Origin of the sequence: Mesorhizobium sp. M0772 (assembly GCF_040320135.1) — a bacterium.
Classification (GTDB): domain Bacteria; phylum Pseudomonadota; class Alphaproteobacteria; order Rhizobiales; family Rhizobiaceae; genus Mesorhizobium.
This window is the reverse complement of the sequence record NZ_JAMYPB010000041.1, coordinates 1-57671: the sequence shown is the minus strand read 5'-3', so window position 1 is coordinate 57671 and position 57671 is coordinate 1. Positions and strand designations below refer to the sequence as shown.

Sequence of the window (57671 nt, the reverse complement as noted above, 5' to 3'; positions counted from 1 at the left end):
TCCAGCCTACGGAAGGAATAGACGAAGTCGTCCGCCGTCACCGGGCTGCCATCCGACCACAAGCCGTCCTTGCGCAGCTTGAAGGTGTAGACGGTGCCGTCATCAGATACCGTCCAGCTTTCGGCGGCGCCGGGGATGAGGTTCGTCTTCTGATCGTGCATGACCAGTCCCTGGAACAGGTCGCGTATGATATCGGCTTCGTAGACGGTCGAGGTCTTGTGCGGATCGACCGTCTCCGCTTCGGCGGCGCTGCCTCTGTTATAGACGGTCTCGGCAAGGGCCGGCGTCAGGAACGTGCCTGCGGCAAAGGTCATGGTCGCGGCGACAAGCGTCGCCTTCAGCATATTTTTCAGCATGAAGTCTCTCCCTGTGGCGCTGCCCATCGGCTGCGCCTTACGAGTGTTGACGCCCCGGAACCGATTTCTGGCCCCTTCGAGCGCGCCGCCGGTTCCCGTTCCGGCAGCTGGTGGCAGGAGACTAGACAGACGGAAATATTATTTCAACCGAGTCTTGCTTGACGCTAAGTGAGCATCCTCACCCTAAACCAGCCATAGCTAATCTATATTACAAGGTCCAATTGGGTGCAGCTTGTGGTTGTCCTGAATTTTGGGTTTTGCCCTCAGCAGTTGTCATTAGCGCAACCATCTGGAAACATTCCAGGAATGCCGTTCGTGGCCAAGCTCGACGAAAGTACCGAAGAAGCCCGAAAATGAAAAACGTGGCGCCGGTGGCGTTGCACGGATCGCTCGGCATGGTTGCATGCGGACACGATCTTTGTTTACGCCGGACGGCGTCCCTGAAAGATCAGCCTACCTTGCCGACAAACCAGCCCAGGGCCTGCAGCGACAGCCCCTCCTCCTGCAGGACGGCACCGCCACCCAGAGCGATCGCCTCGACAGGCTGGAGATCCGGCAGCCGCCAGTCGGCCGGCTTGTCGGCGAAATTGAAGACGCAGAGCAATATCTCGTCCTCGCCCTGCCGGATGAAGGCAAGGACATCGCCGTCGGTATCGAGAAAGCGGATCGGGCCCTTGACCAGCGCCAGATGCGCCTTGCGCAAGGCGAGCATCGTCCGGTAGCCGGCGAGCACGGACTTGTCGTCGGCGTTCTGGATATCGACCGCCCGAGCGCGGTGGCTTTCCGGCACCGGCAGCCAGGGTTTTCCCGAGGAAAAACCGGCATTGTCGGCGCCCGCTTCCCAGACCATCGGTGTGCGGCAGCCGTCCCTGCCCTTTACCCCCGGCCAGAAACGGATGCCGACGGGATCGCGCAGATCCTCGAAGGTCAGTTCCGCCTCCTCCAGCCCAAGCTCTTCGCCTTGGTAGAGACAGATCGAGCCCCGCAGGCAGGAGAGCAAAGCGATAGCGAATGTCGCCACCGCATCTGGATCGCCGCCCGGCCGCGTCCAGCGGCTGACATGGCGCACGACATCGTGGTTGGAGAACGCCCAGCAGACCCAGCCGTCGGCGACAGCTGCCTCGAAGGCCTCGACGCATCCGCGCACATGGGCGGCTGAGAATTGCTGACCGAGCAGGTCGAAGGTGTAGCACATGTTGAGCTTGTCGCCGCCGGATGTGTAGGCGGCCAGCGTCTGCAGCGAACGGCCTTCGTCGCCGACCTCGCCGACACTGGCGCGGCCGTCATATTCGTCGAGCAAAGCGCGGAAGCGCCTGAGGAAACCGAGGTTTTCCGGTTGCGTCTTGTCGAACAGATGCTCCTGGAAGAGATAGGTGTTGGTTTCGCCATTGGTGCCGGCGACGCTCGACGCCAGCGGCGGATTGCTGCGCAGCCAGCGGTCGTGGACATAGTAGTTGACCGTATCCAGGCGGAAGCCGTCGACGCCGCGCTCGAGCCAGAACCGCACCGTCTGCAACAACGCGTCTTGAACCTCAGGATTGTGGAAGTTGAGGTCCGGCTGCGAGGCGAGGAAATTGTGCATGTAGTATTGCCGGCGGGTCGCGTCCCACTCCCAGGCCGGGCCGCCGAAGACCGACAGCCAGTTGTTGGGCGCGTTGCCGTCCGGCCTGGTGTCGGCCCAGACATACCAGTCAGCCTTGGGATTATCCTTGCTGGCACGGCTCTCTACAAACCATTCGTGCTTGTCGGAGGAGTGCGACAACACCTGATCGATGATCACCTTCAGGCCGAGCCTGTGCGCCTCGGCAACCAGCGCGTCAAAGTCGTCGAGCGTGCCGAACATCGGATCGACCGCCTGATAGTCGGAGACGTCGTAGCCCATATCGGCCATTGGCGATTTGAAGAAGGGCGACAGCCAGACGGCGTCGACGCCGAGCGAGGCGACGTGCGCCAGCCGTGAGGTGATGCCTGAGAGGTCGCCGCTGCCGTCGCCGGTGGTGTCCTGGAAGGAGCGAGGATAGATCTGGTAGATGACGCAGCCGCGCCACCAGTCGGCGCTCTGTTCGGGTCCCGGCTGGGCATTGTCGTCGGCCATCACGGACCCTTCCTGGCGCGGGCCTTTGCGGTCCGGCGCTCGATCATGAAACTGACACTGCGGCCGGGCAGCGGCCACGCGAGGTCGACCGCTTGCGCTTCAACAGCCGGCTGCCATTCAAACCCTTGCCGCGCGGGCAGCGTGAAGACGCATTGGCGGCGATCGCCATTGACGATCACAGCCAGGCGGCCTTCCCCGCCATCGCCGAGCAGCATGACGAGGCGATGGCGCGAGCCATCGTTCCAGTCGGCTTCGCCGAGCGGCGCGCCGGTCTCGGTCAGCCACGCGACGTCGGGCACATCAGAACCGTCCGGCGGCTCTCCGGTCAGGAAGCGCGTATCGGAAAGCGCCGGCACCGCGCCGCGCAGAGCTGCGAGCGCCGACACATGGGCTTCCAGCCCGACGTCGCGCCCGGCCCAGTCGAGCCAGGTGATGGCGTTGTCCTGCGCATAGGCGTTGTTGTTGCCCCCTTGCGTGCGGCCGAATTCATCGCCCGCCGTCAGCATGATGGTGCCGCGCGAGGCAAACAGAGTGGCGAGCAGCGCGAAGCGATCATGGGAACGGGCCTCGGCAATCGCCTTGTCCGAGGTTTCGCCCTCGACGCCGTTGTTCCAGGACAGGTTCTCATTGTGGCCGTCGCGGTTCTTCTCGCCATTGGCTTGGTTGTGCTTGGCTTCATAAGCGACGATATCGGCCAGCGTCATGCCATCGTGCGCGGCGATGAAGTTGACCGTGCGGCTGGCGGATTGGCCCTCCCTGCCGAACACATCGGAGGAGCCGGCGAGCCTTGTCGCCAGCGCACCGACCGCGCCGGCATCGCCGCGCCAGAAGCGCCTGACGTCGTCGCGGTAGCGGTCGTTCCATTCCAGGTATGGCGGCCGGAAATTGCCGAGCTGGTAGCCATTCGGGCCGATGTCCCACGGCTCGGCGATCAGCACCCTGTCGGCAAGGATGGGATCGGTTGCGATGGTCTCGAGCAACGGGGCTGCCGGATCGAATGCGCCATCGACGCGACCGAGGACCGGCGCCAGGTCGAAGCGGAAACCGTCGACGCCGGCATGGCGGACGAAATGGCGCAGCGTGTCGAGCACCATGCCGCGAACGACCGGATGATCGCAGGCGACCGTGTTGCCGGTGCCGGTGTCGTTGGCCAACCTGCCGTCCGGCTCGCTGCGGTAGTAGGCTTGATTGTCGAGGCCGCGCAGCGACAGCGTCGGCCCGAGCCGGTCGCTTTCGCCGGTATGATTGAAGACGAGATCGAGGATGGTGCCAATGCCAGCCCTGCGCAGCACCCCCACAGTATCGCGCAACTCGGCGAGGCCGCCGGGCGCCAGGCGCGGGTCGAGCGCCATGAAGGTGACTGGGTTGTAGCCCCAGGCATTGCTGAGGCCCAGCGGCGGCAAATGGCGCTCATCGACCCATGCGGTCACGGGCATCAGCTCAACGGCGGAGACGCCGATCTTCTTGAGATGTTCGACGATAGCCGGATGGGCAAGGGCTGCAATGGTGCCGCGCTGCGCTTCGGGCACGTCCGGATGCAGCCTGGTGAAGGAGCGGACGTTGAGTTCGTAGATCAGGCCGCCTGGCTGGAACAAAGGCGGCTTGGCCGGCAGCGGCTTCGGTTGAGCCCGCGCGATGGTCTTCGGCATCAGTGGCGCGGTGTCGGCGCCTTCGTTGCGCCGGGCGGCAAGCCGCCAATGATGCTGGTAGGGCCGGTCGATCTCGACGGCGTAGGGATCAGTGAGCAGCTTGTCGGGATCGAACCACAGCCCGCGCTCCGGCGCATATTCGCCGTCGGCGCGAAAGCCGTAGCGCGTACCCGCGGCAAGGCCGGCGACGAACAGCGCATGGACGCTCTCGCCTTCCGGCTGAAGTTCGAGCCGGTCGATTTCACGGGCGCCGGTGTCGTCGAAGATCGACACCCACAGGCGCCGCGCGGACGACGACCAGGCGGCGAAGCGGATGCCTTCGGGAGTGACCGTTGCGCCGAGCTGGGTCATCGGCGCATCCTCCACCCTCCCCCTTGTGGGGAGGGTCGCGCGCGCAGTGAGCGGGGTGGGGGTCGGCGCGGGGAAAGCGCTTTACGAGCACCCCCAACCCGATCCGCTGCGCGGATCGACCCTCCCCACAAGGGGGAGGGTAAAGACGTCACCACCCTCAAGTAATCACGCTCGGCTTGTTGCGCCCGGTGTGGCTCTTGATCCCGGCGATATCATCGGCAGCCGCGATCAGGTCGGCGAGCGCCTCTTGCGTGTCGAGATCATGCCGCGCTCTGTCCGGCTCGTAGCGCTCGATGTAGACGCGCAGCGTAGCACCCGACGTGCCGGTGCCGGACAAACGAAACACGACACGCGAGCCGCCTTCGAACAGGATGCGGATGCCCTGGTTCTTGCTCACCGAACCGTCGACGGGATCGTGATAGGCGAAGTCGTCGGCATTGGCGATCTTCAGGCCGCGCACGCTGGTGCCGGGCAGCGAGGTCAGCTTGGCGCGCAACTCGTCGACCAGGGCGTTGGCGCGCTCGGTTTCGACCTCCTCATAGTCATGACGTGAATAGTAATTGCGGCCGTAGGTCGCCCAATGTTCGGTAACGACGTCCTTGCAGCTTTCGCCGCGCACGGCCAGGATGTTCAGCCACAACAGCACCGCCCACAGCCCGTCCTTTTCACGGACATGGTTCGAGCCGGTGCCGGCGCTTTCCTCGCCGCAGATCGTTGCCATGCCGGCATCGAGCAGATTGCCGAAGAACTTCCAACCGGTCGGCGTTTCGTAGATGCCGATGCCGAGCTTTTCGGCGACGCGGTCTGCCGCGCCGCTGGTCGGCATCGAGCGGGCGATGCCTTTGAGGCCGTCCTTGTAGCCCGGCGCCAACTGCGCATTGGCGGCAAGCATGGCCACCGAATCCGACGGGGTGACGAAAATGCCCTTGCCGATGATCAAGTTGCGGTCGCCGTCGCCGTCGGAAGCGGCGCCGAAATCGGGCGCATCCGGTCCCATCATCTCGTCATAGAGATGCTTGGCGTGGACCAGGTTCGGATCCGGGTGATGACCGCCGAAATCGGGCAGCGGCTTGTAGTTGCGGCAGGTGCCATTCTCCGCGCCAAGCCGGCGCTCGAGGATTTCCTTGGCATACGGGCCGGTGACCGCATGCATGGCGTCGAAGCGCATGCGGAAGCCGTATTTGAAATTGGCGCGGATGGCGTCGAAGTCGAAAAGGCTTTCCATCAGCTCGGCGTAATCGGAGACCGGATCGATCACCTCTACCGCCATGCCGCCGGCGGTCACCGTGCCGATCTTGTCGATGTCGATCTGGTCGATGTCGGCCGTCCGAAAGCTCGAAATCGTCTTGGTCTTTTCGAAGATCGCGTCGGTCAGCTTTTCCGGCGCCGGGCCGCCATTGCCGGCATTGTACTTGATGCCGAAATCCTCGTGCGGGCCGCCCGGATTGTGACTGGCCGACAGGATGATGCCGCCGAAGGTCTTGTATTTGCGGATGACATGCGACGCCGCCGGCGTCGACAATATGCCGCCCTGCCCGACCATCACCTTGCCGAAACCGTTGGCGGCGGCCATGGCGATCGCCTTCTGGATGACCTCGCGATTGTAGAAGCGGCCGTCGCCGCCGATCACCAGCGTCTTGCCCTCAAAGCCCTCCAGCGCGTCGAAGATCGACTGGATGAAGTTCTCGGCATAGTGCTCCTGCTGAAAGACAGGCACCTTCTTGCGCAGGCCGGACGTGCCGGGTTTCTGGTCGAGATAGGGTTTGGTGGCGACGGTCCGGATCATTCAGGCAACCCTTTTCGAAAGCAGCAGGCGGTAGAGTTCAACGTATTTGTCGGCGCTCTTGTCCCAGGAGACATCGGCCTTCATGCCCTGGCGCTGGATCTGTTCCCAGACGGCCGGGCTCGAATGCGCATCGACCAGCCGGCGGATGGCGTGCAGCATGGCGCCGCCACTATTGGGCGCGAACTGGAAGCCGGTGGCGACACCGGCCGAGATCGCTGCTTCATTGGCGTCGATGATGGTGTCGGCAAGGCCGCCGGTGCGGGCGACGACCGGCACGCAGCCATAGCGTAGGCCGTAAAGCTGGGTCAGCCCGCAAGGCTCGAAGCGCGACGGGATGACGATGGCGTCGCAGCCGCCCTGCATGGTGTGGGAAAGCCCCTCGTCATAGCCGACGACGACGCCGACACGGCCGCGATGGCGGGCGGTGGCAGCCAGCAGCGCGCCTTCCAGGCCGGCGTCGCCTGAGCCGAGGATCGCCAGCCGCGCGCCGGTGGCGACGACGCCGTCGACCACAGCCGCCAGTATGTCCATGCCCTTCTGCCAGGTCAGCCGGCTGACGACGCAGACGATCGGACTGTCGTCGCGCTCGAGGCTGAAGCGGTCCTCGACAACCGCCCGGTTGGGAAGCCGAGCCTTGAGCGTCGCGGCGGAGTAGGCCGACACCAGATGCTTGTCGGTCTCCGGGTTCCAGATGTCGGTGTCGATGCCGTTGACGATGCCGTAGAGGTCGGAAGAGCGCATGTTGATCAGGCCGTCGAGGCCCATGCCGAATTCCGGCGAGCGGATTTCCTGGGCATAGGTGGGGCTCACCGTGGTGATCGCCCAGGCCGCCTGCAGGCCGGCCTTGAGGAAGCCGACGCCGCCATAGTATTCTACGCCGTCGAGCGCCATCGCCGCGGCCGGCAAGCCGAGCTCGCCAAAAATGCCGGCGCCGAACTGACCCTGGAAGGCAAGGTTGTGAACCGTGATCAGCGACGGCACGCCGACCGCCTTGCCGTAGCGCATATAGGCCAGCGTCATCGCCGACTGCCAATCATGGGCGTGGACGAGATCCGGCTGGTAGCCCGAAATGGCGCCGCCGGCGATATCGCCACCGACCTGGCTCAGCGCAGCAAAACGCCGCCAATTGTCGGGCCAATCGGCGCCGGCCGCATTGCCGTAAGGGCCGCCGGGACGGTCGTAGAGATGCGGCGCGTCGAGCACGAACAGGTCGAGCCCGGCGATCTTGACGGCATGGACCGAAGCCTTGCCGCCCTGCAGCAGCGGGTATTGGTAGACAGCCTTCTTTTTCTTGAAGGCGTCCATCACCTGGGGAAAGCCGGGGATGAGCGTGCGCATGGTCACGCCCTTGGCGGCCAGCGCGATCGGCAATGCGCCGGTCACGTCGGCAAGTCCGCCGGTCTTGACCAGCGGGAATATCTCGGGCGTGACCGACAGAACCTGCATGCGTTTATGGTACCCCGTCTTACAGCTTCAGCTTGTCGATCATGTCCTGCGTGACCAGGCAGATGCCCTTTTCCGAAACCCGGAAACGCTTGGCGTCGAGAACAGGGTCTTCGCCAACCACCAGCCCTTCCGGTATCCTTACACCGTGGTCGATGACGACGCGCTTCAACTTTGCGTTCCGGCCGACATGAACGTCGGGCAGCATGACGACCTCTTCCAGCGTCGAATAGGAGTTGATGCGCGCGCCCGTGAAGATCAGGCTGCGCTTCAGCGAAGCACCCGAGACGATGCAATCGCCTGAGACCAGCGAGGAGACGGCCGAACCGCGCCGGCCATCCTCGTCATGCACGAACTTTGCCGGCGGCTTCAATTCGGCATAGGTCCAGATCGGCCAGTCGCGGTCGTAGAGGTCGAGTTCGGGAGTAATATCGGTCAGGTCGATATTGGCTTCCCAGTAGGCGTCGACGGTGCCGACATCGCGCCAATAGGCCTCGTTCTCGGCCGTCGAGCGCACGCAGGATTTGGCGAAGCGATGCGCGATCGCCTTACCGTGCTGTACGATGTAGGGGATGATGTCCTTGCCGAAGTCGCGGCTTGAACCCGGCTCGGCGGCATCGCGGCGCAGCTGCTCCATCAGGAACTTGGTCTTGAAGACATAGATGCCCATCGAAGCCAGCGCGAATTCCGGCTTGTCGGGAATGCCGGGCGGGTCGGCGGGCTTTTCGACGAACGCGATGATGTTGTCCTTGCCGTCGACATGCATGACACCGAAGCCGGTCGCTTCCAAGCGCGGCACTTCGAGGCAACCAACAGTGACGTCGGCATTGGCGTCGACGTGCTGGCGCAGCATCAGCTCGTAGTCCATCTTGTAGATATGGTCGCCGGCTAGGATCACCATATATTCAGGGCCATAGGCCTCGATGATGTCGATGTTCTGGTAGACGGCGTCGGCGGTGCCTTCATACCACTGGGTTTCCGAGACACGCTGCGAGGCCGGCAGGATGTCGAAGCTTTCGTTCCGCTCCGGGCGCAGGAAGTTCCAGCCGCGCTGCAGGTGGCGGATCAGCGAATGCGCCTTGTACTGGGTGGCGACACCGAGGCGGCGGATGCCGGAATTCAGCGCATTGGACAGCGCGAAATCGATGATGCGCGTCTTGCCGCCGAAATAGACAGCCGGCTTGGCCCTGCGGTCGGTCAATTCCTTGAGCCGGCTGCCGCGGCCGCCGGCCAGCACATAGGCCATGGCATCGCGCGCCAGCGGCTGGGTTCTCTTCAAGTCTGCCATCTTTACCCTCCCAAATTACCAGTCTGGAGCATCGCCCGGTCCGCAACGAGTCGACGGACCTAATCCGAAACGAGTTGACGGACCTAGTCCGCAACGAGTTCAAGCATGATCGTCGACAGCGGCGGCAAAAGCATCGTTGCCGAAATGCCTCCTCCTTCCGCCCTGGCTTCGACCACACCGCCATTGCCCTTGCCCGAACCACCGTAGTCCGAAGCGTCGGTGTTGATGATTTCGCGCCATTTGCCGACCTTGGGCAATGGCACGCGATAATTGTCGCGCGGCACTGGCGTGAAGTTGGAAATGACGGCGATCGGGTTGCCGCCGGGCGCGCTGCGCAGCCAGGCGAAGACCGAATTTTCCTTGTCGTCGACGATCAGCCAGGAGAAGCCGTCCGGCTCGCAGTCGCGCGCATGCAGCGCCGGGCGCGAGCGGTAGAGATAGTTGAGGTCGCGCACCGTCTGCCAGACGCCGCGATGCGGGTGGAAGTCGAGCAGGTTCCAGTCGAGCGCGCGCGCCTCGCTCCACTCGCGGCGCTGGGCGAATTCCTGGCCCATGAACAACAGCTTCTTGCCGGGATAGCCCCACATGAAGGCATAGAAGGCGCGCAAAGTCGCGAACTTCTGCCAGTCGTCGCCGGCCATCTTGCCGAGCAGCGTGCCCTTGCCGTGCACGACCTCGTCATGGGACAGCGGCAGCACGAAATTCTCGGAGAAGGCGTAGGTCAGGCCGAAGGTCAGGTCGTTGTGGTGATGTTTGCGGAAGATCGGCTCCTTGGCGAAATACTCCAGCGTGTCGTGCATAAAGCCCATGTTCCATTTGAAGCCGAAGCCCAGCCCGCCTTCATGCACCGGCGCCGAGACCTTCGGCCATGAAGTCGATTCCTCGGCGATGGTCATCACGCCGGGATGGTGGCCGTAGACCTCCTTGTTCATCTTCTGCAGGAAGGAGACCGCTTCGAGGTTTTCGCGGCCGCCCTTCTCGTTGGGGATCCACTCGCCGGCCTTGCGCGAATAATCGAGGTAGAGCATCGAGGCCACCGCATCCACGCGCAAACCGTCGACATGGTATTTCTCGGCCCAGAACAGCGCGTTATTGACGAGGAACGACACCACCTCGCGGCGGCCGAAATTGTAGATCGCGGTGTTCCAGTCGGGATGAAAACCCTTGCGCGGATCGGCATGCTCATAAAGCGCTGTGCCGTCGAAATTGGCCAGGCCATGCGCGTCGACCGGGAAATGCGCCGGCACCCAGTCGAGGATGACGCCGACGCCGGCGCGGTGCGCACCGTCGACGAAACGGGCGAAGCCGTCGGGGTCGCCGAATCGCGCCGAGGGGGCATAAAGTCCGGTTGTCTGATAACCCCATGACGGGTCATAGGGATGTTCGGAGATCGGCAGGAACTCGATGTGGGTGAAGCCGGTCTCGACAGCATAGGGGATGAGCTGGTTGGCGAGTTCGTCCCATGACAGGAAGCTGCCATCATCGTGCTGCTGCCACGAACCGGCATGGACCTCGTAGATCGATATGGCTTCGCGCCGCGGATCGGCCTTTCGCCAGTAATTGCGATGCGCCTCGTCGCCCCATTCATGCGCCGGCGGCACCGCCGTCACGGATGCTGTGGCCGGGCGCAGTTCAGACTTGAAGGCGAACGGATCGGCCTTGAGCGGCAGGCGCACGCCGTCGGGGGCAATGATCTCGTATTTGTAGGGGTGGCCGGCGCCGATATCGGGAATGAACAGCTCCCAGATGCCGGTGTCGCGGCGGTCGCGCATCGTATGGCGGCGGCCGTCCCATTCGTTGAAGTCGCCGACCACGGAGACGCGCCTTGCATTGGGCGCCCAGACGGCGAAATGGACGCCCGACGCGCCTTCATGGTCGAGGAGATGGGCGCCGAGCTTGTCGAACAGCCTGAGGTGCGACCCTTGCGCGATATAGTAGTCGTCCATCGGGCCGAGCACCGGGCCGAAGGAATAGGGATCGGTCAGCCACCAGTCGCCGCCGGCATTTTTGGCGTGATAGCGCAGCGGCTGACGCTTCTTGATCGACAGTCTGCCTTGGAAGAAACCGGCGTCGTCGCGCCGCGTGAGTTCGCCGGCGTTCTTGCCGGCCAGCGTGTATGCGGTGACGAACTCGGCATTGGGGACGAAGCAGCGGGCAACCAGGCTCTTGCCGGCATCATGCACGCCCAGGATTGCAAAAGGATCGCCATGCGTGCCTGCAACAATTGCGGCGACATCGCCGGCTGACGCCAGCCCGTCCGACCCGCTCGTCGTCGCGGTCGCGCGCGGTTTCTTCATCAGGCGGCGTCCCTCCCTGGGAACCAGTTCTTGTGCACAAGACCCATTGTCGTGGCCTCATGCAATCATATCAGGCGGGCACGTTCCAGATTTCTTTCGCATATTGGCGGATCGTGCGATCGGAAGAGAACCAGCCGACCCGGGCAACGTTGCGGATAGCGCGCGCGTACCAATCGGGGCTGTTGCGCCAGACGGCGTCGACATCGCGCTGGGCGGCGGCATAGGCGTCGAAATCCGCCGCCACCATGAACCAGTCGCTGTTGTAGAGACCGTCGACCAGCTCGCGGTAGCGATCCGGCTGGTCGGGCGAGAACACGCCCGACGATACCGCGGCGACAGCCTGCGCCAATTCAGGGGAGCCCTCGATCACGGCGCGCGGGTTGTAGCCATTGCTGCGCCGCTCGGCGACTTCCGCCGTGCTCAGGCCGAAGATGAAGATGTTGTCGTCGCCAACGCATTCCTTGATCTCGACATTGGCGCCGTCGAGCGTACCGATGGTCAAGGCGCCGTTCAGCGCGAACTTCATGTTGCCGGTGCCCGACGCCTCCATGCCGGCAGTCGAAATCTGCTCGGACAGGTCGGCGGCCGGCATCATCACCTCGGCCAGGCTGACATTGTAGTTCGGCACGAACACCACTTTCAGCAGACCGCGCACCGACGGGTCGCTGTTGATGACCTTGGCGACGTCGTTGGCCAGTTTGATGATCAGCTTGGCATTGTGGTAGCTGGGCGCCGCCTTGCCGCCGAAGAATTTGACGCGCGGCATCCAATCCTGTTCGGGATGCGAGCGGATCTGGTCGTAGAGCGCGATCGCTTCCAGGATGTTGAGCAACTGGCGCTTGTATTCGTGGATGCGCTTGACCTGAATGTCGAACAGCGCCGACGGGTCGAGCTTGATGCCGAGCCGGTCGGCGACCAGATTGGCGAGCTTGATCTTGTTGGAGCGCTTGACGGCGGCGAACTTGTCGCGGAAGGCGGCGTCACCGGCAAAGGCTTCGAGCCCCTTGATGGCGTCGATGTCGTCGAGGAAACGGTCCCCGATCGCCGCGCGGGCGAGCGCGGTGAGGCCTGGATTGCACTGGATCAGCCAGCGGCGTGGCGTGATTCCGTTGGTCTTGTTGTTGATGCGATCGGGATAGAGCTTGTGGAGATCGGCAAACACCGTCTCCTTCATCAGCTCGGTGTGCAACGCCGACACGCCATTGATCGAGTGCGAGCCGACAAAGGCCAGGTTACCCATGCGCACGCGGCGGTCGCCATTTTCCTGGATCAGCGAGATGCGGCTGATCTGCTCGTTTGAGAACTGGTTGGTGGCGCGCGCCTCAAGCAGCACCTGCGCATTGATGGCGTAGACGATCTGCATGTGGCGCGGCAAAAGCCGTTCGAACAGCGGCACCGGCCAGCTTTCCAGCGCTTCGGGCAGCAGCGTGTGGTTGGTGTAGCCGAAGGTGCGCTTGGTGATGTCCCAGGCCTGGTCGAAATCCAGGCCATGGACGTCCATCAGCAGGCGCATCAGCTCTGGCACGGCGATCGCCGGATGGGTGTCATTGAGGTGGATCGCCGCCTTGTCGGGCAGCGAGGCCAGATCGCCATACTGGCTGAGATGGCGCTGGACGATGTCCTGCAGCGACGCGGTGGAGAAGAAATATTCCTGCCGCAGCCGCAGTTCCTGGCCGGCCTTGTGGGAATCGGCGGGGTAAAGCACGCGCGACAAGGCATCGGCCTTGTTGCTTTCGGCCAGCGCGCCGATGTGGTCGCCGGCGTTGAACTTGTCGAGCAGGATCGGATCGACCGGCATGCCGGACCAAAGCCGCAGCGTGTTGACGCGGTTGGCGCGCCAGCCGACCACCGGCGTGTCGTAGGCGACGGCCTGGACATGCTCGGTCGGCTTCCAGACGTGACGCTCGAGCCGGCCATCCTTGGAGGTGATCGATTCCACCGAGCCGCCGAAGCCGACCTCGAAGGCACGCTCCCGCCGCTCGAACTCCCAGGGGTTGCCGTGGTCGAGCCAGGTTTCGGGCAGTTCGACCTGCCAGCCGTCATGGATCTCCTGGCGGAACATACCGTTGGCGTAGCGAATGCCGTAGCCGTGGGCCGGAATGTCGACGGTCGCCATGCTTTCCATGAAGCAGGCGGCGAGCCGGCCAAGACCGCCATTGCCGAGCGCCGCATCCGGTTCGAGCCCGGCGATGAGGTCCAGGTCGACGCCCAGCGACTTGAGCGCTTCTCGCATATTGTCCATCAGGCCGAGATTGGAGAAGGCATCGCGCATAAGCCGGCCGATGAGGAATTCGAGCGACAGGTAATAGACGCGCTTTTCCTGCTGGGCGTAGGCCTCCTGCGTCGCCTGCATCCAGTGATCGACGATGCGGTCGCGCACGACCTTGATCGAGGCGGTCAGCCAATCATATTGCGTAGCAACGGACGTGCCTTTGCCGACCCGGTATTTGAGAGCCAGCAAGACTTCGTCGGCCAGCGTCTTGGGATCGGGTATTTCGAGATCGGGGGCTTTGGCTGTCATTGTTCGCGTCATACTGCCTCTCGTGATCGTGCTGCGATCATACCGGCTTTCGCTCTCAGTCCCAGCCTATCCTAGTGCATCGCAACATACGTTCAATCGATTTAGACCAGCATGCCGCCAGTTCCCCTGCGGCAATTTATCCGTCGAGCGGATCAGGCAGCGAGTGCAGCCTCCGGCGGAACCTTCGCTCCCGTCATGAAGGCGACGGCGTCGGACATGGTATATTGCTTGGGATCGATGACGCAGAGGCGGCGGCCGAGCCGATGGATATGGATGCGGTCGGCAACCTCGAAGACATGCGGCATATTGTGCGAGATCAGCACGATCGGCAGGCCTCGCTTCTTGACGTCGAGGATCAGTTCCAGCACGCGGCGGCTCTCCTTGACGCCGAGTGCGGCGGTCGGCTCGTCCATGATCACCACGCGGCTGCCGAAAGCGGCGGCGCGCGCCACCGCAACGCCCTGACGCTGGCCGCCCGACAGCGTTTCCACCGCCTGGCTGATGTTCTGGATGGTCATCAGCCCAAGCTCGGTGAGCTTGTCGCGGGCGCGCTTTTCCATTGCGGGCCGGTCGAGCATACGAAGCCAGTCGCCGAGGAAGCCGGGTTTGCGGATCTCGCGGCCGAGGAACATGTTGTCGGCGATCGACAGGGCCGGCGACAAAGCCAGGTTTTGGTAGACCGTCTCGATGCCCGCCTCGCGCGCCTCCATGGGCGATTTAAAAGCGACAGCCTTGCCTTCAAGACGGATCTCGCCTTCGTCGGGCACGGCGGCGCCGGAAATCGCCTTGATCAGCGATGATTTGCCGGCGCCATTGTCTCCGATGACGGCCAGGATTTCGCCGGGGTAGAGGTCGAAGTCGGCATTGTCGAGGGCGGTGACACGGCCATAGCGCTTGATCAGGCCGCGCGCGGTGAGGATGGGTTCCACGGTCATGCCGAAACCTTTCTGATCCATTGGTCGATCGCCACGGCGCCGATGATCAGCACACCGGTGAGCAGCACCTTCCATTGCGGATCGGCGCCCAGCATGTTGAGGCCCATCGAGACGACGCCGACGATCATCGCGCCGAAAAGCGTGCCCAGAATTGAGCCGCGCCCGCCGAACAGTGAAATGCCGCCGATCACCGTCGCGGTTATCGCCTGCAGGTTGTAGTCGGTGACGGCGGCTGACGGCGAGATCGAGCCGTTGCGGCCGATGGAAACCCAGGCAGCGAAAGCGGCGATCAACCCGGCAAGGGTGTAGACCGTCATCAACACCTTCTTGGTCTGGATACCAGACAGCTTCGCCGCCTCCTGATCATCGCCAACGGCGTAGACATGGCGGCCCCAGGCGGTGTGATTGAGCACGTACCAGAGGATCAAAACGAGCACGACCGTGGCGATGACGCCCAGTGTGAGCACCGCCGTGCCGATCTTGAAACTCAGGGCAAAGAGATGCAGCAGCGGCGCCTGGGCGTCGACGTCGGTATCGCGGATCGTCTCATTAGCCGAATAGATGAAGTTCGTCGCCATGACGATGTTCCAGGTGCCGAGCGTGACGATGAACGGCGGCAGCTTCATGTAGGCGACCAGCAAACCGTTGAGCAGGCCGCAGGCTGCGCCGGCGGCAAGCCCGATGGGCACTGCGAGCACGGCCGGCATGCCGTAGCTGACCGCGCAATTGCCCATGATCACGGCTGAAATCACCATGATCACGCCGATCGACAGGTCGATGCCGGCGGTCAGGATGACCAGCGTCTGCGCGGCACCGAGGATGCCGACGATGGCGATCTGCTGCAGGATCAGCGTCAGCGTATAGGATGAGAAGAAACGCCCGCCAATGGCGATGCCGAAAATTACGATCGACAGGACCAGCACAATCAGCGGCACCGCCGCCGGCGTGGAGTGCAGGAAATGCTGGATGCGCTTGACGGCCGATTTGTGCTCGTCAAAGGCGGCAACGCTTGTGTCGCTGCTCGAGAGAACCTTCTCGAATTCCTGTGCTTGAGCCATGTTTCCTCCCCTGGGCTTCAGCTCCATGCCGATACCCGCTCGCGCCTGTCCGGTCTGCTGCCGGGATTATTCGCGTGACGCATCGTCCACCCGAAGCGGCCGGGGATCAAGCCCCCGGCCGTCAGCTTGCCGCTGGCTGTCAGGCAGCCATCAGCCCCAGCACTTGGCGAGGCCTTCCTTGGTGTCGATCGACTTCACGCCATTGGCCGGCTTGTCGGTGACGAGGTTGACGCCGGTGTCGAAGAAGTTCTTGCCTTCGGTCGGCTTCGGCTTGGCGCCGTCCTTGGCGAAGGCGGCGATCGCCTCGATGCCGAGTGCCGCCATCTGCAGCGGGTATTGCTGCGAGGTGGCGCCAATGACGCCTTCGGTCACCGACTTCACGCCGGGGCAGCCGCCATCGACCGAGACGATCAGCACCTGGCTTTCGAGACCGACCGCCTTGAGCGCCTGGTAGGCGCCGACAGCGGCGGGCTCGTTGATGGTGTGGATGACGGTGATGGAGTTGTCCTTCTGCAGAAGGTTTTCCATCGCCTTGCGGCCGCCTTCTTCATTGCCGTTGGTGACGTCGTGGCCGACGATGCGGGCATCGTCCTCATCGCCGATCTTGTTGGGATCCTTCACGTCGATGCCGAAGCCCATCATGAAGCCCTGGTCGCGCAGCACATCCACGGTCGGCTGTGAGGGGGTCAGGTCGAGGAAACCGATCTTGGCGTCCTTGGCCTTGTCGCCGAGGGTCGCGGCTGCCCAGGCGCCGATCAGCTTGCCGGCTTCCAGATTGTCCGTCGCGAAGGTCGCGTCGGCGGCGTCGATCGGGTCCAGCGGGGTATCGAGCGCGATCACCAGCAGGCCGGCGTCACGCGCCTTCTTCACCGTCGGCACGATGCCCTTGGTGTCGGACGCGGTGATCAGGATGCCCTTGGCGCCGTCGGCGATGCAGCTTTCGATCGCCGCCACCTGGCTCTCGCTGTCGCCGTCGATCTTGCCGGCATAGGTCTTGAGGTCGACGCCAAGTTCCTTGGCCTTGGCGGTCGCGCCCTCCTTCATCTTGACGAAGAAGGGGTTGGTGTCGGTCTTGGTGATCAGGCAGGCGCCGACGCCGGCGGCCGATGCTGTCGAAGCAAACGCCATCAGGCCGAGGCCCGCCGCGGCGAACACGGTGGACTTCAATAATGCTTTGGTCACGATCTTCCTCCCATGGAACCATGCGGATGCCGCCAACCGGCATCTCGAGCGCATCCACTGAAGTTCTCCCAGTGTGGACGCGCCCTCAAATGACACCAGCGGGAGCCGCCTGTCAATAATTAAATCACTCTTATTTATTATTGACAGCTTTGCGTGGTTCACTCATTCTGCCGCAAAAGCAGTAAGAATAAACCAAGGGAGGAACAAGGGTGGAGACCGGCATTGCGAGGCACGGTTCGCCCGAGGCGGCCGCCAGCCGTCTCCACCGTGGCACCAACCAGAGCGGCATGCGCGACCACAATGAGCGGCTGGTGCTGTCGTTGGTTCGCCAGCATGGCAGCCTGGCCAAATCAGACATTGCGCGCATGACCGGGCTTTCAGCGCAGACCGTCTCGGTCATCATGCGCGAACTGGAGGAGGACAGCCTGCTGCTGCGCCAGGCGCCGTTGCGCGGCAAGATCGGCCAGCCCTCCATCCCGATGGCGCTGAACCCCGAAGGCGCCTTCTTCATCGGCCTCAAGATCGGCCGCCGCAGCGCCGAACTGGTGCTGATCGATTTCCTCGGAACTGTGCGTTCCATGCTGCAGCATTCCTATCGCTATCCGGCGCCGCGCGAGACGGTTGAGTTCGTCACCGAAGGCATGAAGACGATGCGCGCCGAACTGACACCTGCGCAGGACAAGCGCATTGCCGGGCTCGGCATCGCCATGCCGTTCGAACTGTGGAACTGGGCCGACACGGCAGGTGCGCCGCGCGATATCATGGACGAATGGCGCCACCGCGACATCCGCGCCGACATCCAGTCGCAATGCGAATTCCCGGTCTATCTGCAGAATGACGCCACCTCCGCCTGCGGCGCCGAACTGGTGTTCGGCCAGACCGGCGGCTCGCGCGACTTCGTCTATTTCTATATCGGCGCCTTTGCCGGCGGCGGCATCGTGCTCAATGGCCGGCTTTTTGGCGGACCGACAGGCAATGCCGGGGCGCTGGGTTCGATGCCGGTGCCGGGACCAGACGGCAAGCCGACGCAGCTCATCGACGTCGCCTCGATCGCCATGCTGGAAAAGGCGCTTAACGCACGCGGCATTGACGGCTCCTATCTCTGGACCTCGCCGCAGGAATGGGGCGAGATCGGCGCCGATCTGGACGACTGGATTGCCACCGCCTCGCAGGCGCTTGCCTACGCCATTGTCGCGGCGTCCTCGGTGATCGATTTCGAGGCCGCGGTGATCGATGGCTGGATGCCGCTCGCCGTACGCCGCCGGCTCGTCGATGCCGTCAGGCAGGCGATCGACACCATTGACGGCGAAGGCCTGAAGCTTCCGGTGGTGCGCGAAGGCACCGTCGGCATCCATGCCCGGGCGCTGGGCGGCGCCAGCCTGCCGCTGTCCGAACGCTTCCTCATCGGTTCGACCACCATTTCCCGGAGCACCTGAATGCTGATCGGTATTCCGTCGCTGCTCGGTCCGGAGCTTCTGGCGACATTGCGCGCCATGGGCCATGGCGACGAGATCGCGCTTGTCGACGGCAACTATCCGGCGGAAGAACAGGCAAACCGGCTGATCCGCGCCGACGGTCTTCACCTCATACCGGTGCTTGACGCCATTTTGAGCGTTCTGCCGGTGGATGATTTCGTGCCGGAAGCGCTGTTTCGTGCCTCGGTCAAAGGCGATCCCTCGGTCGCCGATCCGGTCCACCATGAAATCGAAACGATCTGCACCAGGCGCGCGCCGGGCCGCAAGGTGGTTGCGCTGGCGGGCGCCGACTTCTATGCACGCGTCCGGTCGGCATATGCGATCGTCGCGACCAGCGAACCCCGGCTCTACGCCAACATCATCATCCGCAAGGGCGTGATCTATCCGCCGGAGAACAAGAAATCATGATCCTCTGCTGCGGCGAAGCCCTGATCGACATGCTGCCGCGCACCACGACACAGGGCGAGCCGGCCTTTGCGCCCTATGTCGGCGGCGCGGTGTTCAACACGGCGATCGCGCTTGGCCGCCTCGGCGCGCCCGCCGGCTTCTTTTCCGGCCTGTCGTCGGATCTGTTCGGCGGCCAGTTCCGCGAGGCGCTCGGCGCAAGCAAGGTCAGCTCCACCTATGCGCACACCTCCCCTCGCCCGACCACGCTCGCCTTCGTGCGGCTCACCAACGGCCAGGCGACCTACACTTTCTACGACGAAAACACCGCCGGGCGCATGCTGACGACAGAGGATCTGCCGAAACTGGGCGCCGAGATCGAAGCCATGCTGTTTGGCGCCATCAGCCTGATTTCGGATCCGGCGGGTGCTGCCTACGAAGAATTCATGAAACGCGAGCACCAACGCCGCGTCATGATGCTCGACCCCAACATCCGGCCGAACTTCATCCCCGACAAAGCCAAGCACCTCCGGCGCATCCGCTCGATGATGGCGATGGCCGACATCGTGAAGCTATCGGATGAGGATCTGCACTGGTTCGGCGAGGCCGGCTCGCATGAGGACGTCATCCGCAACTGGCTGGATCGCGGCCCGAAGCTGATCGTCGTTACCCACGGCAGCGAAGGTGCCGTCGGCTACAGCAGGGAACACAAGGTCTCGGTGACGCCTGAGAAAGTCGAGGTGGTCGACACGGTCGGCGCCGGCGACACTTTCAATGCCGGCATTCTGGCCTCGCTGCACGAGCAAGGCCTGCTCACCAAGGCCGGGATCGGCGGCCTTTCGGAGGACGCCATCCGTCAGGCGCTGGCGCTCGGCGCCAAAGCGGCGGCGGTGACCGTGTCGCGGGCCGGCGCCAACCCGCCCTGGCGGCACGAAATCGCCTGATCCACGCTTAGTCCGCCGCCAGCCGCTGCAAGCAGCCGATCACTTTATGTTTCCGCGAGCCGGAAAGACGCACTGATCAGCCGGATTAATAGGCGGCGAAGCCCGGATTTCCGGCATCTTGCGGCAATGCAGGGAAAGCCTGAAGTAACAGGCTGCGACACCTAGACAACCCGTCCCGCGGCCGGTCCGGCTTTCTAGACCGGCCCAACTCTGGTACCAGCGGCCCGGTTAAGTTGTTGTTTCTGTGCGTGTCATTGTCCCCGGGGCAGCCCGCACCACACCGTTTTGAGGCCGACATGCAGTTCATCGATCTTGGCGCGCAGCGCGAACGTATCCGCGACCGGCTGAAGGCCGCGATCGACAATGTCGTCGAGGAAGGCCGCTATATCCTCGGACCGCAAGTCACCGAATTCGAAAACAAGCTCGCAGCGTATATCGGCACCAAGCATGTCGTGGCCTGCGCCAACGGCACCGACGCGCTGCTGTTGCCGCTGTTTGCCGCCGGTATCGGCCCCGGCGACGCGGTGTTCGTGCCGAGCTTCACCTTTGCCGCGACGGCGGAAGTGGTGGCGCTTGCCAAGGCCGAACCGGTTTTCGTCGATGTGGACGCCGAGACCTACAACATCGACATCGCCAGCCTCGAGGCGGCGATCGCCATGATCAAGAAGGAAGGCCGGCTGAAGCCGAAGGCGATCATTCCCGTCGACCTGTTCGGGCTTGCCGCCGACTACGAGGCGATCATGGCGATTGCCAAGCGCGAAGGGCTGCTGGTGATCGAGGATGCGGCGCAGTCGATCGGCGGTTCGGCCGACGGCACAATGTGCGGCGCCTTCGGCCATGTCGGCTCGACCAGCTTTTATCCGGCCAAGCCGCTGGGCTGCTACGGCGATGGCGGCGCGATGTTCACCAATGACGACGCGCTGGCCGACCAGCTGCGCTCGTTTGCGTTCCACGGTAAGGGCGAGACGCAGTATGACAATGTCCGCGTCGGCATCAATTCACGCCTCGACACGATCCAGGCGGCGATCCTGATCGAGAAACTCGCCATCCTCGAAGACGAGATGGTCGCCCGCCAGGTGGTGGCCAAGCGCTACGCCGAAGGTCTCGGCGACATCGTCAAGACGTCACGCAATCTGGGCGGTGGCCGCTCGGCCTGGGCGCAATACGCCATCGAGACGCCGAAGCGCGACGGGTTGAGGGCGCATCTCGGCGAAAAGGGCATCCCTTCGGTGATCTATTATGTGAAGCCGCTGCACGAGCAGGTCGCCTATCGCGACTATCCGCGCACGCCGACCGGGCTTGCGGTTTCGGAGGAACTGCCGAAGCGCATCCTGTGCCTGCCGATGCATCCCTATCTCAGCGAAGCCGACCAGGACCGCATCATCGAGACGATCCGCAACTACATTGGCTCGAACTCGGCGCATGTAGCGGCGGCGTAAGTTACGCCGCGTCCGCCGCCTTCCCGCTCGCAATAAAATGCGGGTTGGCGAAATCCTCGTCGTCGCTCTGTTTGCGCTTGCCATAGGTGAGCGGCTCGCCGTCCAGCGTGCGCGTCATGCCGCCGGCGGCGCGCAGTACGGCGTCGCCGGCCGCCGTGTCCCATTCCATGGTGCGGCCGAAGCGCGGATAGATGTCGGCTTCGGCTGCGGCGAGCAGGCAGAATTTCAGCGATGAGCCGACCGAGACGATCTCGGCGGCGCCGAGATCCTTGATGAAGGCTTCGGTCTCCGGGGTGTTGTGCGAGCGGCTGGCAACGACCGCCAGCGGCGTGACCGCCCTCCTAACCGAAATCCGCCGGCGGCCGACGATACGGAAGTCGCCATCGACCTCGATTGCTTCGGCCCAGCCCGGCCGTCCAGAGAAGAACCGCCCGCTGCACGGTGCGAAGACGACGCCGATCTCCGGCACGCCGTGCCGGACAAGCGCGATGTTGACGGTGAAATCGGTCCGGCGGTTGACGAATTCCTTCGTTCCATCGAGCGGATCGATCAGGAAGAAGGCGCCATCCAGATCGGGCGGCACAATGCCTTCGGCGACCTCTTCCTCGGCCACGCAGGGAATGTCGGGATAGGCCGCACGCAGGCCGGCGAGGATGATCGTCTCGCTCTCGCGGTCGGCTTCCGTGACCGGCGAGGAGTCCGACTTGCTGTCGACCGCGCAGCCGGCCTTGAAGACCCGCATCACCTCGCGTCCGGCTTCGAGCGCCAGGCGCTCGAACACGTCGAGCATCACTTCGTCGTCAGATGCCGCCGCCGCTGTCATATTGGTCTTCGGCAATGTCGCGCTCATTCAGCCAGTGTTCCAGAGCCTCTACCATCTCCTCGGCCGTCTTGCCGAGTGTCTTGAGATGGATTTCGGGATTTTCGGGAGCTTCATACGGGGAATCGACGCCGGTGAAGTTCTTGATCTCGCCATTCAGCGCCCGTGCGTAAAGGCCTTTCGGGTCGCGTCGGGCGCATTCCTCGAACGGCGTATCGACGAACACTTCGACGAACTCGCCGTCGGCCATCAACTCCCTGGCCATGCGCCGCTCGGCGCTGAAGGGGGAAATGAAGGAGACGATGACGATCAGCCCGGCATCGGCCATCAGCTTTGCCACTTCGGCGACACGGCGGATGTTTTCGACCCGATCGGCGTCGGTGAAGCCGAGATCCCGGTTGAGGCCGTGGCGGACATTGTCGCCGTCGAGAATGTAGGTGTGGCGCCCGGAAGCGAACAGCTTCTTCTCGAGCAGGTTGGCGATGGTCGACTTGCCCGAACCGGAAAGGCCGGTGAACCAGAACACGGCGGGACGCTGGCTCTTCAAGTCGGAACGGCCGCGCTTGCCGACATCGAGCGACTGCCAGTGGATGTTTTCGGCGCGGCGCAAGGTATGCAGGATCATGCCGGCGCCGACCGTGGCATTGGTGATGCGGTCGATCAGGATGAAGGCGCCGGTATCGCGGTTGTCGGCGAAGGTGTCGAAGGCGATCGGCGCCCGGGTCGAGATATTGCAGATGCCGACTTCGTTCATCTCGAGCGACTTCGCCGCCTCGCGAGCGAAGTCGTTGACGTTGACGCGGTATTTCAGGTCGGTGACGGTGGCGCTGGTCTGGTCGGTCTCGGTGCGCAGTATATAGGAGCGTCCCGGCAGCAGCGCTGCCTCGTCGAACCAGACGATGTTGGCGGCGAACTGGTCGGCGACCTGCGGCCGTGCCGCCGGCGACACCAGCATGTTGCCTCTGGAGACCTCGACCTCGTCATCGAGCACAAGGGTGATGGCCTGGCCGGCCACCGCCTGGGCAAGATCGCCGCCTTGCGCGACGATGCGCTTGACCCGCGAGGCCTTGCCGGATTTGGCGACCACCACCTCGTCGCCCTGCGCGACGGAGCCGGACGCGATGGTGCCGGCAAAGCCGCGGAAGTCGAGATTGGGCCGGTTGACATACTGCACCGGAAACCGGAACGGCAGTTCGACCGCGGCCTCGTCGACCGATATGGTTTCGAGATGCTCGATCAGCGACGGGCCGGAATACCACGCCGTCTTGCCGGAGCGGCTGGTGACATTGTCGCCATAGCGGGCCGACATCGGGATCGGCACGATCGTCTGGAAGCCGAGCTCGTGCGAGAACTGCCGGTAATCCTCGACGATACGGTCGAACACCGCCTGGTCGAAATCGACGAGGTCGATCTTGTTGACGGCAAGCACGATATGGCGGATGCCGAGCAGCGAAGCGATGATCGAGTGGCGCCGGGTCTGGCGCAGCACACCCTGGCGCGCATCGATCAGCACGATGGCGAGATCGGCAGTCGATGCGCCGGTCGCCATGTTGCGGGTGTACTGTTCATGGCCGGGGGTGTCGGCGACGATGAACTTGCGCTTGGGCGTGGCGAAGAAGCGGTAGGCGACGTCGATGGTGATGCCTTGCTCGCGCTCGGCCTCGAGGCCGTCGACCAGAAGCGCGAAGTCGATGTCGTCGCCAGTGGTGCCGTGCTTGCGGGAATCGCGCTCGAGTGCGGCGAGCTGGTCCTCGAAGATCTGCTTTGTGTCGGACAGAAGACGGCCGATCAGCGTCGACTTGCCGTCGTCGACCGAGCCGCAGGTGAGGAAGCGCAGCAGCGACTTCTTCTCCTGCGCCGCCATGTATTCGCGCACGCCGTCGGTGGGAGCGAGGCTCTTGGCCAGGATATGGCGCATGCTCAGAAATATCCCTCGCGCTTCTTCTTTTCCATCGAGCCGGCTTCATCGCGGTCGATGAGGCGGCCCTGGCGCTCGGAGGTGCGCGCCGTCAGCATCTCGCCGACGATGGCTTCGAGCGTGTCGGCGTCGGATTCGATGGCGCCGGTCAGCGGATAACAGCCGAGCGTGCGGAAACGCACCAGACGGTTCTCCATCGTCTCACCGGGGCGCAATTGCATGCGATCGTCATCCTTCATGATCAGCATGCCGTCGCGTTCGACCACCGGCCGCTCCTTGGCGAAATAGAGCGGCACGATCGGGATGTTTTCCTGCAGAATGTACTGCCAGATATCGAGCTCGGTCCAGTTCGACAGCGGAAACACGCGGATCGATTCGCCCGGCGCGATGCGGGTGTTGAAGATCTTCCACATCTCCGGCCGCTGGTTCTTCGGGTCCCAGACATGCTCGGCGTTGCGGAAGGAAAAGATGCGCTCCTTGGCGCGCGACTTCTCCTCGTCGCGCCGAGCCCCGCCGAAGGCAGCGTCAAAGCCGTATTTGTCGAGCGCCTGGCGCAACGCCACCGTCTTCATGACATGGGTGTGGGTGTTCGAGCCATGGTCAAAGGGGTTGATACCGTCGCGCACGCCGTCTTCATTGACGTGGACCAGCAGGTCGAAGCCGAGCTTCTGCGCCATCTGGTCGCGAAAGGCGATCATCTCGCGGAACTTCCAGGTGGTGTCGACATGCAGGAAGGGGAAAGGCGGCTTGGCCGGATAGAAGGCCTTCATCGCCAGATGCATCAGCACGGAGGAATCCTTGCCGACGGAATAGAGCATCACCGGCTTGGAGAAGGAGGCCGCAACCTCACGGAAGATGTGGATGGACTCGGCCTCGAGCCGCTGCAGGTGCGTAAGCGCGATGTTCATGGACTGTGAGCGTTCTCTCGTGCAATCCAGACCTTGCATCAGATGGATCGGGCGTCCTTTTCAGCCGCCCGGTTCAAGCTTCACTGCTGGACACTATCGGTTCGTGCCGGCGTTCTAGCAGATCGCCACCTGATATAACAACGCTGGAAAGGCCGGCGGCCACACCGATCGGCAACGAATTTTCCATGAAAAGCCTAGAATCCGGAAATTCCTGCCCGACGGAGCGATAGCCTTCAAAGGCCGGGAAAAATCTTGCCTGAACCGAAAGAAATGCCGGCCCGACCTCGTCGCACTTTCGAAAACCGCATCCAGCCGCTATACCGGCTCCTGAACCTGCGCCGGGCGGCATGCCGCAAATGCCGCCGCCAAAACATCGTCCGTCGCCAAGCGACCCAGCGCATTGTGAACCAGAGCATTGACCCCGATTTCCGCCATCAAGCAGCACGTTTCGCCGTCACGGATCAACATCACCTTCTCCATCCTGTGCTTCTTTTTCCCGCCGGTGCTGGGATCGGCGGTCAGCTTTTTATTCAATGGCGGCGGCCTGTGGTCGGTGCTTCTGCTTGCGCTGAAAAGACGGCGTTTCAACATCGACCGGCCGATGACCGCGATGACGGTGGCCATCTATGCCTATTGCGCAGCCAGCGTGCTCGCCTCCATCGTCAACAATTCGATCGCCAGGGATGCGCCGCATCTGGCAGGGCTGATCACCTTCCTGTTTTTCCCTGTCTCATACGCGACCTGGAGCATTACCGAGAAAACCACGCTGACGCGCATCGTCGTGCTGGCGAGCGCCGCCGCCTGTTTTGGCGCCGTGCTGCTGGCGGTCGTGCAATATCACGGGCTGGGCATACGGGCCGAAGGCGGCGCCGGCAATCCGATCGTGTTCGCGACCGTCGCCTGCCTCAGCATGATGATGTGCCTGGCAGGCGCCTTATCGGGTGTCGAAAAGAACAGGGCGTTGCTGGCCTGCGCGACACTGGCCGGCGCGGTCGCCATTGTCTATTCGGGGTCGCGGATCATCTGGCTGGCGATGCTGGTGGCCGGCATCGCGGTCCTGCTGATCAACCGTCGCAAGCTCAACAACAGAAACGCCATTCGGCTTTTGCTGATAGCGGGCGCGATCGGCATCGTCATCGCGGTCATTGGTCTCCCCATCATTTCCGAGCGCGCGGCCTTCCTGTTCAGCGACTGGGATGCGCTCGCCACGAAGGGCGACCACACGACCGCGCTCGGCTTGCGCGCAGCACTTTGGCAGATTGGGCTGAGCGCCTTCCACGACATGCCGATTTTCGGTCACGGCATTGCTGCAAGCCGTGAGCTGATAAAGGATGGATTCCACAATCAGTTCCACATGCCGTCCACGGGCTTCAGCCATTTTCACAATGGCTTCCTGACTGCATTGGTGGAGGCCGGGCTGCTTGGAGCCGTAACGCTCGCGGCTGTGTTCTTCGTTGCCGCGAGAAACGCGGCCATCGTGCTGCGCACCAGCACGGACGCGATCGAGCGGTTCGGCGCCACGATGATTGTCGTCACTGCGATCACCTACCTCATCGGCGGCCTGACCGGCATCCTGGTCGGCCACGACATCCTCGATGCCACACTGATGGTGTTCCTGGTGTCCGGGACATATCTTGCATCGGGCCGGCAACAAATGCTGCCGGAACAACAGGCCCCGGCGCCCCAGGCAAGCCGGCCGTGAAAGTGCTGGTCACAGGCGCGACGGGTTTCATCGGCAGGCAGGTCGTCAACCAGCTGCGCGAAGCCGGGTTCGGGGTGCGCATGGCATCGCGCCACCCGGAACGGCTCGATCCCGTGAGCGATGCGGTTTTGTTGCCGGACTTCGACGCACCGGCTCAGGCATACCAGGCGCTGATGCGAGATATCACCCATGTCGTCCACTGTGCGGCGCTCAACAATGACCGCAAGGCGAGCGAAGCCGACTTCATGGCAGCCAACGCGACACTGACCGCGCAGCTGGCGCGCGCGGCCGCCTCGCGGACAAGCGGGCGCTTCATCTATCTGTCGTCGATCCGGGCAGTAGCCGGTCCCGGTTTCAGCGGAACGATCAGCGAGGCGACGCTCCCTGCCCCGCAATGCGCCTACGGGCGCTCGAAACGCGAAGGCGAGATCAAGACACTGGAAGCCTATGCGTCCAGGCCCTCCGATGCCACGGCGCTGCGCCTGCCGCCGGTCTATGGCGAAGGCATGAAGGGAAACCTGCGTGGAATGATGCGGGCTGCCGCCATTGCCTTACCATTGCCCTTAGGCGCTTTCACCGCAGTTCGTTCGCTGATATCGCGCGACGCGGTGGCTGGCGCCGTGGCGCATCTTTTGACTCGTCCCACGCCACCGCGCCCGACCTATGTCCTGGGCGATGCTTCCCCCGTTGCGATGTTCGAAATCTTGACTGCATTCAGGCACGGATACGACGTTCCGACCCGGCTCGTTCCTGTGCCGGCCTGGCCATTCAGGCTGTTCGCCACACTGCTTGGCAGAAAAGCAGCGTACGACGCTTCCATGGCGACACAGATTTGCGACCCGTCACTGCTGATCTCGGAAGGCTGGATGCCGGAAACCGACACGCTCGGCCGGATTGAGGAACTTGCACGACAGGCCCGTCAGGTCCGGTAGATTGTGCCAAGCAGGATTTTGACGTCGAGTCCGATCGAGGCCCCCCTGAGATATTCGGCATCCGTTTCGGCGCAGAGTTTCGGATCCGACATGTCGATGCCTTTCATCTGTGCCAGCCCGGTAATGCCCGGAAGTGCGGCAAGCACACCCAATTGCCTGCGGCGTTCGATCAATTCGGTTTGCGTGGGCAGGCATGGACGCGGCCCAACCAGGCTCATCTCGCCCTTGAGCACGTTCCAGAGCTGCGGCAGCTCGTCGATCTTGAATTTCCGCAGCACCTTGCCGACGGCAGTGACGGAAATTGCCGGCGCCTGATGCGAGGGCAGAGACGGCGTTCCCACAACCATCGTGCGCAGCTTGTGGCAGGCAAACGGCACCCCGTGCTGGCCGACACGGGTTTGAGAGAAGAGTGCCGGTCCAGGCGACGTCGTCCTGATTGCCAGCATGGCAAGCAGGACGAAAGGCGAGGCCAGTGGCAGCAGCAGCGCCGCCACCGCCAGGTCGAAAGCTCGCTTGGGTTCCCTCATGGCCGTGTCTGCATGCTCTAGATCCGCCGCCAGATGAAGGCCAGATAGAGCCCAAGCGTCCCAGCCAGCGTCTGCCGGTAGACGCCGCTTTTCCTGAGAAGGCGCAGGCGTCGCAGGATACCGCCCTTTCGTGCCCTGATGAACAGGCCGAGACAGGCGGCGGCATCCCTCGAGAGGATGTCGCGATTGACCGCCAGGCCGCTCAGATTGTGATCGGTCCAGACGGCGAACTCGCCCCTGAACAGGCGCCCCAGCCGCGACAGCCTCGCCTTCCACGACACGTTGGCGCCGACCAGGTTTGCCTCATGCTGGCGGTAGCGCACCAGCGGTCGCGGGTCATAGCGGACAATGCCGCCGGCAGCCGTGACGATCAGATAGGTCCACCAGTCATGGCTGACGAACTCGGTCCTTGCCGATGCCTTTGCCAGCAACTTTCGCGCGGCGCGGTTGATCATCATCGTGTTGCCGCCGGCAATGCTTTGCACAAGCGCATTGCGAAATGCGGGTGGATGCTGGAACAGCGGCGAATACCCTTGCGCTGCTCCGGTTTCGGACATGGTTGCGGTTCTGGAGCAAAACAGCAGCGGCGTTCCGGCGTCGTGCCCTTGCATCCAGGCAATGGCGCTCTCCAGCCTGTCCGGCTCCCAGATGTCGTCCTGGTCGCAGAAGGCGTAGTAGTCGGCCTCGATGCGCGGATCGATGATCATCGCGCGGAAATTGGCGGCAAAGCCTTGGCGAGGACCATTCGACAGGGTCAACCGGCCCTTGGACCAGCGGCTCTGCCAGGCGCCGATAATGGCCGAAGTGCCGTCTGTCGAACCGTCGTCGGAAACCCAGAGGTCGACAACAGGATGCGATTGCGCAGCCAGCGACGCGAGCTGCTCGTCAAGGAAAGCCGCGCCATCTTTGGTGCCCAGCAGCACGGCCACGCGCTGATCTTGTCTGCTCACTGGTTCAAAATCATCTGCAAACGCCTGGGAACGGCCATCGGATCGGTTTCAATAGCCAATCCCGGTCGATCAGGACAGGCTCTTTGTTTTGACGCAATCCCGGACGGAAAACCGCTCCACACTTTTCCTGGAATTGCTCTAACCAGCTTGCCCGACTGTTTTCGCAACGGTTTCCCGGCGTGCGTCACTTGGAGGCTCTTCCGCCTGATAGAGGCCGGCCATGACGGCGAGCGCCGAGGCCTTGTCCTGATCGCGCATGGCCGCCTGCAGCAATGTCAGCGCCGCCTGGACCTTGGGCCATCCCACGACATCGGTCCTGAGGCCGAAGATCTTGGGGATATCCAGCGCGACGATCTCCTCATTGCCGCCATGCAGCACCTCGTGAAGCTTCTCGCCCGGCCTGATCCCGGTGAAACGGATCGGAATGTCGGTGTAGGGGCTTTTGCCGGCCATGCGGATCATGGTTTCAGCGACTTCGAGGATCGGCACCGGCTTGCCCATGTCGAGCATGTAGATGGCGTAGTCGTCCTTGCCCTGGCGCCGCTCGGCGTCGGCCGCCGACATGATGACGAGGTCGACGGCTTCGGCCACCGTCATGAAGTAGCGGGTCATGCGGCGATCGGTGATGGTGACCGGACCGCCGGCCTCGATCTGCGCCTGGAAGATGGTGGCGACCGAGCCATTGGAGCCGAAGACATTGCCGAACCGCACGGCGATGAACTTGGTGCCGGAGCGACGGCCGCTGGGCCCGGTGGCGTGCGTTTCGTGCAGCGAAGAGACGATCTGCTCGGCGGCGCGTTTCGTCATACCGAGCACCGAGGTCGGATCGACCGCCTTGTCGCTGGAAATCAGCAGGAACTGCGGCACCCCGCATTTGGCGGCAACCTCGGCGCAGACGAGGGTGCCCAAAATGTTGGTCTGGATCGCCGATTCCCAATTTTCTTCGAGCAGCGGCACATGTTTGAGCGCGGCGGCATGGAAGATGATGTCGGGCTTGAAATCGCTGACGACGCGGGTGATCTGGCGCCGGTCTGTGACATCGACGATGCGGCTCTTGAGCCGGACATGGTCCTTTTCGTCAACCTGCTGGTCGAGCTGGAAAATACCGAACTCCGAGATATCGGCGACCAGAACCGCCTGCGCGCCAAGTTCCAGCGACCGCTTGACCAGGATGCGACCGATTGAGCCGGCGCCGCCGGTGACCAGGACGCGCTTGCCACCGATAAAGCCGCCGATCCGCTCCATATCGGAAGCAACTGTGGAGCGGCGCAGGATGGTTTCCATCTCGACAGCGTCGAGTACCAGCTTTCCGCCTTGGCCGAGCTCCGAAACGCCGGAGAATTGGACGACGGCGATACCGCTGTGACGGGCGACACGGACCAGTTCCGAATATTCCTCGATCTCGCGTTCGGTGCCATTGCCGAAAATCAGCATGTCGAGGCTTTTGGTGCCTCTTGCATATTCTTCGAGGACCTCGACCAGGCGGGGCCGCACGGCCACCACCGGAACGCCCTGTATCTGCGTGCCCAACGGCGCGCCGTTCTCGATGGCCATGATGCCGGCGATGGAATATTCGGCCGGCTCGGCCGTGCGTGTGAAGCGGATGATGACGTCTGCTTCGCCAAGCCTGCCGACGAACAGCGCTTGTTTGATCGCCGCATTGTTTGCGTTGCGGCTCAGGATTCGCCAGCTCGCCCCGTCGCGCAGGAACCGGTAATAGAGCCGAGGCGCCGATATGATGGTGAAGGAGACGAGGAAAAAGACGATGAACTGGCGCTCGTTGAGGCCGGTCACCGGCTGAAACGATCGAACCGCCAGCGAGACGACATAGAGCGTGACGGTCAGGATGGCGCAGCTCTTCAGGATGTTGAAGAAGTCCGGCGTGGAGGCGAAACGCCACACGGTGTTGTAGAGGCCGCAATAGCGAAACAGCATATGGCTGAGAAAAACAATACTTGCCCAGCACGCCAGGCCGGCCGTGGAGAGCGCGTCGAATGAAAGTCTCGACTGAGAAAGCCCCAGACTCAGCGCCACCGCGACCAGGACCATGACCAGATCCTGGATCATTATAATGGCGCGCCGCATCTTCGGCCGAAGTCCGGACACGACCTCTACATAGGATGTCATTGGGTAGTACTGAACTCCAGGCGCAAGGATATGGACACTAACGTGGTGCGAGAGCGACGGAAACCCGTCACCGATCACCAGTTTAGAGTGCCAATCCCCAGCCCCGCCGCTTTGTATCGCATAGCGTGGAGTCGGGGACGCCGCCAGATATTTTTTTCGTCTGTCGCATTCTCGCGCAAAGCTGTGGTGCATGACACGGCTCTCGCATTGTGGAAGAGTCGAGCGGGGCAATGCACACAGCATATGGGTGGAGAATGAATGCCGCCGTTAGGGCGGGCTAAAGCGGAGAGCTATTGATGCAGGATGCCGACTACGGGAAACGTGTTACAGGAAAACCATATCTTGGTTTTTTGGAAGACATCCACAAACAGCTGAAACCCAATACATATTTTGAGATCGGCGTTCAATTTGGCGATACTATTAAATTGGCGAGTTGTTCGACCGTTGGCGTTGATCCATTTTTCTCTTGTCAGACCAACATCATTGGCAAGAAGCCAACCTGCCAGCTATTTCAACAAACCAGCGATGCCTTTTTTGCTGAACGCGACCTCTCTCGCATCTTTGGGAAATCCGTCGATCTTGCCTTTCTGGATGGCATGCATCGGTTCGAATTCCTGCTCCGAGATTTCATAAATACAGAAAAGCATTGCGCTCCCGAATCGATCGTCGCCATGCACGACTGTTTGCCGCCGGGTGGGCCGGCGACGTATGGAAGATTGTGCCCACCCTCAAACACTACCGGCCGGAACTCTCAATTACGGTTACCGATAGCGCACCAACCGGCCTTGTGCTGATTACCGGACTCGACCCTGAAAATGATGCTCTCTCGGCAAACTACGAGAAGATCATAGCCGGTTTTCAGCCGATGGACCGCAGTGAGTTCACTCACTACTGGTCCTCAGTTTCAGTTGTCTCAACCGACTCCGTGGACCTGGGAAGGTTCCGACCTTTCAGCTAGCCCTATTGCCTCTTGAGATCGACTTGTGAAGGGAGTAGGCACGGTCACCCTTTGGCGGGCGTCCCGCGAGATGTTCAATGGCTATATATCGATTGAAGCAGCCGTAGGCATTCTTGGGGCGCGGTGCGTTTAAACCAGGACGGAGAGCCTGTACCCTCCGATGCATCGCTTGTTACCGATCGCACCGAGGCAATTTGAACCTTGCCCTCACAGCGACGTTTTCCAAGCCCGCAACATACGAGAGAAAGGTGTGATGTTTCGGATCAAGCTGCCTTTTCAGACACGTGACAGAGGGGCCGTCGACGGCATGAAGCGATTGTTGAACCATAAGGTTCATGAGCTTGCCGTCAGCCTTGTCATCGGAGTAGCTCCGGCGATTCCGGTGGGACGGAAGGATGATCTCGCGGAACATTTAGATATGGTGAGACACGAGTTCGTGGGCCGAACCGAAATCGAATATACGCATGCGGCGCTGATCGTGCTTTTACGTCGCGGCATTGCTGAAAAACGAAGTTGGAAGCGCTTCCAACAAGTGTGGGAGGAGTGTGGGCCCTTGCTGCTGCAGCGGCTGAACACCCGATGGCTGATCTCAGCCTGCGATACAATCGCCGACTTCTCTCCCGATCGAGCCGAACGCGCGCTGGCGCTTGCGGGTTCGCTCTTGATGAACACAATCAAGCTCTATGAAACCGAGATTTGGATGAAGGCCACCGAAGCTAAAGAATATGAACGCATTCCGCAGGGAGGCATGACGCTCTTTGACGGCGTGACACCCTTTATGGTTGGCGCCGGCGACATGATCGCAAATCTAAATACCAGAGTACAGTCTCTGTGCGAGAAACAAACCATAGCTTCGAACATTCTCCAAGAGATATTTCGTAGGATTCATGTCAACCCAACAGTATTCCAGCGATTTCAGGCGTTACACACCTCAGATATCACCAAGTGGAGCGTATAAACAAAGTCAACGGCGAACAAGCGAGTAGGCTCTCCATACCTCTAGTTCCCTTCGTCTGCGGTGAATGTTCGACTGGTCCAACGGATCGATCTCTCGAAAAAGACCAGCGGCGACCAAGCGTTCAGCATAGCTGATGTTGGTCTGTCTAAATGCCAGCTTGGTTTCGGTTGGCGATGCAAGGCAGGAGAACAATTCACCATTTAATACGCGCTTTATTGCTCCCGACAGTCCAGCGGCATCACCCCTTTGATAGTGGGTAACATCAGCAGGAAGTTCCAAGAGGTCGAAAAGGCTAGTGAACTTGGAAGAGTATCCTATCAACCCGACCTGTCGACCCGACAGGAGCCCCCAATAGGCGACATGATACGAATTTGTTACAATCTTTCCGGTCAAAGCGAACTTGGACCGAAATTCAGGTTCCGACATAGAATTAGTGCCAACTATCGCATTCGGCTCGATAGTCGAAAGGACATCCAAGACCGCCTGCCCGCTTGCGGCCGGATTCTGGTTGAGGAAAACGCCCAGCGCCGTCCCTGGCAAGATATCGACGATATCTCCCATCACGCTGGCGCAGGGTACGAGTGTAGAATTGGATACCGCCAGAGCACGATCGCGAGAGCCAAAAAAAGAAAAATCCGTTGGAATTGAGGAAGAGAGTTCTCCGAACCCGTTCAAGGGTTGGATACTCTGGCCAACCCCCCAAGCGACTTTTCGGTCCGACTCAACCAAGGAACTTGCATAAGCTCCGAAATCGTTGAACGCGCCACCACCCAGAATGAGAATTCGAGAGAACCCGCTTTCTGAAGGTGAGTGACATTTGAAGTCGAAATAGTGGCGCGGGCTGGAAAGATAGTCGCCGATATTAAACGTCGAAGGCCACGCATGCACAAACGACAGCGTCGCTCCCCCGCAATGCATTGAAATGGCCGGAAATTGAGCCTGGATCCCCTCCGAAGACATGGACGCGCCTAGCTCATCGGTCAACAGTGACCACCATAGAGAGATCTACGAGCCCTGCCGCCAATGTTTCGTCCTCCTCTATCACTCTGAAAGCGATGGCGTCGATAATTCGGTGGAGAGGCACCTCATCAACCTCTGGCAATCCGCGGACCTGACACGTGACAAAATAGTGACCAGGAAGCAGTAGGCTAGTGAACTCAAATCTTGATCTTAGAGATGAACCAGCCTGCGCCAGTTCGACCCGAGACGCCCTGCATTTGGCACCTGCGACATGGAACCCGGTTGTGGTTGTTATGCCGATGCCGAACCCCACCCGAGTAGCGTCGGTTGAAAAATCGGTCCAATATTCTATGAAGTATCTTCTGCCGAGCCTCAGCACATTCACCTGCTCGCCGCTCACAGTGAGTATGCGAACGTCGCGAATGCGTGCGCCTCTCTCTTCTTGATAGGCAGTTGACTTGGAAACGAGTGAAGGATCGAAGCCATCCGCAGATTCCAATTGTTTGGAGAGCGCTTCGCTGTGCTTAATTTCGTTTGTGGGCGCCTGTGAATTTTCGACAACAACTTCATCTTCGGATTCTGATCTCAGCCAAGGCAATTCGATTGGGATGGTGGGAGATATCGTTGCATCCCTCATAGCCACAATTTGCGCCCGGATTTCCGCCGCGCCCTCCGCACTGGCATTTACCAGCCGCTGATATTGGCCTGTCACCGTCTTTGGGCGGCCGGTCAACATTATTTCACCCGCGTCGAGCAATACGGCACGATCACAAAGTTGGACGATGGTCTGAGCGGCGTGGCTGACGAACAGAATCGTACCGCCACGTTCCCTGATCTGCTCGATTCGCGCGAAACATTTACGGGAGAACGCCTCGTCACCCACCGACAGCGCCTCATCGACCACCAGAATATCCGGATCGACATTAATGGCGACGGCGAACGCCAACCGAACATACATACCCGAAGAATAGGTCTTTACAGGTTGCTCGATAAAGTCTCCGATATCGGCAAAGGAGGCGATGGAGTCAAAGCGATTGTCCATCTCGGCACGGCTGAGGCCAAGGATGGATGCGTTGAGATAGGCATTTTCGCGACCGGTGAAATCGGGGTTGAACCCCGCGCCCAGTTCCAGCAACGCCGCTACGCGGCCATTGACGGTAACCGAACCAGTGGTGGGCTGCAGTGTTCCGCAGATAATCTGCAGAAGCGTCGATTTTCCCGAACCGTTGCGTCCGATGATGCCGACGGTCTCGCCTCGCCGGACGTCCAAAGAAATATTGGTCAATGCAGCGAAGTCACGGAAGTAGCGCCGAGGCAGTTGCCTCACCAGCCGCTGCAGTCGCGGCACCACCATCTGTTTCAGCCGGTCTTCAGGCCGGTTGAACATCAGATGGTGCTTGGATACAGCCTTCACCGAGATGGCGATTTCAGAGGACATCTGCGAAGCCCTTGCGCGTGGCTCGGAAGAACAAAAACCCAAGGCCGGCAATGACCGCTGCCGTCACGGTATAAAAAGCCAACGCGTGCAAGTTCGGCAGTTCACCAAAAATCAGGACCCTGCGGGCCTGTTCAACGGGAATCGAGATGGGATTCAATACCAGCCACGGTCGCACGGCCGCAGGCAGCGCCTCAGCCGGCACAAAAATCGGAGACAGGAACATGAGCGCGCTGACGATCGGGTTCAGTACCTGGCCGATATCGCGAAAATACACACCAACAGCGGCAAGGAACCACGACAAACCAAGGAGGAGGAGGATAAATGGAGCCACAACGACTGGCAGAAGCGGCGCCGTCAAGGGAATCGACCCCTGCGAAATCACAAGGAAGATGAGCATGACCAAAAAACTGACCATCATGTGAAACAACGCCGCTGCAAGCGCCACTACCGGTAGCACTTCAAGCGGGAAAACAATCTTCTTCACGTAGCTAACATTCGCCAGCACAAGCGTAGGAGCCCTTGTCAGCACCTCGGAGAAGGTTTGAAAGAAGATCAGGCCAACGAACAATATGATCGCGAACTGGGCTGTCGGCTGCCCCTCGCCTCCCCCTGCCCAACGCATCCGCAGAACCGTACCGAACATGAATGTGTAAACTGCGAGCATAAGCAGCGGGGTCAATAGCGACCACAAGATGCCAAGCATCGACCCTCGGTATCGTCCAGTCACTTCCCGACGCGTAAGGCTGATGATCACGTCAAGATAGTTAACAGTCACAGTTCGACAACCTTAAGAAGGGCGCGGACACGTTGGACCAAAGTGTCTGTGTCGACTTGGGACGTTACGTGACGCTGGGTCAAATGAGGCTGGCCCGGAAATGGGCTTTCAACCATCTGCGAACGGCAGACCACCACTTCGTAGTCGAGTGAAAATAGCGCGCAGGTGCGCGATAGCCACATCTCGGTAATGCCGAGATCGTTCCAGTAGCCGACCCAATCGTCGGGCGTCAAATCGACCAGCTTGGTGCCGGGTTGGCACCAGATTATGTTGGCGAAAGCTGACCCATGCGCGCCAACAATCACCTTGGCGTTTCGAAACAATTCCATTTGATCGACATATGGTAGTTTCGATGGGTCGATTGCAGTGAAGCCCAAAGCCTCCAGCGCCGAGATTACCTCGGGTTCGTTGTCAATGAACCGGTTGGAATAGGTGTTGCCCCGATCCCGTGCAAGGTAGATCAACTGTGGGGTTTCGGAAGCGGTCGGCAACGCCGGTTGCAGAGCATACTGTGCCAGAGAGTCCGGGTTGGGGTAATATGTCGTCCCAGTCGTGAGACTATTGCAGACCATGGCAGAGCGGAATCGAAATGGCGTATGCGGCAGAATTAGAAAATGATGGGGTAGAAAACCCCAAGTCGCCAAGATACCGCGCACCCACAATGGCGCATCATTTGGCAGCACTACCTTAAGGCGATTCTCCTTGATTTCGTTCTCCCAGAACAAAATCTGTGGAATAGCGTCGAATATCACGTGACCAAACGCAAAACTGGAGTGAAGCGGGAGTAACACATCTTCATCAATGAATTTGAATTCATTGGATAGCAACATATACTTCCCACCCTCTTCGTCCAGATAATCCAGAAGATTGAGGTCTTGATAGACATATCGGTAGACGATAATTGACTCTTCTATAATCGCTCCACCTTGCGTAATAACGCCGATGGCGCGGGAGTGCGCTACGCAATTTAGAAAGCGTCCAAATTGAAATGGTACGGCGTTAAAAGACTTCTCTGCAAAAAGTTCCTTTAGTCGATCCAGCTTAGTGGCTCCGTAGCCCGCAGTAACCTCGACGCTTTTGCTCGTGACGGCCCTACCTGGATAGGCCGTTAAAATAGCGTCGTTCTTCGACGCAAACAACTCGCCCCTCGTTTGAACTTGTCGGGCCGCTCGAGCAAGGGCGACGCTCTGCAAGACCAATGGAAATGTGGCAGTGGGCGCCGAGGAGCTGTTCAGAAACGGCGATCGACGCCACAGTGATCGGATTGGTCGGGCGGCGGCGCGAGCAGCCCGGAAGCCACATCTGGCAACCCAGTATGCCACTGGCGCGTTAGCCAGCATCCCTTGAATCTTTAACTTGGTCGCAGCGAAGCGCTGCACGGGCGAATCTGCTTTCCATATCGCACCGCTTGAGACCGCAAGGGAAGTTCCTGCGTCTGTCCGGAAAGGATGCCGGTCAAAAACATCGTCAAGAACGGACTTGCTTTCCTTGACCCGCAGAGTCGCATCCAGGAAGGCACGCCCGAACTTCCTATCCGGCTCTAGGTGACAGCCCTCGGCCCATTCGTTCCATGCATTTATAAAAACAAGCCGTTCGTTTGGAGCGCGCTCGACCATAGTACGGGACGTCGCCGCCCTCAACCAACGCTCATAGTTATCAGGGGTGGCAGCAAGCATTGCGACCGCGCGGTCGCCAATTCGGGCAGTGTTGTCCCATGACGGGACTACGGTCCGATAAATCTTCTTATCGCGATAATCGCGACCGAGATAGGTGCCGGCCACATCTGCATAATCTACGAACATACCTCTGAAGGAATCAAAGGTCGTCACTTCACGGTTGATGTTTTCGACCACCATGTTGTGCGGGGGGAACTCCACTCCAGCATCGAACCCGAGTGCCTCATAATCGAGATTGCCATGCGTTAACGCGGCAACAAGGTGGATTTCTCCGATCCCGATCTTCCGGCAATGCTTACGCCATCTTTCTACAGCTTGGGCGGGGTTAGCAAGCTGCTGCGGCCTATAGACAAGCAAGATTGGTCGTCCGTCGACGCGAAGGTATCGGTCATCTCGGAAGAAGGGGATCACACTTTCGATAAAGCTGATTTCATAACCCGGCTCATAATTCTGCGAAATCAGCATATGCTGCTCCGCACCATCCCAGCGCCGTGTCCAGTTCTCGTTCGCCCAGGATAAGCAGAAGGGCATACGAGCGGACTCGTCAGCAAGGTAGGCATCGACCGGCTTGTCCAACAGCCGCTTACCGCTGAACCAATAATAGTGAAAACAGAACGCATCGACACCATACTGCTGGGCAAGCGCTATCTGCTCGTGTTGCGTTTCCCGTACACGAAGATCGTAGAATCCAAGTTCTGTGGGGAGATGCGGCTGATAGTGGCCATCAAACAATGGCGTCGCCTTGGTAACATTGGTCCATTCTGTAAAACCCTTGCCCCACCAGGCATCATTCTCTGGGAAAGGATAGAACTGAGGCAGATAGAACGCCAGATACGTCGGTTTCATCAAGAAATTCCAAACATTTACATCTACATTCATTTTCGCACCGCAATCGAAGTTATGCGGCTAAAATTTCGATCGGGAACACCTATGCACCTACATTTCAATTGTAATTTTTAATCCGCACTCTCAAGTAAGACCAAATTCTAGATGGCAGTGTATATAAATTCCAAAAAAAACTTTTGTGGATCTTTTCCAGCTCAATATAAATGTCTGAAATGTCTTTTTGTTTTTTTTCCACTTCCTTTGTCGCCATCAGTAAATATTCTTTAATTTCTATTATCTCATTTTCTTTTTCTGCGACTTTATCTTGACTGCAGGCAAGGGCAATTTCCAGCTGTTGACGCTCATGCTGGACTACAGCTTGAGCCGAAACACTTGCTGAAACACTTGCTGCTCGCTCTTGCTCTAGTAACGCTCGTAGATGCTTTTCCGTCTTGCGATGCTTGCTCGCTGCGGCTCGCTCATTCGTCAGCTGCTTACGCATGCTGTCTTCGCGTGATTGGGACTCGAGTTTATGCTGCTCTAGCGCTTGCCCGGATGCAGCGATCTCGGCTGCGCTCTGTGCTTTGACATTCTGCATGTCGTTTTCGGCGGCTGCCAGAGCAGCATTGAGAGCGTAGCGAGCAGGATAGACCGCATCACCGAACGTGGTGGAGACCGTGTCGAATGCTTGTCTCACACGATCCAGTATCTTGCGCGGTTGCGGGCTGTTTGGGTCACTTTCAAGCGATCGCAGTGCGGCATAGCTGTCTTTCACCCAGCCCCCGACCGTTGTGCTTGCATCAAGTTCATCCAGACTCGCTTGATGGTGCTGACTGGCGGATGAGATGAAAGCATCGATATCTGATCCAGCCTCGTCAAAGGAGCGCGGCCAATTCAGCGAAAGTGCCTTGCCGATCTCTTGCAGGCAGGGCCGCCAGTCATCAACCAATGCTTCATACGAGACAAGAGCTCTGCGATCGCGCCGACTAGCCTGCTCTGCATCCAGGACGTGACGAAGCCACAACAGTGTTCCGAACTCTTGGTTTGAACCATCACGCTTTTCCAGCGACGCGGCAACAGCCAGGGGATTGCGGAACACGAGGACGTAACGGACATCTATATGTAACGATTTCAAGATGCCGGCGTATATGTCGGCGAAGCGAACAATCCGTGGTTCTTTAATGATGAATACGGGCGCAGAGCCGTATTCTTCGCCAATGATCCGGGCGATTTCTGCTCGATAAAATTTTTTGCGCTCATCCGACAGCTTTCTTTCGTCGAAGGGCCGCCAGTCATCCCAACTGCTGCCAGCCTCAGCGAGCATTTTCTCGTCGATAGCATTGAGGCTCGTCGGCTCCCAATAGCCACTGGCATTGCTGTCGTCAGGATTGATAACCCGGTGCGGAAGCGCCGCGCCCAAGAGGCTGATGACCCTGGTCAGCGCGCTCGTGCCCGAGCGGTGCATGCCGAGCACCATGATGCAGATACGCTTGGCGGGTTTGGCAGCCTTGGCGCGCTTCTTCGGCGTCGGGTGATCGATCTCCTGCGCGTCGGACGTCGCATCGTGCAATTGGTCAGGTGACGGATGCTTGTTCATGCACTCAATGCCTGCCTTGCCTTGCCCCTCGCCAGCCTGCGCACCACCTTTTCCGCCGACTCCTGCCACACCGGCGCCGTCCATTCAAACGCCTCCGCGAACTTTTCGCTCGACAGCCGTGAATTGGCCGGACGCCGTGCCTTGGTCGGATAATCCGCTGTCGCGATGTCGCGCACCCGCGCTGTAGGCCCGCCGTATCGCGCGCTTGTGTCGAGTATATGACGGGCAAAGCCGCTCCAGTTGATCCCCCCGGTGCCGGCCAGATGATAGATGCCGTAACCGTCAAACGCCTCGTCGCCGCGCAACACCGCCGCCGCATGCAGGATCGAGTCGGCAATATCAAGTGCGGATGTCGGATTTCCCCATTGGTCGGCGACCACGGCGATCTCGTCGCGGTCGCCGGCCAGCCGCAGCATGGTTTTCACGAAATTCTTGCCGAACGGGCTGTAGACCCAGGCGGTGCGCAGGATCAGATGGCGCGGATTGACGGCGGCCACGGCCAGCTCGCCGGCAAGCTTGGAGGCGCCGTAGACGCCGAGCGGTGCGGTGGCGTCGGTCTCGACATAGGCGCCGTCCTTGGTGCCATCGAAGACGTAGTCGGTCGACAGATGGATTACGGGCACGCCGAGCTTCGCGGCCGCCTCGGCGACCTTGCCGGCGCCGACGGCGTTCACAGCGAAGGCAAGATCGGGCTCGTCCTCGGCCTGGTCGACGGCGGTGTAGGCGGCAGCCGACACCACGATATCCGGCCGCGCTGCCGCGAGTGCGTCGAACACCGTATCGGGCCGCGCCAGATCGAGCACTGGGCGGCCGAGGGTGACGACCTCGATGCCATCGCGCCTCTGCCCGGCCTCCAGCAGGCTGGCAGCGACCTGACCGTCGCGTCCGGTGACAACCAGCCTCACGCCGCGCCCTTCCTGCCTTCAACCTGGCCGCGCGACCGGACTTGCCCCAGCCGCTCGCCGGCGTAGCGCTGCTCGCGGATCGGTCCCCACCACCATTTGTTGTCGAGGAACCAGTCGACGGTCCTTGCAAGGCCGCTGTCGAAACTCTCCGCCGGCGCCCAACCGAGATCCCGGCCGATCTTGGAGGCATCGATTGCATAGCGGCGGTCGTGGCCGGGCCGATCGGTGACGAAGCTGATCAAATCGCGGTAGCTCCTGCCGCCGCTGCGCGGACGCCTGATGTCGAGCAGGCCGCAAATCGTCTCGACGACGCCAAGGTTGGTACGCTCGGAATTGCCGCCGACATTGTAACTTTCGCCGGGCTGGCCCTTTGTGGCGACCAGTTCCAGAGCACGGGCGTGATCCTCGACGAACAGCCAGTCGCGCACATTGGCGCCAGCGCCGTAGACCGGCAGCGGCTTTTCGTCGAGCGCGTTGAGGATGACCAGCGGGATCAGCTTTTCGGGGAAGTGATAAGGCCCGTAATTGTTCGAACAGTTGGAGAGCACGACCGGCAGGCCGTACGTCTCGTACCAGGCCCGCACCAGATGGTCGGATGCGGCCTTGGAGGCGGAATAGGGCGAGGATGGCGCGTAAGGCGTCTCCTCCACGAACATGCCGCCATCGAAGGGCAGATCGCCGAACACCTCGTCGGTCGAGACATGGTGGAAGCGGAAGCGCGCCTTCCTGTCCTCGTCAAGGCCGCGCCAATATTCGAGCGCCGAATTCAGCACCCGGTAGGTACCGACGATGTTGGTCTCGATGAAGGCGCCGGGTCCGTCGATCGAGCGGTCGACATGGCTTTCGGCGGCGAGGTTCATGACGACGTCGATCTCGTCGCGGTGGAGGATGTCGAGAACCGCCCGCTCGTCACAGATGTCGGCCTGCGCAAATTTGTAGTTGTGTGCATTCTCGATGGTGCGCAGCGAGGCCAGATTGCCGGCATAGGTGAGCTTGTCGAGATTGGTCACATGGTAGGCCGGATTGGCGCACAAATGCCGGCACACGGCCGAGCCGATGAAGCCGGCACCGCCTGTCACCAGAAAATTCATGGCGCTCTCCTCACATCGTCGCGCGTCATGCGAACACCTCGGCCTCAGCAAGCGCCGACGCCTTGAGGTCCTTGGCCGAGAGCTCGAAGGCGCCGGCCGGCGACGGCCAATCGATGCCGATATCAGGATCGTCGAAACGGATCGATCGATCATGCGCCGGCGAATAGGTGTCGGTGACCTTATACAGAACCTCGGTGTCCGGCACGAGCGTGACGAAACCGTGCGCGAAACCCTTCGGCACGAGGATCTGGTTGCCTCTCTCGGCCGATATTTCGAGCGCGACCCATTTTCCGAAGGTTTTCGAGCTGCGGCGGATGTCGACCGCCACGTCGAGAATGCGGCCTCTGATTACGCGCAGCAGCTTGTCCTGCGCGTGTGGAGGCAGTTGATAGTGAAGCCCCCGCACGACACCTGCGGCAGCCGAATAGGAATGATTGTCCTGGACGAAACGCAGATCGATGCCGGCCTCGGCAAAGGCCTCGGCATTCCAGGTTTCGATGAAATAACCGCGCGCATCGCCGTGCCGCTTCGGCACGATTTCCAGCACGCCGTCCAAACCGAGCTGCCTGACTTCCAGCACCCTATGTCTCCGTCAGCTCGGTGACACGCCGGCGCAGATAGGCGGCGTATTCGTTCTTGCCCAGGCGCGTGGCGCGCTCAAGCACCTTGTCGGCGGTCAGCCAGCCCTGCTCGAAAGCGATTTCTTCAGGACAGGCGACCTTGATCCCCTGGCGGTGCTCGATCGTGCGCACGAAGGAAGAGGCTTCATGCAGGCTGTCATGCGTGCCGGTGTCGAGCCAGGCATAGCCGCGGCCGAGCTGATGCACATGCAATTTCCCGCGCTCGAGATAGACGTTGTTGACCGCCGTGATCTCGAGTTCGCCGCGCGCCGAGGGCTTGATCGTCGACGCGATGTCGACGACCTCATTGTCGTAGAAATAGAGGCCGGTGACCGCCCAGTTGGACTTCGGCTCCCGCGGCTTCTCCTCGATCGTCAAAGCCGTGCCGCTGAGCTTGTCGAACGACACCACGCCGTAGCGCTGCGGGTCCTCGACATGGTAGGCGAACACCGACGCGCCGCTTTGGCGCTGCGCAGCAGTGCGGCAGAGCTGCGACAGGCCCTCGCCGAAATAGATGTTGTCGCCGAGAATCATTGACACATTATCCTTGCCGATGAAGTCGCGGCCGATGATGAAGGCCTCGGCAAGCCCGTTGGGCTGCGCCTGCTCGGCATAGGAGAATTCGACCCCGAATTCCGAACCGTCGCCCAGCAACTCCCGAAACACCGGCAAGTCGCGAGGTGTCGAAATGATCAAAATCTGGCGGATACCGGCGAGCATCAAGACGCTCAGCGGATAAAAAATCATCGGCTTGTCGTATATCGGCAGAATCTGCTTAGAGATCGCTAATGTAAGGGGATACAGACGCGTCCCGCTGCCTCCTGCAAGGATTATTCCCTTCAACAAGCTCTCCTTGAATTACCGGCCCCCGCCTCGAAATCAAGTTGCCCGTGCTTAGGTTTCGCGCAATGGCTTGTCAATTCAATCTCGGCCGTGGATCGGCGCCAGAATTACTCTGCATCTGCCGCCTCGCGGCAATTTGACCGACCAGGCACAAGCTGACGGTGCAAATGGGCGTGGCGATTTGGCAACCGGCTTGCACCATCGGCTGGCGGACGCGTGACAACAAAAAGCCGGCGGGCCTTGGACCCGCCGGCTCATTCATTTGTCCGGTTTCAGGGCTGCTTGGGCAGCAGCGACCATACCGCCGGCACCAGGCTGGCGGCGAGCGCAACCTTGATCAGGTCGCCGAGGACGAACGGCAAAACGCCGAACTGCCACGCCTTTTCCGCGCCGATGAGGGTGGCCAGCCAGGCAAAGCCCATGGCCATCATGACGATTTCGGCGACCAGCATGGCGTTGAACAACTTGATCGGGTGGCGGTCCCAGCCGCGGTCGGCGGCCCAGCCGACAATGGCCGCCATGACGACGAAGCCGGCGAGATAACCGCCGGTGCCGCCGATCATGTAGGCGATGCCGATGCCCTTTTCAGGCGTGCTTTGGAAGACCGGGAAGCCCATGGCGCCTTCGGCCATGTAGAGAAGCAGGGTAGCGACGCCAAGCCGCAGGCCAAATGCAGTGGCGATCAGCAGGACGGCCAGCGTCTGCAGCGAGATGTCGACCGGCCCGAGCACGACTTTCGTCTTGGCCGACAGGGTCAAAAGCAGCGTTCCGGCGATCGCCAGCAAAAGCTGGGTTGCCAGGCGCTGCGCGCCCTCCTGGGGCAAAGCGAGAGAAACAAGCGGGCGCATCGTCGTTGCAAGTGCCATGGTCTTCCCCAATCCGGATTGCCGCAGATCGCGGCCTTGCGTTTTTCTATATTGGCTTCCGTGTTATGCGGCAATCAGTTTTGCCGTCTTCCTGAACAGAGATTCAACGACACCGCCATGGCGCTCAAATTCGACACCAGCTTCGATCCGGCATATGGCGAGGGCGTCACCGTTGCGCCGGACGTCTTGCGCGTCACCGCCAAAAACCCCAGCCCGTTCACCTTTCACGGCACCAACAGCTACATCGTCGGGCGCGATACGCTGGCGGTGATCGATCCCGGCCCCGATGACGAGGCGCATTTCCAGACGCTGCTCAAGGTGATCGCAAACCGGCCGGTCAGCCATATCTTCGTCAGCCACACGCATCGCGACCATTCTCCGCTGGCCGCCCGGCTGAAAGCGCACACCGGCGCTATTGTACTGGCCGAAGGCCCGCACCGCCCGGCAAGGCCGCTGCGGATCGGCGAGATCAACCCGCTCGACGCCAGCGCCGACACGGTTTTCGTCCCGGAGATCGCGTTGCCCGACAATGCGCTGGTCGAGGGCGATGACTGGACGATCCGGACGGTGCTGACGCCGGGCCACACCGCCAATCACGCGGCATTTGCGCTCGAAGGCACCGGCATCCTGTTTTCAGCCGACCATGTGATGGCGTGGGCGACATCGATCGTGGCGCCGCCGGACGGAGCGATGGCCGACTACATGGCCTCGCTCGACAGGCTGATCGCGCGCGGCGATCGCCTGCTGCTGCCCGGCCATGGCGGCCCGGTGACCGCGCCGCGCAGCTTCATGCGCGGCCTCAAGACCCATCGCAAGATGCGCGAACGGGCGATCCTCGAACGGATCCGCGACAGCGACCGGACGATCCCGGACATGGTCAAGGCTATCTACCGGGACACCGACCCGCGCCTGCATGGCGCCGCCGGCCTGTCGGTGCTTGCCCATCTCGAGGACCTGGTGGCGCGCGGCCTGGTTGCTACCCAGGGTGACCCGGCCATCGACGGCGTTTTTGTGCCGGTGGGGTAGAACTACTCAGCCGGCGCGGCACCCACCTGCCCTGCAACCTCCTGGTCGAGTTCGGCGAGGAACCCGACGATGCGCGCCGCATTGTCGCCGAGGTCGTAGCGGCCGTAGCGGGAGGCTGAGCGCATGTCGACGACGATGGTGTCGCCATCATTGCTGACCCGGATGGCGACGTCGGCGGGCAGGCCTACGACGAAGCTCCGGGCAACGGCCGATATCGTCACCTCGTCTTGACCGTCCGTCACCGGATATGGCGCAGTAAGTTGCCAATCGCGGCGGTCGAGCACGGTTTCAACGGCGTCGACGACGGTTTCGAACGGCAGATTGTAGCTGTGCCCGGTGACCAGCGGATAGGCGTCGGCCTGCAGGCGCACTTCGCCAGGCGTTGGCGGCGCGAGCACGTTCATGTCCTTGGTGCGGTCGCTGGTCTCGAGCACCGGCGGATTGTCGAGGTCCGTCGAAATGTCCCTCAGGGGCGGCGTGGTCGCCGCCAAATAGGTGGCAAAGCCGTAGGGCGTCAGCACCAGCAGCGCCAGCAGGGCGCCGACCGAGAGGTCGCGGCCGCCACGGTCACCGAAATGCCACAGCCGGGACAAAGCGAGGCCGGCAAACAGCAAAGCGAACGCGGCAAGCAAGGCGACGATCGCCAGCACCCACAGGAAGGCCGGCGTTTCGACCAGTTCGAAATGATGGCCGGCCAGCACGGTGAGCAGCAGGACCAGGGCAAAAGCGCCCGTGCGCCGCGACCAGCCGGCCGCCTTCGATCTCTGCCGCTCGTCAATTTCCATTGTCTTCAGCACCGCCCCAACCCGCACAGACGCTTAGAGCAAAGGATGCTCAAATTGAACATCCCCTGCCCTAACGTTTTTGCGGCCGGTAGCTTGAAGGTCAAGGAAACGCACGGTCCCGGTCAATCCGTCGGCAGGCGGTAGTCGCTGAACTGCTTGCGCAAGGTGATCTTCTGGATCTTGCCGGTGGCGGTGTGCGGGATTTCACTGACGAAAGCGACGTCGTCGGGTATCCACCATTTCGGCACCTTGCCGTCCATGAACGCCAGTATATCGGCCTTGCTCGGCTCCTTGCCGGGTTTGGCGACCACGACCAGCAAGGGCCGTTCGCCCCATTTCGAATGATGGACGCCGATCGCCGCGGCCTCGGCGACATCGGGATGGCCGACGGCGAGGTTCTCCAGGTCGATGGTCGATATCCACTCGCCGCCCGACTTGATGACGTCCTTGGCGCGATCGGTGATCTGCATGTAGCCGCCGGAATCGATATGGGCGACATCGCCAGTGTCGAACCAGCCGTCCTTGTCGAACTGCTCGGCTCCGACGCCGCCATAATAGGCGCTGGCGACGGCTGGACCGCGCACCTTCAGCCGGCCGAAGGTCTTGCCGTCCCAAGGCAGTTCCTTGTCGTCGTCATCCGTCACCTTCATCTCGACCCCGAAGGGCGGGTAGCCCTGCTTGCCCTGGATATCGAGCCGGTCCTCGCCCTCGAGCGCTTGATACTGCGGCTTCATGGTGCACAGCGTGCCGAGCGGCGACATTTCGGTCATGCCCCAGGCATGGATGACTTCGACACCGTAATTGTCCTGGAATTTCCTGATGATGGCGCGCGGGCAGGACGAGCCGCCGATGACGACTTTGCTGAGATAGGGAAGCTTCTTGCCGGTCTCTTCCAGATGCTGCAGCAGCATCATCCAGACGGTCGGCACGGCGGCGCTGAAGGTCACCTTCTCGGTGTCGAGCAGCTCGTAGATCGAGGCGCCGTCCATCTTGCAACCGGGCATGACCAGCTTGGCGCCGATCATCGGCGCGCTCTGGCCAAGGCCCCAGGCATTGGCATGAAACATCGGCACGACGGGGAGGATCGTGTCCCGCGCGGAGAGGCCCATGGCGTCGGGCATGGCGGCGATCATGGCATGCAGCACATTCGAGCGGTGGCTGTAGAGCACGCCTTTGGGATCGCCCGTCGTGCCGGAGGTGTAGCACATGCCGGCTGCGGTGTTTTCGCCGAAAACCTTCCAGGCGAAGTCGCCATCGGCCTCGTTCAACCAGTCCTCATAGGCAACCACATTCGGCAGCGTCGTTTCAGGCAGATGCGCCTTGTCGGTCAGGACGATCACCTTTTTCAGCGATTTGACCGCGCCGGCGATCTTTTCCAGCAGCGGCATGAAGGTCAGGTCGACGAAGATCCCTCTATCCTGCGCATTGTTCATGATCCAGACGATCTGCTCGGGGAACAAACGCGGGTTAAGCGTATGGTAGATGGCGCCGATGCCCATGATGCCGTACCAGGCCTCTATGTGGCGCGCCGTGTTCCAGGCCAGGGTCGCGATGCGGTCGCCGAGCACAAAGCCATCGCGCTCCAACCGTTGAGCGACCTTGAGCGCGCGGCGATGAACTTCAGCATAGGTGGTGCGAACGACAGGACCTTCGATCGAGCGCGAGACGATCTCGCGCGTCCCGTGCTGCCGCTCGGCATTGTCGATCAGCTTGTGGCAGAGCAGCGGCCATTCCTGCATCAGTCCGAGCATCTGGTTCCTCCCATTGCTTCCTCGTTTTTCCCGTCTTTTGTTCCATTGTGGGACGAACGGACGGATTGTCCAGCCATGACGTCTCCAACCGTTAACGGCTGAAGCAAGCAGTGATCGAAAGGCGGGGAAAACCGCCACAATCCGGCCATCGTCGACGTTAAGGTTCGTTAACGGGGTAGGGGTGCGGATTGGCGACTGAAAGAGGTTCGCATGGACACGCAGCTCGACGACACGCAGCTCGACGACAGGCAGATCGACGACAGGCAGATCGACGACAGGCAGATCGACGACAGGCAGCTGGCTGACACCGGGGCCGAAGACGTGCAGTTGGACGATATTCAACTCGACGACAAAGAGCTTGAAGACACGCTTGCCGCAAGTCTGGCCGATCTCGTGCCGGAGGCCAAAAAGGTTTCCGAAGACGAATTTGTCGAGGTGGTCGGCGGCGCCCTTGAGGCGGTCGGCGGCACGCTGCTGTTCAAAATGTGCGTCCAAAACGAAGGCGAAGGCCAGCATGTCGCCGCCGCATCGATCGGCGACGGCGGCAATCGCCAGTTCCTGCTGCTCACCTTGCCGACCGGCGGCGGCCCGCTGAAGGTCGAGACGACGTCAAGAAGCACCAACCCGGTAGCCGGTATTGCCGCGGCCTATGCCGGCCTAATGGACGTGTTCAAGACCGCAGCCTAGCATTCCACGCGGGATCGTTTTTAGTGATCGGAAGGCCAGCTCTGGCCTACTGGCGAAGGCTTGCGCAACGAGTTCTCCAGACACATTTTAGGGACATGGGAAGCAACCCCGCACGCTCTCAATCGGACTGTGCTCCCAATCGAACAAGGAGAACCCCGCATGGACCAGATCGCCAACCCCGCCCCCGGCTTTCAGAGCAATCCCGGCAAGGTCATCACCGTCGAACCCTATCGGGGTACCGTGGTCGTGCGTGCCGGCGATACGGTGATCGCCTCATCGACGCGGGCGAAGCTTCTGTCCGAACCGCCCTACCGCCAGGCATTCTACATCCCCTTCGAAGACATCGACTTCACCCAGCTCGGCAAAACCACCCTGTCGACCCACTGCCCCTACAAGGGCGACGCCAGCTACTGGAGCGTGCTGCCGGCCGGCGAGACCGGCAAGGACGCAATGTGGGGCTATGAGCAGCCCTTCGACGAAATGGCTGAGATTCGCGACCACGGCGCCTTCTATCCCGACAGGGTGACGATCGAAGCAGCACCGGCCTGAGCAAGCGACTCAAGCCGCCGTTGCTCGCTTCGTCATCCCAGGGTCTTCGCGACGGAGCTTCGCTCCTGTTTCACCCTGGGATGACGAAGCTCAGAGGCCTCGGCTAATCTCAAACGTCGGCGACGTCAGTCCAAAGGCGATGAAACTGCCTGCCGCCGCCTGATCCTAATCAGTCGTCCCGTCGTTGCCGACACCGTCGGCGTCATCCAGCCGCACGAACGTCAGCCCCTTGGCCTTCAGCGCGAGCAGACCTTGCACGACGCCCTCGCCGGCGGCGTGGGTCGGCTGGTTGATGTGGGCGATGATGACATCGCCATCCTTGGCGGCGGCGATGCGCCGGGCAGTTTCTGTTGCGCCGAGCAACGAGCCGCCATCGCCGTTGATCGAAAAGCCGGCGACCTTGAAGCCAAGCTTGCGGATCATGGCGATAGCCGACGGGCTGTATTCGGCGGTCGCGCCGCGAAACCATTTCGGCGCCGGCTCGCCGGTGCCAGCGAGAGCGGCAGCGCCCGATTCGACTTCGGCCTGCACCGCTTCCGGGCTGCCGGCGCTGCGGATGCCGTAGATCTTGCGCGGCGTGTCAACGGCCGGGATGTGATGGCCGCCATGGTTTTCCAGTTCGAACAGGTCCGGATGCGCGCGCATGATCTCGACGGCGGCGGCGTTGCGCTTCAGCCAGATACCGGTGACGAAGATCGTCGCCGGAATCCGGTTCTCCACCAGCGCCGACAGGATCCTCGTATCGGTCTGCCCGCCGCAGGCGTCGAGCGTAAGCGCGACGCGGCCGACACTGCTACCGTCCTCAGCCTTCAGATGCAGCGCCGGCTCGACAAGCGGCGCGGCCTGGGCCGAGGACACGGCCACGATAGATAGCGCCAAGGCGCAAAACAGCTTTTGCAAGGGATGCCTGTCTTGTCTGAGAATCGGCGCTGTCATAGCCGCATCCCAGGACCCGCAACAAGGCGGAAATCGGGATAGTGGCCGTGAGAAAGCTGATATCCAGACAATGTGACCGCCGCGCACCGTCAGACGGCGTGTTCCAGTTCCACATGCGTGCGTGACAGGACTTCGCGCACGGCCGCGACGACCGGTTCGACCTCGAGGCGCCAGACGCAGCAGGCCTTGCTGGGATCGAGCGGATTGCACAGGCTGCCCGCCACGCAATTGCACGGCATGGATGGCTGCAAGGCGAGGCTGGGCACGCCGACCGGTCCCCAGACGGCCGGGCTGGTCAGGCCGAACAGGCCGACAACCGGCGTTCCGGCCGCTGCTGCCATGTGCATGGGGCCGCTCTCATTGCCGACAAACAGCCGCGCCTGCTGCAACACCGCCAGCAGCGTTTCCAGCGACAGCGCGCCGACGAGGTTGACGATCGACGCGGCACTGGCGAGGATCTGCTCGGCCGGCTTGCGCTCGTCAGGGCCGCCGACGAGTACGAAATCCAGTCCCGTTTCGCGCGAAATCGTGTCGATCACGGCGGCAAAGCGTTCATGCTGCCAGCGCCGGCCGTGAAAACTGGCGCCGGCATGCACCGCGACAAAGCCGTTTGGCCGCAAATGGTGTTTGTCCAGCAATGCCTGGGCCCTCGCCGTCTCCATCGGCAATGGCCGAATCGACGGCACCCGCACGCGCAGGCCGACGCCGAGCGGCTCGAGCGGCGAAAGGTAGCGGTAGAGATAGTGACGTTCGCCAAAACCGAATGGCTCGGCAAAGACATTGGCGGGCTGGCGCTCATGCCAGCGCAGCGGCCTTTCCGGAGGATTGTAGCCGATGCGGGTGCTGGCGTTGAGGAACCTGACGATGAGCCGCGATGTCTTTGAATCGGTCAGGTCGATGGTCAGGTCGAAACGGAATTGGCGCAGCTGGCTGATCATCGAATAGAGTTCGCGTCCACGCTCCAGCGGGGTGCCGCGCATGGCGGCGCGGCGGAAGGTCACGACTTCCGAGGCGATGCCGTGGGCGGTCACAAAACTGGCCAGGCGCGCCTCGCAGAGAAAGACGATCCTGACACCGGGATATTCGAGCTGCAGGTTCTTGGCGAGCGTGGAGGACAGAACAACATCGCCGATGAACTTGGTCTGGATAATCAGGATCGAGCGGAAGGGTCTGGGCGAAATCTGTAACATCTTTTTCTCGGCACCGGGCGGGTTAAGGGGGCCGTGAAATTGGGCGGAAACGATGTCGGGATTGCGTGTTGAGCCGCGCACATCAGCGTGAATTTGCTTACAAAATCGTAAGCTTAGCGCCAAACGGCTACCCAGGGGTGGCCGTTTCATCGATACCGAAAGGACTATGTCGAAATCAGGATGCCGCGGCGCTCTTTTTGGGGCGCGGCACTGCTGTTTTGGGAATCTGCACCGCGGCTTGGGCTGCGGCCAATCTTGCGATCGGCACCCGGTAGGGCGAGCACGACACATAATCGAGGCCGACCTCTTCGCAGAAGCGGATCGAGGCCGGATCGCCGCCATGTTCGCCGCATATGCCGAGCTTGATGTCGGGCCGCGTCGCCCTGCCCTTCTCGGCAGCCATGCGCACCAGTTCGCCGACGCCCTCGATGTCGAGCGAGACGAACGGGTCCTGCTCGATGATACCTTTCTGCCGATAGGTCTCGAGGAAGGATGCCGCATCGTCGCGCGAGATGCCGAAGGTGGTCTGGGTGAGATCGTTGGTGCCGAAGGAGAAGAACTCGGCCGTAGCGGCGATGACGTGGGCGCGGATCGCCGCGCGCGGAAGCTCGATCATCGTGCCGGTGAGATAGTCGATCTTGACGCCGGTCTCGTCCATGACAGCCTTGGCGACCGCATCGATGCGCGCCTTGACGTAGTCGAGCTCCTTCACCAGGCCGACCAGCGGCACCATGATCTCGGGAACGACCAGCGCGCCGGCTTTCTTGCCGGCCTCGACGGCTGCCTCGAAAATGGCGCGCGCCTGCATCTCGGCGATCTCGGGATAGGAGACGGCGAGACGGCAGCCGCGATGGCCGAGCATCGGGTTGAACTCGTGCAAGGCTTCGGTGCGCTGCCTGAGCTTGTCGGGCGAGACGTTCATGGCGGCGGCGACCTCCGCCACCTCCGCTTCCGTCTTGGGCAGGAATTCGTGCAGCGGCGGATCGAGCAGCCGGATCGTCACCGGCAGGCCGGCCATGATCTCGAACAGTTCGAGGAAATCCGAGCGCTGCATCGGCAACAGCTTGGCAAGTGCGGTGCGGCGGTCCTTCTCGGTATCGGCCAGGATCATCTCGCGCATGGCGACGATACGCTCGCCGTCGAAGAACATGTGCTCGGTGCGGCAGAGACCGATGCCTTCGGCGCCGAAGGAGCGCGCCATGCGCGCATCGAGCGGCGTCTCGGCATTGGTGCGCACCTTCATGCGGCGCACCGCATCGGCCCATTCCATGATGGCGGCGAAATCGCCCGACAGTTCCGGCTGCAGCATCGACACGGCGCCCTTCAGCACCTGGCCGTTGCTACCATCGATGGTGATGATGTCGCCCTTGCGGAAGGTCTGGCCCATCGACATCAGCGTGCCGGCCTTGTAGTCGACACGCAGCGAGCCGGCGCCCGAAACGCAAGGCTTGCCCATGCCGCGCGCGACCACGGCGGCGTGGCTGGTCATGCCGCCGCGCGTGGTCAGGATGCCTTCTGAAGCATGCATGCCGTGAATGTCTTCGGGGCTGGTTTCGATGCGCACCAGGATTGCCTTGCGACCTTGCGTCTTCAGATCCTCGGCATCGGCGGACGAGAAGACGATCTCGCCGGTCGCGGCGCCCGGAGAAGCCGGCAGGCCGACGCCGATGACATCGCGCGCGGCCTTGGGGTCGATGGTAGGATGCAACAGCTGATCGAGCGAGGCGGGATCGATGCGGGCGACCGCCTCCTCCGTCGTGATCAGCTTGTCGCGCGCCATTTCGACGGCAATCTTCAGCGCCGCCTTGGCGGTGCGCTTGCCGGAACGCGTCTGCAGCATCCACAATTTGCCGCGCTCGATGGTGAATTCGAGATCCTGCATGTCGCGGTAGTGCTGTTCCAGGCGGTCGGAGATGTCGACGAAGGACCGGAACGCGTCCGGCATCAGTTTCTGCAGCGACGGCTTGTCGGAGCCGGCGGCGATGCGCGCCGCCTCGGTGATGTTTTGCGGCGTGCGGATGCCGGCTACGACATCCTCGCCCTGCGCGTTCACCAGGAATTCGCCATAGAGCATCTTTTCGCCGGTCGAGGGGTTGCGCGTGAAGGCGACGCCGGTGGCCGACGTCTCGCCCATGTTGCCGAATACCATGGCCTGGACATTGACCGCCGTGCCCCAGCTTTCCGGGATGTCGTGCAGGCGCCGGTAGGTGATGGCGCGGTTGTTCATCCAGCTGGAAAACACCGCGCCGATCGCCCCCCACAGCTGCTCGTGCGGGTCCTGCGGAAACGGCTTGTCGAGTTCCTCCTCGACCTTGGCCTTGTAAAGGGCGATGACGCTCTGCCATTCCTGCGCTGTCAGTTCGGTGTCGAGCTCGTGGCCGAGGCTCGCCTTCTGGTCCTCCAGGATTTCCTCGAACACTTCGTGGTCGAGACCCATGACGACATCGGAATACATCTGAATGAATCGGCGGTAGCTGTCATAGGCAAAGCGGGCATCGCCGGAATCGGCTGCCAGCGCCTCGACCGTCTCGTCATTGAGGCCGAGATTGAGCACGGTGTCCATCATGCCCGGCATCGAGGCCCTGGCCCCGGAGCGGACCGAGACCAGAAGCAGCTTCGACGGATCGCCGAAACGGCGCCCCGTCAGCTGCCCGATATGGTCCAGCGCCTTGACGACATCGGCCTGCAACGCGGCCGGATAGCTGTTGCCGTTGGCGTAATAGGCGTTGCAGACTTCGGTGGTGAGGGTGAAGCCCGGCGGCACGGGCAGGCCAAGACTGCACATCTCGGCCAGATTGGCGCCTTTGCCGCCGAGAAGGTTGCGGTCGCCCGCACGTCCCTCCGCGGCGCCATCGCCGAAGGTGTAGACCCATTTGGTCATGCTCGCCCTCCAAGTCCTCGGAAGATAGAACACCGGGGCCAAGACCCGGTTCCCCCGCGTTCCGACCCGAGCGTTATTATGCTGCAGTGCGAAAGGCAAGGTGTGGCAGCGAAGCCCGGCGACTACAATCGATTAAGCAAAAGCTGCGTCGAAAAGACTTGCCGGATCGCTGCCCAGGATATAGAACATATAGGGAACAAGTTGGGAGCAGCGTGATGAAACTCAACGGAAAACTCGACTATCTCGAACTGCCCGCGACCGGCGCGACGCTGGACAGCGTCAAGGCTTTCTACAGCGCCGCCTTCTCGTGGTCGTTCACCGATTACGGGCCGACCTATTCGGCCTTCGGCGAAGGGCTCGATGGCGGCTTCCAGGCCGATGCAGCGGAGGCGCCGGCGAAACCATTGCCGGTGCTCTATTCGCAGGATCTGGAAGCAACGCTCGACGTTGTCGAAAGCGCCGGCGGCACGATCGTCAAGCCGATATTCTCGTTCCCGGGCGGCAGGCGGTTCCATTTCACCGATCCCGCTGGCAACGAGTTGGCGGTCTGGGGCGAATAGCGCGTCCCCGCGCCAAGCGGTGGATCAGTTTTGCACAGTGGCCAACTCGGCATTGAGCTTTCGTGCCGCTCGTCCTATAAGGCCGCGCGCAGCGGGCAAAGCTCGTTTGCTGGGGCGTCGCCAAGTGGTAAGGCATCGGTTTTTGGTACCGACATTCCCAGGTTCGAATCCTGGCGCCCCAGCCAAATCACATGCCTTTGGAATCAATGATTTACCGACCTTGTCGATGGCTGCCGTCAGGAGCTATCTGACTCCCACGCGACCCCGACTCCGTTGACAGAGCCGGGGCCGTGCGGAGAGGATCAGTAATCGTTGTCGTCCTGGATGACGACGGGATGATGCCGATGATGTCGATAATAGCGATGATGGCTGCGCTCGATCGAGCCGGTCACGATGACCGTATCCCGGCGATGATGTCTGCGGCCGTGGTCGTAGAAGGCAACCGTGCCGTGTCTGCGGTGATGAAGGCGTTGACCCTGGTCATTGATGACCTTTACGCTCCTGTGATGATGTCGATGGTGGGTCGTGATGACCACGTCAGCTTCGGCTGCCGGAGCTATCGTCGGCATGGCAATGAACAGCGCCAAGGCGCTCACGATCATTGTTTTCATTGTAATATCTCCACCTGCTAATTATCCCTTCGCGGGGATAACCGCGTCCCATCCCTTTGGTTCCGAGTAGCGTCGTTGGTCCACGGGCGCGATCAGTGACGGCTGCTCCCGCGCAACACGGCGTGTGAAGGAAGGAATTGCGACAACAGCTCTTGTTGGCAACTTCTGGTAAAGGCGCTCTTTCAAGCCGACCACCAGGGTTACGCCTCTCGACAAAGGAGCGCTGCGCACGACCATTCTATGTCGTCGCGTTCGATCTCCTGATCTGTGACGGGAAACACTTGTCTTGCGAGGAGGACTGTCGGCACAACTTTTCAGATTTACGAGAATACGACCAATCAGGCCATCTTAGATCGCCTAAGTCGGGCGGTCTCAGATCCCGTAAGAAAGTGCAAGGTAAACCACCGGCGCCAAGATCAGCAGAACCGCGATTCCGATAACCACTGCGATTGCCAGGCGCTCTGTTCGCCTGACAAGCTCAGCGACCTTGTCGTCGTCAGCCGATGGTATGAGGTCAAGAACGGAAGAAACTTCCGCAGGACTGTCGTTGTCGTTTGCGGGTCGGGTGGCGCCGTCACGCACAGATCTCTGGACAAAGGTCACTGTCAGCCTCTCTATTGAACGAACACCGCTTGGCGGTGTCACGACGATCGGGTGCCCGCTAACCTCTCAGGAATGGCGGGCACCCGATTGACCACCGATGAAGGGACTCATGCTCGGCAGCCGGGTTCCAATGTATCGGGAAGGCATAGGTTGCCCGCCTTCGGGCCTATGGCTCCGACGTCAGGACTTCAGTCATACCCTGTTCGGACCTTGGTCTGGCAATCGACGAAGCGATGGCCGCCATTTTGTTTCGACGCAGAAAATGCGGGAACATTAGTAGGCTCTTACGAGTTCACTCCCAGCAACTAGTTCGGGAGAGATACGGTGAACAACATAATCTGGCTCATCGGAGCAGTCGTTATCGTGATTGCGATACTGAGCTTCCTGGGCTTCCGATAAACGTGGCAGCTGAATTGCGGTGGGAGCCTATTGCCATCTGCGCCTTGTAGGCATCGCTTTCGCGTTGGCCGGGCGCTTTGCATGTGGGCTTTGGCGTTCGCTCTCAGGTGGCGCTTAAATTCCTTCTCTTCGAACCTTACAGAATGCGCGTCGCAAGCAGGTCGCAAGGGCGACGGTCCTGTTGCAACAGTCGGATCGAGGCCATCGCCGACGAAATCAACAAAGCATGCTGCGTCAGCTCGCCTCGCGCATCGCCTCGGCGGCCTGCAGATCGACCGACACCAGTTGGCTGACGCCCTGCTCGGCCATGGTCACGCCGAACAGGCGGTTCATGCGCGCCATCGTGATCGGGTTGTGGGTGATGATGACGAAGCGCGTCTCGGTGGTCGCGGCCATTTCGTCCATAAGGTTGCAGAAGCGCTCGACATTGTGATCGTCGAGCGGCGCGTCGACTTCGTCGAGCACGCAGATCGGCGCCGGATTGGTCAGGAACACGGCAAAGATCAGCGACATCGCCGTCAGTGCCTGCTCGCCGCCGGACAGCAGCGTCATGGTCTGCGGCTTCTTGCCGGGCGGACGGGCCAGGATTTCGAGCCCGGCTTCGAGCGGGTCGTCGGATTCGATCAGCTGCAATTCGGCCGTGCCGCCACCGAACAGATGCGAGAACAGCCGCTGGAAATGGCCGTTGACCACCTCGAAAGCGGCAAGCAGCCGTTCGCGGCCTTCGCGGTTCAGGCTCTGGATCGCTTGCCTGAGCTTGCGGATCGCCTCGATGATGTCCTCGCGCTCGGAGACGATGGTCTCCAGCCGGTCCGACAATTCCTTCTGCTCTTCCTCGGCGCGCAGATTGACGGCGCCGAGCCGCTCGCGCTCAACCTTCAGCCGGTCGAGCTGGCGCTCGATCTCGGCCATTTCCGGCATCGGGCTGTCGGCTTCCAGGCCAGTATGGCGAATGACCAGATGCGGCGGCGTGTTCAGCGTTACCAGGATGCTGTATATTATACCAAACTGACGCTGCCCACCCCGCCTTACCTGTAGAACACGGTGGTCGCCCTAACAATAAAAAAAAAAGGAGCGGGGGGGGGGGGGGGGGG

General features: G+C 61.5%; 45 protein-coding genes, 1 tRNA gene and 1 pseudogene (1 of these 47 running past the window's edge). 13 read left to right on the top strand and 34 right to left on the bottom strand.

The annotated features are described in order from the left end of the window. The 11 genes from NKI06_RS23300 to NKI06_RS23250 form a co-directional block, all read right to left on the bottom strand. On the bottom strand, positions 1-356 hold the 5' portion of the coding sequence (locus tag NKI06_RS23300; protein WP_023670734.1) for a peptide ABC transporter substrate-binding protein. It extends 1237 nt beyond the left edge of the window; 356 of the gene's 1593 nt are visible here — the first part of the coding sequence; it begins with the start codon at positions 354-356; its stop codon lies off the left edge, out of view. A gap of 448 nt (positions 357-804) precedes the next feature. Next, positions 805-2451 (bottom strand): beta-galactosidase BglA, encoded by a 1647-nt coding sequence (gene bglA, locus NKI06_RS23295; protein ID WP_352987375.1) that lies wholly within the window; start codon positions 2449-2451, stop codon positions 805-807. Next, on the bottom strand, positions 2451-4451 hold the full coding sequence (glgX, locus tag NKI06_RS23290; RefSeq protein ID WP_352987373.1) for a glycogen debranching protein GlgX: 2001 nt from the start codon (positions 4449-4451) through the stop codon (positions 2451-2453). Before glgX ends, bglA begins: the two co-directional genes overlap by 1 nt. A gap of 157 nt (positions 4452-4608) precedes the next feature. Further along, the gene (locus NKI06_RS23285) at positions 4609-6237 is read right to left on the bottom strand and encodes an alpha-D-glucose phosphate-specific phosphoglucomutase (protein ID WP_352987371.1); all 1629 of its coding nucleotides are present in this window, start codon (positions 6235-6237) and stop codon (positions 4609-4611) included. Continuing rightward, positions 6238-7683 (bottom strand): glycogen synthase GlgA, encoded by a 1446-nt coding sequence (gene glgA / locus NKI06_RS23280; RefSeq protein WP_352498450.1) that lies wholly within the window; start codon positions 7681-7683, stop codon positions 6238-6240. 19 nt (positions 7684-7702) lie between these two features. Then, complete coding sequence (gene glgC / locus NKI06_RS23275; protein WP_023715696.1) at positions 7703-8968, bottom strand: glucose-1-phosphate adenylyltransferase; 1266 nt, start codon at positions 8966-8968, stop codon at positions 7703-7705. Between the two features lie 83 nt (positions 8969-9051). Continuing rightward, complete coding sequence (gene glgB / locus NKI06_RS23270; RefSeq protein WP_352987368.1) at positions 9052-11265, bottom strand: 1,4-alpha-glucan branching protein GlgB; 2214 nt, start codon at positions 11263-11265, stop codon at positions 9052-9054. Positions 11266-11335: 70 nt separating this feature from the next. Further along, positions 11336-13798, bottom strand: a complete 2463-nt coding sequence (locus NKI06_RS23265) for a glycogen/starch/alpha-glucan phosphorylase (protein ID WP_352987365.1) — start codon at positions 13796-13798, stop codon at positions 11336-11338. Positions 13799-13938: 140 nt separating this feature from the next. After that, positions 13939-14721 carry an ATP-binding cassette domain-containing protein gene (locus NKI06_RS23260; RefSeq protein ID WP_023670726.1) on the bottom strand — a complete coding sequence of 261 codons (783 nt, stop codon included), beginning with the start codon at positions 14719-14721 and terminating at the stop codon, positions 13939-13941. Beyond that, positions 14718-15779, bottom strand: coding sequence for an ABC transporter permease (locus NKI06_RS23255; RefSeq protein ID WP_023670725.1), 1062 nt, complete (start codon positions 15777-15779; stop codon positions 14718-14720). Before NKI06_RS23255 ends, NKI06_RS23260 begins: the two co-directional genes overlap by 4 nt. 150 nt (positions 15780-15929) lie before the next feature. After that, positions 15930-16907: a sugar ABC transporter substrate-binding protein gene (locus NKI06_RS23250; protein ID WP_081725578.1), complete on the bottom strand. Its 978-nt coding sequence runs from the start codon at positions 16905-16907 to the stop codon at positions 15930-15932. A 263-nt stretch (positions 16908-17170) separates the two neighbouring features. Here NKI06_RS23250 and NKI06_RS23245 point away from each other — a divergent pair, with 263 nt between their 5' ends. The 4 genes from NKI06_RS23245 (at position 17171) to NKI06_RS23230 (ending at position 21203) form a co-directional block, all read left to right on the top strand. After that, the gene (locus NKI06_RS23245) at positions 17171-18397 is read left to right on the top strand and encodes an ROK family transcriptional regulator (RefSeq protein WP_352987362.1); all 1227 of its coding nucleotides are present in this window, start codon (positions 17171-17173) and stop codon (positions 18395-18397) included. Continuing rightward, complete coding sequence (locus NKI06_RS23240; protein WP_023715700.1) at positions 18398-18844, top strand: RbsD/FucU family protein; 447 nt, start codon at positions 18398-18400, stop codon at positions 18842-18844. Further along, complete coding sequence (locus NKI06_RS23235; protein ID WP_352987360.1) at positions 18841-19764, top strand: carbohydrate kinase family protein; 924 nt, start codon at positions 18841-18843, stop codon at positions 19762-19764. Before NKI06_RS23240 ends, NKI06_RS23235 begins: the two co-directional genes overlap by 4 nt. 296 nt (positions 19765-20060) lie before the next feature. Then, positions 20061-21203, top strand: a complete 1143-nt coding sequence (locus tag NKI06_RS23230; protein WP_023819229.1) for a DegT/DnrJ/EryC1/StrS family aminotransferase — start codon at positions 20061-20063, stop codon at positions 21201-21203. A 1-nt stretch (position 21204) separates the two neighbouring features. Here NKI06_RS23230 and cysQ read toward each other — a convergent pair whose 3' ends face one another. From cysQ to cysD, 3 genes are read right to left on the bottom strand one after another with little or no spacing between them, the layout of a single operon-like run. Further along, complete coding sequence (gene cysQ, locus NKI06_RS23225) at positions 21205-21993, bottom strand: 3'(2'),5'-bisphosphate nucleotidase CysQ (RefSeq protein WP_031196090.1); 789 nt, start codon at positions 21991-21993, stop codon at positions 21205-21207. A gap of 10 nt (positions 21994-22003) precedes the next feature. After that, entirely contained in the window at positions 22004-23941 is a 1938-nt protein-coding gene (gene cysN, locus NKI06_RS23220; RefSeq protein ID WP_023742691.1) for a sulfate adenylyltransferase subunit CysN, read from the bottom strand. A 2-nt stretch (positions 23942-23943) separates the two neighbouring features. Beyond that, positions 23944-24849 carry a sulfate adenylyltransferase subunit CysD gene (gene cysD / locus NKI06_RS23215; protein ID WP_352987357.1) on the bottom strand — a complete coding sequence of 302 codons (906 nt, stop codon included), beginning with the start codon at positions 24847-24849 and terminating at the stop codon, positions 23944-23946. A gap of 415 nt (positions 24850-25264) precedes the next feature. On the opposite strand from cysD, the gene NKI06_RS23210 reads away from it, so the two are divergent. Together NKI06_RS23210 and NKI06_RS23205 are read left to right on the top strand one after the other, a co-directional pair. Beyond that, the gene (locus tag NKI06_RS23210; RefSeq protein ID WP_352987355.1) at positions 25265-26551 is read left to right on the top strand and encodes an O-antigen ligase family protein; all 1287 of its coding nucleotides are present in this window, start codon (positions 25265-25267) and stop codon (positions 26549-26551) included. Continuing rightward, positions 26548-27483: an NAD-dependent epimerase/dehydratase family protein gene (locus NKI06_RS23205; RefSeq protein ID WP_023670715.1), complete on the top strand. Its 936-nt coding sequence runs from the start codon at positions 26548-26550 to the stop codon at positions 27481-27483. Before NKI06_RS23210 ends, NKI06_RS23205 begins: the two co-directional genes overlap by 4 nt. Here NKI06_RS23205 and NKI06_RS23200 read toward each other — a convergent pair. From NKI06_RS23200 to NKI06_RS23190, 3 genes are all read right to left on the bottom strand, one after another. Beyond that, a complete protein-coding gene (locus NKI06_RS23200) occupies positions 27471-28010 on the bottom strand; it encodes a sugar transferase (protein WP_023670714.1) in 540 nt (179 codons plus the stop codon). The two genes, NKI06_RS23205 and NKI06_RS23200, sit on opposite strands and share 13 nt — an antisense overlap. A 17-nt stretch (positions 28011-28027) precedes the next feature. Then, complete coding sequence (locus NKI06_RS23195; protein WP_023670713.1) at positions 28028-28960, bottom strand: glycosyltransferase family 2 protein; 933 nt, start codon at positions 28958-28960, stop codon at positions 28028-28030. A gap of 138 nt (positions 28961-29098) precedes the next feature. Continuing rightward, on the bottom strand, positions 29099-31087 hold the full coding sequence (locus NKI06_RS23190) for a nucleoside-diphosphate sugar epimerase/dehydratase (protein ID WP_031253480.1): 1989 nt from the start codon (positions 31085-31087) through the stop codon (positions 29099-29101). 296 nt (positions 31088-31383) lie between these two features. On the opposite strand from NKI06_RS23190, the gene NKI06_RS23185 reads away from it, so the two are divergent. Then, positions 31384-31881: a class I SAM-dependent methyltransferase gene (locus tag NKI06_RS23185; RefSeq protein WP_352987353.1), complete on the top strand. Its 498-nt coding sequence runs from the start codon at positions 31384-31386 to the stop codon at positions 31879-31881. A 417-nt stretch (positions 31882-32298) separates the two neighbouring features. Beyond that, positions 32299-33003 carry a hypothetical protein gene (locus NKI06_RS23180; protein WP_352987351.1) on the top strand — a complete coding sequence of 235 codons (705 nt, stop codon included), beginning with the start codon at positions 32299-32301 and terminating at the stop codon, positions 33001-33003. A gap of 6 nt (positions 33004-33009) precedes the next feature. On the opposite strand, the gene NKI06_RS23175 is transcribed toward NKI06_RS23180, so the two are convergent. From NKI06_RS23175 to NKI06_RS23130, 10 genes are all read right to left on the bottom strand, one after another. Continuing rightward, positions 33010-33987, bottom strand: coding sequence for a hypothetical protein (locus NKI06_RS23175; RefSeq protein ID WP_352987349.1), 978 nt, complete (start codon positions 33985-33987; stop codon positions 33010-33012). Beyond that, entirely contained in the window at positions 33977-35401 is a 1425-nt protein-coding gene (locus NKI06_RS23170; protein WP_352987347.1) for an ABC transporter ATP-binding protein, read from the bottom strand. The genes NKI06_RS23175 and NKI06_RS23170 overlap by 11 nt, the downstream gene beginning before the upstream one ends. Beyond that, positions 35391-36155 carry an ABC transporter permease gene (locus NKI06_RS23165; RefSeq protein ID WP_352987377.1) on the bottom strand — a complete coding sequence of 255 codons (765 nt, stop codon included), beginning with the start codon at positions 36153-36155 and terminating at the stop codon, positions 35391-35393. The genes NKI06_RS23170 and NKI06_RS23165 overlap by 11 nt, the downstream gene beginning before the upstream one ends. Positions 36156-36172: 17 nt before the next feature. Further along, entirely contained in the window at positions 36173-38698 is a 2526-nt protein-coding gene (locus NKI06_RS23160) for a glycoside hydrolase family 99-like domain-containing protein (RefSeq protein WP_352987345.1), read from the bottom strand. Positions 38699-38795: 97 nt separating this feature from the next. Continuing rightward, positions 38796-40358, bottom strand: coding sequence for a sulfotransferase family protein (locus NKI06_RS23155; protein ID WP_352987343.1), 1563 nt, complete (start codon positions 40356-40358; stop codon positions 38796-38798). After that, positions 40271-41179: a dTDP-4-dehydrorhamnose reductase gene (gene rfbD / locus NKI06_RS23150; RefSeq protein WP_352987341.1), complete on the bottom strand. Its 909-nt coding sequence runs from the start codon at positions 41177-41179 to the stop codon at positions 40271-40273. The genes NKI06_RS23155 and rfbD overlap by 88 nt, the downstream gene beginning before the upstream one ends. Then, positions 41176-42270, bottom strand: coding sequence for a dTDP-glucose 4,6-dehydratase (rfbB, locus tag NKI06_RS23145; RefSeq protein ID WP_023725246.1), 1095 nt, complete (start codon positions 42268-42270; stop codon positions 41176-41178). The genes rfbD and rfbB overlap by 4 nt, the downstream gene beginning before the upstream one ends. Before the next feature lie 25 nt (positions 42271-42295). After that, positions 42296-42850: a dTDP-4-dehydrorhamnose 3,5-epimerase gene (gene rfbC, locus NKI06_RS23140; RefSeq protein WP_023670703.1), complete on the bottom strand. Its 555-nt coding sequence runs from the start codon at positions 42848-42850 to the stop codon at positions 42296-42298. Position 42851: 1 nt separating this feature from the next. Beyond that, a complete protein-coding gene (gene rfbA / locus NKI06_RS23135; protein WP_023698135.1) occupies positions 42852-43733 on the bottom strand; it encodes a glucose-1-phosphate thymidylyltransferase RfbA in 882 nt (293 codons plus the stop codon). Positions 43734-44005: 272 nt separating this feature from the next. Further along, positions 44006-44599 carry a biotin transporter BioY gene (locus NKI06_RS23130; protein WP_023703207.1) on the bottom strand — a complete coding sequence of 198 codons (594 nt, stop codon included), beginning with the start codon at positions 44597-44599 and terminating at the stop codon, positions 44006-44008. A gap of 117 nt (positions 44600-44716) precedes the next feature. On the opposite strand from NKI06_RS23130, the gene NKI06_RS23125 reads away from it, so the two are divergent. Beyond that, the gene (locus NKI06_RS23125; RefSeq protein ID WP_023692735.1) at positions 44717-45625 is read left to right on the top strand and encodes an MBL fold metallo-hydrolase; all 909 of its coding nucleotides are present in this window, start codon (positions 44717-44719) and stop codon (positions 45623-45625) included. Positions 45626-45627: 2 nt separating this feature from the next. On the opposite strand, the gene NKI06_RS23120 is transcribed toward NKI06_RS23125, so the two are convergent. Together NKI06_RS23120 and NKI06_RS23115 are read right to left on the bottom strand one after the other, a co-directional pair. Then, entirely contained in the window at positions 45628-46410 is a 783-nt protein-coding gene (locus tag NKI06_RS23120) for a DUF1499 domain-containing protein (RefSeq protein ID WP_352987338.1), read from the bottom strand. Positions 46411-46532: 122 nt separating this feature from the next. Next, positions 46533-48161, bottom strand: coding sequence for a fatty-acid--CoA ligase (locus tag NKI06_RS23115; RefSeq protein WP_352987336.1), 1629 nt, complete (start codon positions 48159-48161; stop codon positions 46533-46535). Positions 48162-48488: 327 nt separating this feature from the next. Here NKI06_RS23115 and NKI06_RS23110 point away from each other — a divergent pair, with 327 nt between their 5' ends. Next, positions 48489-48848: a hypothetical protein gene (locus NKI06_RS23110; protein ID WP_023670697.1), complete on the top strand. Its 360-nt coding sequence runs from the start codon at positions 48489-48491 to the stop codon at positions 48846-48848. Between the two features lie 159 nt (positions 48849-49007). Continuing rightward, positions 49008-49397, top strand: coding sequence for a DUF427 domain-containing protein (locus tag NKI06_RS23105; protein WP_023731365.1), 390 nt, complete (start codon positions 49008-49010; stop codon positions 49395-49397). 165 nt (positions 49398-49562) lie between these two features. Here the strand turns inward: NKI06_RS23105 and NKI06_RS23100 are convergent, their stop codons facing one another. The 3 genes from NKI06_RS23100 to ppdK all read right to left on the bottom strand — a co-directional run bounded on the left by NKI06_RS23100 (position 49563) and on the right by ppdK (position 54404). Next, positions 49563-50333, bottom strand: a complete 771-nt coding sequence (locus NKI06_RS23100) for a polysaccharide deacetylase family protein (RefSeq protein ID WP_050588131.1) — start codon at positions 50331-50333, stop codon at positions 49563-49565. A gap of 89 nt (positions 50334-50422) precedes the next feature. Continuing rightward, positions 50423-51523 (bottom strand): glycosyltransferase family 9 protein, encoded by a 1101-nt coding sequence (locus NKI06_RS23095; RefSeq protein WP_023743685.1) that lies wholly within the window; start codon positions 51521-51523, stop codon positions 50423-50425. Positions 51524-51698: 175 nt separating this feature from the next. Then, complete coding sequence (gene ppdK, locus NKI06_RS23090) at positions 51699-54404, bottom strand: pyruvate, phosphate dikinase (RefSeq protein WP_023692731.1); 2706 nt, start codon at positions 54402-54404, stop codon at positions 51699-51701. 215 nt (positions 54405-54619) lie between these two features. Between ppdK and NKI06_RS23085 the strand changes: the two genes are divergently transcribed. Further along, positions 54620-54964: a VOC family protein gene (locus tag NKI06_RS23085; protein WP_023670692.1), complete on the top strand. Its 345-nt coding sequence runs from the start codon at positions 54620-54622 to the stop codon at positions 54962-54964. Positions 54965-55074: 110 nt separating this feature from the next. Further along, positions 55075-55149, top strand: a tRNA-Gln gene (locus tag NKI06_RS23080). A gap of 117 nt (positions 55150-55266) precedes the next feature. Here NKI06_RS23080 and NKI06_RS23075 read toward each other — a convergent pair. Together NKI06_RS23075 and NKI06_RS23070 are read right to left on the bottom strand one after the other, a co-directional pair. Continuing rightward, the gene (locus NKI06_RS23075; protein ID WP_023670691.1) at positions 55267-55575 is read right to left on the bottom strand and encodes a hypothetical protein; all 309 of its coding nucleotides are present in this window, start codon (positions 55573-55575) and stop codon (positions 55267-55269) included. 1236 nt (positions 55576-56811) lie between these two features. Next, a pseudogene (locus NKI06_RS23070) lies at positions 56812-57567 on the bottom strand (AAA family ATPase); the annotation flags it as partial. Positions 57568-57671 lie beyond the last annotated feature (104 nt).

Bases quoted from the DNA above. Each gene is read 5' to 3' on its own strand.
- bglA (WP_352987375.1), bottom strand. From the start codon at position 2,451: ATGGCCGACGACAATGCCCAGCCGGGACCCGAACAGAGCGCCGACTGG.
- glgX (WP_352987373.1), bottom strand. From the start codon at position 4,451: ATGACCCAGCTCGGCGCAACGGTCACTCCCGAAGGCATCCGCTTCGCC.
- NKI06_RS23285 (WP_352987371.1), bottom strand. From the start codon at position 6,237: ATGATCCGGACCGTCGCCACCAAACCCTATCTCGACCAGAAACCCGGC.
- glgA (WP_352498450.1), bottom strand. From the start codon at position 7,683: ATGCAGGTTCTGTCGGTCACGCCCGAGATATTCCCGCTGGTCAAGACC.
- glgC (WP_023715696.1), bottom strand. From the start codon at position 8,968: ATGGCAGACTTGAAGAGAACCCAGCCGCTGGCGCGCGATGCCATGGCC.
- glgB (WP_352987368.1), bottom strand. From the start codon at position 11,265: ATGAAGAAACCGCGCGCGACCGCGACGACGAGCGGGTCGGACGGGCTG.
- NKI06_RS23265 (WP_352987365.1), bottom strand. From the start codon at position 13,798: ATGACGCGAACAATGACAGCCAAAGCCCCCGATCTCGAAATACCCGAT.
- NKI06_RS23260 (WP_023670726.1), bottom strand. From the start codon at position 14,721: ATGACCGTGGAACCCATCCTCACCGCGCGCGGCCTGATCAAGCGCTAT.
- NKI06_RS23255 (WP_023670725.1), bottom strand. From the start codon at position 15,779: ATGGCTCAAGCACAGGAATTCGAGAAGGTTCTCTCGAGCAGCGACACA.
- NKI06_RS23250 (WP_081725578.1), bottom strand. From the start codon at position 16,907: ATGGCGTTTGCTTCGACAGCATCGGCCGCCGGCGTCGGCGCCTGCCTG.
- NKI06_RS23240 (WP_023715700.1), top strand. From the start codon at position 18,398: ATGCTGATCGGTATTCCGTCGCTGCTCGGTCCGGAGCTTCTGGCGACA.
- NKI06_RS23235 (WP_352987360.1), top strand. From the start codon at position 18,841: ATGATCCTCTGCTGCGGCGAAGCCCTGATCGACATGCTGCCGCGCACC.
- NKI06_RS23230 (WP_023819229.1), top strand. From the start codon at position 20,061: ATGCAGTTCATCGATCTTGGCGCGCAGCGCGAACGTATCCGCGACCGG.
- cysQ (WP_031196090.1), bottom strand. From the start codon at position 21,993: ATGCTCGACGTGTTCGAGCGCCTGGCGCTCGAAGCCGGACGCGAGGTG.
- cysN (WP_023742691.1), bottom strand. From the start codon at position 23,941: ATGCGCCATATCCTGGCCAAGAGCCTCGCTCCCACCGACGGCGTGCGC.
- cysD (WP_352987357.1), bottom strand. From the start codon at position 24,849: ATGAACATCGCGCTTACGCACCTGCAGCGGCTCGAGGCCGAGTCCATC.
- NKI06_RS23200 (WP_023670714.1), bottom strand. From the start codon at position 28,010: ATGAGGGAACCCAAGCGAGCTTTCGACCTGGCGGTGGCGGCGCTGCTG.
- NKI06_RS23190 (WP_031253480.1), bottom strand. From the start codon at position 31,087: ATGACATCCTATGTAGAGGTCGTGTCCGGACTTCGGCCGAAGATGCGG.
- NKI06_RS23185 (WP_352987353.1), top strand. From the start codon at position 31,384: ATGCAGGATGCCGACTACGGGAAACGTGTTACAGGAAAACCATATCTT.
- NKI06_RS23180 (WP_352987351.1), top strand. From the start codon at position 32,299: ATGTTTCGGATCAAGCTGCCTTTTCAGACACGTGACAGAGGGGCCGTC.
- NKI06_RS23170 (WP_352987347.1), bottom strand. From the start codon at position 35,401: ATGTCCTCTGAAATCGCCATCTCGGTGAAGGCTGTATCCAAGCACCAT.
- NKI06_RS23160 (WP_352987345.1), bottom strand. From the start codon at position 38,698: ATGAAACCGACGTATCTGGCGTTCTATCTGCCTCAGTTCTATCCTTTC.
- NKI06_RS23155 (WP_352987343.1), bottom strand. From the start codon at position 40,358: ATGGACGGCGCCGGTGTGGCAGGAGTCGGCGGAAAAGGTGGTGCGCAG.
- rfbB (WP_023725246.1), bottom strand. From the start codon at position 42,270: ATGAATTTTCTGGTGACAGGCGGTGCCGGCTTCATCGGCTCGGCCGTG.
- NKI06_RS23130 (WP_023703207.1), bottom strand. From the start codon at position 44,599: ATGGCACTTGCAACGACGATGCGCCCGCTTGTTTCTCTCGCTTTGCCC.
- NKI06_RS23125 (WP_023692735.1), top strand. From the start codon at position 44,717: ATGGCGCTCAAATTCGACACCAGCTTCGATCCGGCATATGGCGAGGGC.
- NKI06_RS23120 (WP_352987338.1), bottom strand. From the start codon at position 46,410: ATGGAAATTGACGAGCGGCAGAGATCGAAGGCGGCCGGCTGGTCGCGG.
- NKI06_RS23115 (WP_352987336.1), bottom strand. From the start codon at position 48,161: ATGCTCGGACTGATGCAGGAATGGCCGCTGCTCTGCCACAAGCTGATC.
- NKI06_RS23105 (WP_023731365.1), top strand. From the start codon at position 49,008: ATGGACCAGATCGCCAACCCCGCCCCCGGCTTTCAGAGCAATCCCGGC.
- NKI06_RS23100 (WP_050588131.1), bottom strand. From the start codon at position 50,333: ATGACAGCGCCGATTCTCAGACAAGACAGGCATCCCTTGCAAAAGCTG.
- NKI06_RS23095 (WP_023743685.1), bottom strand. From the start codon at position 51,523: ATGTTACAGATTTCGCCCAGACCCTTCCGCTCGATCCTGATTATCCAG.
- ppdK (WP_023692731.1), bottom strand. From the start codon at position 54,404: ATGACCAAATGGGTCTACACCTTCGGCGATGGCGCCGCGGAGGGACGT.
- NKI06_RS23085 (WP_023670692.1), top strand. From the start codon at position 54,620: ATGAAACTCAACGGAAAACTCGACTATCTCGAACTGCCCGCGACCGGC.
- NKI06_RS23075 (WP_023670691.1), bottom strand. From the start codon at position 55,575: ATGAAAACAATGATCGTGAGCGCCTTGGCGCTGTTCATTGCCATGCCG.